The sequence below is a fragment of the Nostoc sp. 'Peltigera membranacea cyanobiont' 213 genome (assembly GCF_002245975.1).
Lineage (GTDB): Bacteria > Cyanobacteriota > Cyanobacteriia > Cyanobacteriales > Nostocaceae > Nostoc.
This window is the reverse complement of sequence record NZ_NOLI01000039.1, coordinates 1-51,959: the sequence shown is the minus strand read 5'-3', so window position 1 is coordinate 51,959 and position 51,959 is coordinate 1. Positions and strand designations below refer to the sequence as shown.

The window sequence follows — 51,959 nt, the reverse complement described above, 5'->3', positions numbered from 1 at the left end:
ACCGCCAGATATCTCGGTGCGTTACGGCTTTCGCCTAACACACCCTACTGTATATTTTATTTTTTGGAAGTCCCTTATCGCTCACTAAAAAACTTTAGTAGTTCTGAGTAAGTGGTATCTCCCCCAGTCTTTCTAGAAGCGATCGCTCCATAACTTCACTGACAAATTTATTACCTTGCAAGTTGAGGTGAATGCTATCGTGATACAAACCTTGCGGGTTGGTAGTTGAATTGAATATCGGTAAAAAGTCTATATAGTTAATTTGCTGAGTCTTGGTAAAATCGTTCAAGCGTTGGCGGGCTTTAATTTCGTAATCGCGGGGGCCTGGTTCACCAATTTCTCGCAGTAAGGGAGTCATGACTAGTAGAAATTGGCTGTTGCTTTGGCGAGTCAGGGCTTGAATTTTACCGATCGCTTCCAAATTAATCCCCACGCGATCGCCTGCTTCATTTTGCACCGCTTTCATTTCGGGAATTGGCTGCTGCTTGACGATATAACGCTGCCACACTTCCGCTAATGCTAGGGGAGGTTTACTATCGGGATAGTTGCGATCGCGTCCTACTGGTAAAGACGTGGGAGGAGTCGCAAACAAATCATCGGTATTAATTAATAACACTACTATTTGCGCGTTGAAGTTGCTAAACTTCTCTAAATAAGCTAACTCGTTCCTTGGCCCCCAAGAGTTAGCTGAAGCATTTAGCACTTCTACTTCCTGATAATTACTATGAGTGGATGATGCCAGAGAACGCATCATTATCGCGGATATTGTATTAGTCTGATCTGTCCACCAGCCACCATTAGCGATAGAATCCCCTAACAGTAAAATTCGCAGCCCAGAAGGTGCAGGTGTCTTATCGATCGGACTACCTCGCATAGAATACTCATTAATTTCAATGCGATTACCAAAACGACGGGTACGTTGGTTAGGAGCCAATAAATAACCAATCCGCTCATCGCCAATGTAAACTAGGGGATTACCAAAGCCAAAGAGCGATCGCAATCCGATCTCGACTACCACAAACAATCCCACAACCACCGCCAAAATTACAATCAGCGCCTCTTTCACTTACCCACACCCTTTAATACTGAGTTACTTTTCAACGATAGTAACTGACGCATTGGAAATTGGGAATTGCTTATCCTTCTTTATCTCCCTGCACCCTACTCCTTACTCCCCAGGTATCTGACTAAGCGGATTAATATCTATTGGAATGTGTTTAATAAACTTTAAAAACAGCAATTACATGGCTATTAACTGTTTATCTAATAGTTTCTCAAAGTTTTGATATACTTTATCTACTTTTGTGTAAGAGTATGGCAAGTGTTTTCTAGTGATATAATTTTATATTACAGGTATTACTATAGCTACAGTTTTTATCAATTAATTAATTCCGCAAAACTTTTTTGGGGGTAAGGTAGGATGATAAAAATAGCCACACGTAAATATTTAGGCAAACAAAATGTCTATGATATTGGGGTTGAGCGCGACCATAATTTTGGGATAAAAAATGGTTTTATCGCTTCAAATTGTTTCAATAAATCTCATTCAACAGCCTATGGTTATGTAACTTATCAGACAGCATATTTAAAAGCTAATTACCCATTAGAATATATGGCGGCACTGTTAACGGCTAACAGTGGCGATACCGATAAGGTACAGAGATATATTACTAACTGTACAAATATGGGTATTTCCATAGATCCACCAGATATTAATCGTTCTGGCGTTGATTTTACACCAACATTAGGAAAGATTCTGTTTGGATTTTCGGCAGTGCGTAACGTGGGACAGAATGCGATCGCCTGCATTTTGGAGGCGAGAAGTGAGACAGGAGAGTTTAAATCCCTCGCTGATTTTTGCGATCGCGTGGATTTACGTGCTGTTAACCGCCGGACTCTAGAATCGCTGATTTACTGTGGAGCCTTTGACAAAATTGAATCCAACCGCCAACAGTTAATTAACGACTCAGAATTAGTGTATGACTGGGCACAATCTCGCGCTAAAGACAGAGCTAGCGGTCAAGGGAATCTCTTTGACTTATTAGGTGATGGATTTTCTTCGACTCAGAATAAAAGAGCAAATAATGCCTTTGAAACTGCTCCCAAATCTAAACCTGTAACAGATTTACCCCCCCAGAAAAAGTTGCAGATGGAGAAAGAATTATTAGGTTTTTATGTATCAGATCATCCGTTGAAATCCTTACGGCAAATAACACCACTTTTGACACCGATTAACCTTTCACAACTGGGAGAGCAAAGAGAAGACACAAGACTTTGTGCAGTTGTCATGTTGAATAATGTCAAAAAAGTGGTGACAAAAAAAGGCGACCAGATGGCAATTTTGCAAATAGAAGACCTAACTACACAATCAGAAGCTGTAGTTTTTCCCAAAACTTATGAACGCATTAGTTCCCTACTCGTAGTTGATACTAGATTGATTATTTGGGGAAAAGTAGATCGACGCGACGAGCAAACTCAATTTATTCTTGAAGATGTAGAACCCGTGGAAACAGTACAAATGGTAATGGTGGAGTTAAATCCCCAGCAAGCAGGTGATATGGAAAAACTACATCTCTTGAAAACAATTTTGCAAGCTCATTCAGTAGACAAAGAAAAAGCAAAAATGCCAGTGATTGGAATTATCCAAACTGAAACTTCTCGGAAACTTGTTCGCTTGGGTTGGCAATTTTGCGTACAAGATTCTAGAATAACTGTTCAAGCTTTGCAAAACGCCAGTTTTCCTGCTCATATAAAATCACTGACTGGTAGCTAGCACCAGAAGTGAAAAATCTATCAATACTAAAAAGCAGCTTAAAAATTATTTATACTGAACTGTCAACAGTAAAAAGCCTTAAGTATTCAGCATTTCAATCGTTTTTTTAGTTACTTATGCGGATGATGATTTCCTTGAGGGAATGGTATCTTTTTATGCTAAGACCCTTAAGGCTGCGACTGGGGGAAGGAGTTAAAACTTGATGATCGTAAACGAGCTACATAAATTTGTTTCATACTGTAAAAAAATTCAACCCCAAACTCATGATGACATTCAAAAGTTTTTTGAAGGAGTGATCTTATTTCCTTATGATAAAGAACTTCTATTGCAAGCTTATTTATTTCTGAATATTAAAGACTTGTTTCCCTCGTGCGCTGAATTGCTGTTATTTGAAAAATCTCCAATTTCGGATTATACAGATTTAGGGAAGTGTGATTTTGTCTATCGGACTTTTAAAGGTAGTCTGTTTTTAATTGAAACTAAGTTTATTGATACAGAAGCAACAGGAGCAACAGAAAGAAAAAGAAGAAATAAACACAGAAATAAGGTATTTGAGCAAGTTATAACCTTAAAAGGTCGATTTAGTGAATACTGGAATATGAGGTTAGATCAATTAGAATGTGGGGTTTTCACGACAGATGCAGAAGTTGCTTGGCGAGGAAGCAGTGTGAACGTCACATCTAAATCAATATCTATAGAGCATCTTGAAAAATGGCGAAGAAGTTATCACACCAGTGAAAAAAGTTATGAAGTAAGCAAAATAGTAGTGCAAAAACCGAATTAGTTTTCGGAATCCAAGTGAGTTTATTGCAGTTTCTATTTTTAAGTTTTGCTGAAACTTCAATCTTTACCAATTTCAATGATATCGAGCATGAATATTTTGAATTTCTCTATGTGATAAAACAATTATCTAGTTGTTAGCTTCACTAGCGATCGCCAACACTAGTATTCAGGAAAACCATCTGTAAAAATAATTTCGTCTTTTTCTAGCCATAAGTATTCTTTGACCCGGAAAATATGTCAGATTACTGGAATAAGTACCAAACGTCTGACAGGAAAATCATACTAATGAGAACTTGGGCTACTATTGCTGTGCTAGCTTCTTCTTGGCTAATATTTGGGGTTACATGTTCTGAGCCGATCGCTGCTACTTCTGGCATAGCACAAAATGCCACACCATTTCCTACGCCAACAAGTCTGAAAAAGATTATTGTCAGTAACGCTGAGTTTGGGCTTAAGAGAGTTGACACCAAAGGTAACGTTACCATCTTCCGCACAACAAGAGTGCCGCTTCAGCAGGGAAACGCCTACGGATGGCGGATTAAACTCAAAGACCATCAAGGTGAAGTGAAATGGCGCGAAGTCTTACATTTACCAAAACCTCCAGAAACTTGGGGTACAGATAACGGTGAAGATTTCTCTATATCAGCAGATGGTACTACATCTATCACACGGCGCACACAATCGGCTCCAGACGGTGTGATTGGGAATTTTTGGACGATCGCTCCTGGCGATCCGCTTGGTAAGTATAGAATCGATGTCTATATTGATGACCGTTTAATCGGTACTTTCGAGTTTGAAGTTATTGCAGTCAAGTAAATGTAATATTAAGTGTACACACAAGTCTTCTAAAGTTGCCTCATAGGCTTTTGATCCCTCCAACCCCCCGATAAATTGGGGGGCAAAAGTCTCTTCAAGTCCCCCAATTTATCGGGGAGCCACTGCGGTCTTGGGGTCTCCCCAAGTGAAGCAAGTGGCGTGGATTTAGGGGGATCTCCAACGATTTTGGGTCTGTACAGAGATGTGTCCTTTTAAGGAGGGTTAGGGAGGATCGAGCCTTAACATTAAGCAAAACTTTTTTTACGTACCGCAGAGGCGCAGAGAAGCGAGTGCCTTGGGCGGGTTCCCTGACTTGTCGCAACTGGCGCGACACAGAGAGAAGAAAGAAGAGATCAAAAAATTTGGCGCAGCCTCACAAAGAAGTTATTAAACCAATAATTGATATTTCTCTTGAGCTAGATTGTAAAGAGGTCGCCAAATCAAACGATTGGTCAATACTACCAACAGCGACATGATCGCTGTGGAAGCTAATAATAGGGAGAAATTGCCTGTAGCTGTGGCATGAGAAATTGTTGCTCCCAATCCAGAAGTACTAATTACTCGCCCTTGAAATGTAACGTACTCACTGACGATACTGGCATTCCAAGCGCCGCCAACTGCGGTAATAATTCCTGTAATTAGGTAGGGAAAAATTGCGGGTAAAATTAAGGTTCGCCAGCGCTGCAAAGTTGAGAGTTTATATACCCAAGCGGCTTCGATCAGGTCTGAAGGAATCGATTGTGCCCCAGCAATGACATTAAACAGGATATACCACATTGTCCCTAACATCATGAGAGCGATCGCACCAATCTGTAAACCGCCAGCGATGCGGGTTAACCCCAGCAGTAGCACTGGAAATAAGGCTGTTGCTGGTACAGAGGCGGCGATTTGTACCAATGGTTGCAAGACTTGAGCCAACCGTCGATTGCGACCAATAACTACTCCCACAGGTACAGTCCACAACAGTGATAATATCAAAGCAATTATTACCCGCAACGCCGTTAACATAGCGCCCTTTATTACCTGTTGCCAATCATCCCAGCCTAAAGTCCGTAATAGTAGTACAGCTTCCCAAGTACCCCACAAGATAATTAAGCTGAAGCCACTAACAAATACCCAATTTAAAAAACTCGGGAAGTTGAGATTGCCTTTGGCATTTACAGGTACAGAACGCACAGGAAACGACCGAATTAAACTATCGTCTAAGACTGTTTGTAATGGCTGAAAAACGCGATCGCTAATTGCCCGTAAAGTAGGCGAACGTCTGAAAACATCTAACACCCACGATTGGGGTGCATTTTCAGTTTCAAGCATCTCCAACTTAAATCTTTCTGCCCAAGCAATCAGGGGTCGCCACACAAAAAAATCAGTTGCTACAATAATCGCAATCAGCACCGCCAAGCCCCAAAATATCGCTTTAAAGTCTCCTTTGTTGGCTGCTGTGCCTAAAAAAGAGCCTAATCCTGGTAAGCGAAAATCTTTATTCCCTAAAGTAAATGACTCAATAGCAATTAAAAAAAACCAACCTCCAGCCACCGACATTACACTATTCCATACCAAACCAATTACACCAGATGGTAACTCTAATGTCCAAAAACGTTGCCAGGGATTAAGCCGATAAACCTCTGCTGCTTCTATTAATTCTCGCGGAATACTTTGGAGAGATTGGTAAAAACTAAAAGTCATATTCCAGGTCATACCAGTGAAAATTAGTAAAATAGCTGCTAGTTCTACACCAATTCTTTGGCCCGGAAATAGGGAAATCAAAGCTAGTACCACACCTGGCAAAAAAGACAATACTGGAATAGATTGCAGAATATCCAACATCGGAATTAAAATTCGTTCTGCAATTCGGGAGCGATAAGCAGTGTAAGCGTACAATAAGGTAAAAATTAGGGAGAAAAAGTAAGCCAGCCCCATACGAATCAAGGTTTGGGCTGTATATCCTGGCAAAGCATTGATATTTGTGGAAATTGTGAGTTCAGGTTCAAAAGTACCGCTAAATTTAGAAGCGGTTCTAATAATTGCCACAATGAAAGATAAAATTAGCAGAATTAGCAATCCATCTTGCCAAGTCCAATTGTTACGTCCTAAAGTTTTATTAGCAGGAGTGAGAGGTCGGGTCATAAAAGTATGGAGTGAGGGAGAATGACAAATGACAAATGACTAATCGGCATTAACAACTTGCTCTAAAAAGATTTGTCCCGATGGCTCATCGTAGCCGTATATCTCGGCATAACGACCCCAATCAACAACGGTTTTTAATTGTCGCTCGGCTTCTTGTGGGCTAAAGTGAGTTTCTAGGATATCTAAGACTAATTCTTCGGGAATGCGTTGATTATTTTTCGCTTCCAAAAGACGGTAAATTTGCTGTACCAGGCGAATATGAGTTAAAAGTTGCGATCGCACAATTTGTTTGCGTTCATCAATACCACCATTGATAAATTCTTGCCCTATTGGTTTTAAGCTAATATCACCTTCTGCAAGTTCTACAAAATCCATCAATTTTGCAGCTTCCACAATTGGTAAAATATCATCTACTTCTAGTTGCAATTCTTGGGCTAGCCGATATAAGTCTTTTTCTTGACGATCTTCTAAAAGTTCCAAAAGACCGGCAATGGAACCAATTCGCACCGCTGGTAAAGACTGATATTTTGCTGGTGGTGTTGCAGGTTCTACAGAGGTAGTAGTTGGGAGTTGAATTTGTTCTAGTTCTGGGTTGGTGATGATTGTATAAACCCGATCTACCAAGGCTTGAAAACTTGGGTGTTTGCGATCGCGGTAATGGGGTAAAGTCACAGGTAAGTCAGCCCGAATTCTTCCCGGATTGCGTCCGAGAACAATAATCCGATCCGCCATAATTACCGCTTCTTCAATCCCGTGGGTGACAATCAGAATGGCTTGGGTGGGTATGCGACGTTCTAACCACAAATCTAATAACTCAAACCTCAAGTTTTCTGCTGTTAGTACATCCAATGCCGAAAACGGCTCATCCATACATAACAGTTCTGGTTCTACGGCCAAAGCCCTCGCAAATCCAACTCGCTGACGCATTCCCCCAGAAAGTTCTTTGGGATAGGCATTTTCAAACCCATCCAAACCAATGATATCAATCATCCGTAGCGCCTTTTGCCGTCGAGAATCTGGCGCTTCTCCTTTGGCTTTTAAACCTAGTTCCACATTTTCTAGTACAGTTAACCAAGGATAAAGAGCAAAACTTTGAAAGACAATTGCTACCCCAGGATTTAAACCAACTAGAGGACGATTATGATATATAACTTCGCCTTGACTGGCCGGGATTAATCCAGCAATAATCCGCATCAAAGTAGATTTACCTGAACCTGAAGGCCCCAGCAATGCAACGATCTCTCCTGGACGCAACTCAAGATTGATATTTTCCAGAATGATAATCTGCTGACCGTTGGGCTGTTGATAAGATTTGCTGACATTTTTTAGGGCGATCAGATGTTCAATTGCTGTTTTAAAGACCATAACTCTTTCTGTAAGGAAATAATTAAATATAATCTCATGTAGAGGTTATTTTACAGTTAAAGCTGACTAAAAATAGTTTCTTCTGCAAATTGAACATGACTGGAGCCTAAAGACTCCCTTGCCTCGTCATTAATTAGCTACAAGAGTTAATAAGAGAAATCTCCTAATTGCTGCAAAAAAGCGATTGCCTAGGCGAATATTAAAAGGAATAAATTACAGTAAATTGTTTTGTTAGATATGTGCATTTGAGTAAATTGTGAGTAATTACAGATATTAAATAAACAACCTCTACTATGGCGGTTACATATAGAAGCATCTGACGCAAAGAAGTATCATAGAGATAGAAGCTTGATTCTTGTTGGGTGGCGATCGTGAATACAGAGGAATTCTTACGATTAATCGAAAAGCAGCGCTCATGTCCTCAGACACTACCAAAAGGGCTGCAAGCAATGTGGTATGACAACAAAGGTGACTGGAGCAAAGCTCATGAAATAGTTCAAAATGCCAGCGATGCCGATAGTGCCTGGGTTCATGCTTACCTGCACCGCAAAGAAGGCGATTTGAAAAATGCCCATTTTTGGTATCAGCGTAGTGGTCAGCCAGAGTTTCTAGGAGAACTAAGCCAGGAATGGGAACAAATAACTTCTGTATTGCTAAGAAAGGTCAACGTGACCCATGAATGCTGAGGAATTAAAACGGCGTTTTGCCGCAGGAGAAAGATATTTTCCAGCCGTCAACTTGATTAAGAACAAGTTGATTGGAGCCTATTTGCCCGGAATCAGTTTATGGGGATCTGACTTGAGTGGAGCGAACCTAGCGAAAGCTAAACTCTGGGGAGCAGATTTGAGTAGAACTAACTTAGCTAAAGCGAATTTGACCAGAGCTAATTTGAGCGGTGTCAAACTGAATGAAGCAAATCTCCGGGGAGCCAAACTTAACTATGCCAAGTTGTATGGAGCAAATCTGACTGGCGCTTACTACGATGAAAGCACGAGGTTTCCTAGAGGTTTTGATCCCGTCAGTAGAAATATGCAGAAGGTGTGAGGTAGGCTAATAAATACCAAACAAAATGGCATAAAAATGCTTACTGTTGCTAAATCAAAGCAGATTGCGATGGCAATCTTTTCTTTCACCCTCCTTGTTTACAGCCAAGTTGCATCAGCCGCCTTAACTTTACCCCTACACAGCAAAAAGGGAATGGTGGTTTCAGCCCATCCCCTAGGGAGTGAAGCAGGAATTTTAATGTTACGCAAAGGTGGTAATGCAGTAGATGCAGCTGTCGCCACAACTTTTGTCATCTCTGTAGTTGAGCCTTTTTCGGCAGGAATCGGCGGCGGCGGATTTTTGCTGATGCACTCTGAGAAAACTGGCGATATCAAAGCGTTGGATTTCCGCGAACGCGCCCCCCTGAAAGCTACAAAAAATATGTATCTGGATGCAGCAGGGAAAGTGCGTCCCAATGCAAGTATCAATGGTTATTTGGCAGTAGGAACACCAGGAACGGTGGCAGGACTTTATGAAGTGCATCGTCGCTATGGTAAACTTTCTTGGCAAGAGGTAATGAAACCTGCGATCGCACTTGCTAAAGATGGCTTTATTCTTGGCGATGTGCTAACTCAGCGCCTCAACCAGCGCCAGCAACAGCTTCTCAATAATCCAGCCGCGCGGGAAATTTTTACTCGCAATGGCCAATTTTACCAACCAGGAGAGAAACTGGTGCAGCGTGATTTGGCACGCACCTTAACAGCAATTTCTGAAAATCCCCAAAGTTTTTACACCGGAAGTATTGCTCGAGCGATCGCTTCTGATATGGTAAAAAATGGCGGTTTAATTACTCTAGAAGACCTGAAAGCCTACAAACCAATCTGGCGGACTCCTGTTTGTGGGAATTTTCGGAAAGCTAAAATCTGCTCAATGCCACCACCATCATCGGGAGGCGTTCACCTATTGCAGATTTTAAATATTATTGGTGACACTGATTTAAAATCTTTAGGATGGCATCATCCCGACGCTATCCACTTAATGGTAGAAGCAATGAAGATTGCTTACGCCGATCGCTCGGAATATTTAGGCGATCCTGATTTTGTCAAAGTTCCTGTACAAGAATTGATTAGTCCAGCTTACGCCAAAAAACGCCGTCAAGAAATTAATATGCAACTGGCTAAACCCTCGACCGAGGTCAAGCCAGTAGATAGAAAGACACTACAACGTTTTAGTCAGGCTAATAATCAAATTTTAGGAGAAAATATCATTCCATTATCCGCTCGGTCTCTAAAACTGCACGCGACGCGGTATGAATCTCCTGAAACCACTCATCTGACTGTTGTGGATGGAGAACACAACGCCGTAAGTCTGACTTTCACGGTTAACCTGATTTTTGGTGCTGGTGTGGTGACACCGGGAACTGGAATTGTCCTGAACAATGAAATGGATGATTTTGCTGCTGCGCCAGGAGTGCCTAATGCTTTTGGTTTAGTTGGTAACGATGCCAACAGCATTGCACCCCGTAAAACTCCTTTATCCAGCATGACTCCCACTATTGTCACAGAAAATGGTCATTTTCGGATGGCAGCAGGTGCGCCCGGTGGTAGCACCATCATCACCCAGGTTTTGCAAACGATCCTGAATGTGCTGGAATACAACATGGATGTTGGTGCAGCTATTTCTGTTCCACGCATACATCATCAATGGCTTCCCGATGAGTTGCGGGTTGAATCCTGGAGCTTGGACGCTCTGACTATGCAAGACTTACGCCGTCGGGGGCATAAAATTAAGGAAACTACTCCTTGGGGTAATGGTAACGCGATCGCTGTTACATCTGATGGAACTCTAGAAGGCGCGGCAGATCCTCGCGGTGAAGGTTCCCCCAGAGGTTTGTGAGCGAGTGAGGGACTGGGAAGACGCAGGAACGCAGAGAATAACCAATGACCAATGACCAATGACCAATGACAAATGACCAATAACTATTGATTTTGAATTGTTGACTCTGCGTAGCTGCTACTGCCAAACTCATTTGCCCGTGCGCTAGATACTAGTGTCCAACCTGCTTTGAGAAGTTTTTGATAAGTTGCCCAACCTTTAGAACCACCTGGTATTTGATAATCTGGGACTGTGAAATGTCCAAAAGCTGTGTAGGGCCGCCAAGGCTGATTGGGTTCTGTCTGCAAATACAAAATTTTCTCCCCATCACCACCAGACTTAGATAACCAGCACATTTGTCGATGCATTGCAAACTCCTTTGCTTTTAGCTAAAAACTAACGCACATTACCAGACTTTTGTCAAGTAATTTCTCAGCCTTGTGGGCTATTTTTGGGCAGAAAGATAAACAGCTTTGTCTCACCTTATTTAATAGGGTGAGATTTTTCTAATGTTATCCGCGTTTTTTGCGATCGTGTGTAACAATAACTACTGTTTTGACCAAGCTTTGTAATCAGGATTTAGAAATTCTATCCGGGTTACTTGGTGGATTAAAATTGGAGCTTAATCGTAAGTGATATCATGTCTGGCAAATTACTTGTGATATGTCATTGCGAGTGCAACGAAGTGGAAGGAAGCAATCGCAAGGCTTTTGGGATTCCTTCACTTCGTACCCTTCTCCTTCGGAGACGCTACGCGAACGGGAACGCCAAGGGCGAAGTTAAAATACTCGTTGACGGAGTTCAAAGGTGGATTCATCCAGTTAAAATACTCGTTAACGGGGACTAGAATTAGAATTGACGTGACGTTTCTTAATAGCTAAAGTGTCAGATTCTCTGCCATTGCGCGATCGCTATCTTGCCTTAATCGATGAAATTGTTGAAACCACCCTCAAGGGCAAAATTAGCTCTGTTGAGATGGTGTATCAAATGCTGCTTAAAGGAATTACTTCCGGTACTGGGGAAGTCTTTGAGTTAGTTTTGAGCGATCGCCTGAATGCTCTCCAAAGCCAAGTAGATAGTGAAAACGACGAACTTAAGAAAGGCAAGGCTACTCGTAGTTTGAGAGCCATTAAGACCATTCAAAGCCAATGGCAACGTTGGCAAGAGCAAAACAAAACAACAGAAGCGATCGCTGCCGCAGTTACAGAAATTACCACAGCCCAGGCTGACGAGCGTCTAGCGACATTTTTACGGATTACTGACCCCAATCAGAAGTATCCGCTAAATTCGCAACAGCTACAGCAATTATCAAAGGCTTTACAGCAATTTGCCCAGGCAGATGCTGATTTAGAACAGTTTTCCGAAGGGATTACCCGTGGTTTAGCTTCTTGGCAGCGATTGCAAGATAATTTGCTCAGTTGGATGTACGAGCAAAAAGAAGCTTTAGGATTTGGCGGCGTACCCGGAGAACGCGGCCCTTGGGCAAGTTGGGCTAAACAACTCAATAGCGAGTTACCCAAAGCACTGCTTCGCACCTTAGCGATGGAAGAATCCGCAATTGAATTTGCCCAACGACAACGGGGAATCACCTTGAGAGATTGGGTAGAAATGGCATTGATTTTACAGTTCTTGCAACGGGGGCTAATTAACTGGTTTGACCAACAAGCTTACGATGTTAAGGCGGGGCCAAAGTTGTCCATTTCCACTTTTTTGACCTTTGCAGTGATTTGGAGTCAATTAGCAAGTGGTTTTGGCAGCATTGGGACAGTATACGCCGATGCTTGTTCTCAAATCATGCTCCAAATTTTGCGAACCTTTGCCCAGCGTCCGTATTTTCCCTTTTATGGCGGGATATTTGCCTCTTTTACTGGTACTTATTTGCGAGATGCCCTCGATTATTTGGATGAACCATTACGACGAGGTGAGGGAACCCAAGAAAAGGCGCGGATTTTGACGCTTTTAGGTTATTCGCAGCGTGCTTTAGGACAATACCAGCGCTCAATTGATTTTCATCAGCAGGCATTAGAGATAGCCAGGAATGCAGGCGATCGCACCTGTGAAATAGCCAATCTCAACCACCTCAGCCGTACTTATGTGCAACAGCAAAATTATGCTGAAGCAATTAACTACAGCCAACGAGCATTAATCTTGAGTCGGCAAGCAGGCGATCGCACCGGAGAAGCAAACGCGCTAGTAAACTTAGGTTACAGCGAAGTCATGCAAGCTCAAGAATTGGAAAACTTAGAACCCGAAACTTATGAATCTGCAATTAACTATTTAGAACAAGGTTTAAAATTATCGGAAAAATTAGGCGATATTCAAAGTAAAGCCTTATGTGTCAGCAGCTTAGGAATTGCCTATCTAGTAATTGGAGAACACCAAACAGCAATTAAATATCTTGAAGATGGCTTTAAGACAGCGCAAGTTTCCGGCGATTTGTATCTCCAAGGGCGGAACTTAGCTTATTTAGCAGAAGCTTATTATTATCTCCAAAATTCTGAAAAAACCGTTTACACAGGTTGTTTGGGAATGTATCTTTTAGAGCAAATAGCTTCTAATGAGTGGCGGCAAGCGGCAGGTTTACTAATAATTTTGCAAGGACAAATTGGGGCAGAAGCATTCCACAATTTCTTACAGCAACATCGCCCTAAAATCATTGCAGTTATTGGTGTAGATGGGTACGATCACATTCCCAAACTATTAGAAGTATACAAGCAAGATATATAGCGTTTCTCGGTCTGGTGAGATACAAGAACCCCACCCCCAACCCCCTCCCCGCAAGCGAGGAGGGGGCTATGATGCGATACAGTTCATGTTAAAGCATTTATTTCTTCTCTCTGTGTTCTCTGCGCCTCTGTGGTTAGTAAAAAAACTAACTTTAACTGAACTGTATTGGGCTATAATCTGCATCTTTTGATCGGGAAAAGCTATAACCCCTAACCTATTACTAAGTAATCACAGTTGGTTGTTCCCGCCCTGTAAGTTCGCGGATCTGGGCTATCTCCTCAACAATAGCGATCAAAGAAGCAAGTGCTTCCTGGGGATCGAGGTTATGTTTAGCGGGATCTGCCTCATAGCTTTCTATATAAACTCTTAGCGTTGCACCTTGAGTCCCCGTCCCAGAAAGTCGCACCACAATGCGCGAACCATCGGTAAAGCCAATACGAATACCCTGTTTTTCGCTAATGCTGCCATCTACAGGATCGGTATAACTAAAGTCATCACTGTATTCAACTTGATAGTTACCGAATTGCTTCCCTTTAAGAGTTGGCAATAAAGAATCCAATCTTGCAATTAAGGTGTTTGCTGGCTCAATTTCTATCCCTTCATAGTCATGGCGGGAATAATAATTGCGTCCATAAGTCTGCCAGTGTTCCCGGACAATTTCCTCAACAGATTGTTGCCGCTCTGCCAGAATATTCAACCAGAACAGAACCGCCCATACCCCATCTTTTTCGCGGATATGATTAGAACTAGTACCAAAGCTTTCTTCACCGCAGAGAGTAGCTTTACCCGCATCTAAAAGGTTGCCGAAAAACTTCCAACCAGTAGGCGTTTCATAAGATTCAATTCCCATCTGAGCAGCGACTCGATCCACAGCTTGACTAGTAGGCATCGATCGCGCTACACCAGCTAAACCAGAACTATAACCAGGGACTAGCTTGGCATTTGCAGCTAAGATTGCGAGGCTATCGCTAGGAGTGACAAAGAACTTACGCCCTAAGATCATATTGCGATCGCCATCTCCATCAAAAGCTGCCCCAAAGTCTGGTGCATTGTCACCGTACAAAATATCCACCAACTCATGGGCATAAACCAAGTTTGGATCGGGGTGTCCACCTCCAAAGTCTTCTAGGGGTGTACCATTACGCACAGTTCCCTTTGGTGCGCCCAAACGTTGCTCAAAAATGGCATGGGCATAAGGGCCAGCTACCGCATGTAAAGCATCAATGCCGATCCGAAAATTTCCAGAAGTCAACAGTTGCTGAATGCGATCGAAATCAAACAGGGACTCCATTAACTCTTGATAATCTTGTACGGAGTCAATCACCTCAACTACTGTCTCTCCCAAATGTGACTCACCCAAGGTTTCTAAATCTACATCTGGTGCTTCCAGAATTTGGTAGCTATCAATTACTTTACTGCGATCGTAGATAGCCTCTGTCACCTTTTCCGGTGCTGGGCCACCGTTGCCAATGTTATATTTCACACCAAAGTCACCATTTGGCCCGCCCGGATTATGACTAGCAGACAAGATGATGCCGCCAATAGCCTGGTACTTGCGAATAATAGCGGAAGTTGCAGGAGTAGACAAAATCCCCCCCTGACCAACTTTAATCAGCCCAATGCCATTAGCCGCAGCCATTTTCAAAATGATTTGAATGGCTTGGCGATTGTAATAACGGCCATCACCACCCAGAACTAGGGTTTGCCCCTGTAATTCCCCCACAGAATCGAAGATAGATTGGATAAAATTTTCCAGGTAGTGGGGCTGCTGAAAAGGCTTAACTGCTTTCCGTAGCCCAGAAGTACCGGGCTTTTGGTCGCTAAAGGGAGTAGTAGAGACTTTACGGATGTTCATAGATCGTGTTTAACAAGGCATTTTCTCTTACAGCTTTGCATAAGTTCGTTACAAAAAAAATTGCCCCGTATTAAACCTTTGTGTATCCTCTCTTTCTACCTTTGGAGTGATTCATTTTTACGCAAAGCTGTACTAAGTACACAGACACCTGAATTCTGCTTTATACTCCAATACAGTTCAGTGAAGTATTTATTATTTTTCTTTTCTTTTCTTTCTTTTCTTCCTTTGTGTTCTTTGCGCCTTTGCGGTAATGCCTCCGGCACGCTCCGCGAACGTTAAAAAAATTGACTTTGATAAAGAGTTAAGCCTTAACTAAACCGTATTGCTTTATACTCATAAAGTTTGCTCCTTCTCTATTTGGTAAGCCTGCAATAAAGATTCACCATTGAAATGAATTAAGTGAGTTGAATCTTCAGCAACCCAAACATCTGTTTCCCAAGCAATCTCTGCCAGATATGCCACCATTGCCTTACGACTGAGAAATGTTGTCACCATCACCAAAGGTATTTGGGCATTTCTGAATAAAACTTCAAGTTCCTTCTTCCGTTTAGGATTAATTGGGCCATGTGACGTTACAGCTTCAATCAGCACCAACCAGTTATTTGTTGTGAAGTGAATAATCACATCTGGCATTTTGCCGTGAGAATCAATATTAACGCCCAAATCTGCCAATGCTGCGTCATCGAAGTAGGCGAACTTTTTAGCTGTATCACCAACATAGATGAGCTTTCCACCGGGAGTGAAACTAGGGACAAAATCATTAATAATTTTTTTAATCAGATTATTATGATTACCTGGCGATAAAGTTTTAATTTCTCCGTCTATTACTATGGGAATATGGGACATTTTACGTTCTTGAGCATATTGCTTTTTCAGAGTTTCAACTGAAGCAAGATAGGTACGGATGCTCTTTTCCCATTCGTCAGTACCGTAAGTTCTTAATAGTTCTAGCGCACTGTTTTCAATTTGATATACAGTTTTGGGACTGTTGGTAGGGCGGCTAGGATTATCTGGATTAGAAACTACTAAAGCTGCGTCTTTAAATTGATGCACTGTTTTCTTACGAATTCCTTCCCGTGTGCCGGTCAGATAAACTTTGTCATAATGTTGACCTATAAAGTCAATCATCCGCTTAATTCCCATCAAAGGGGAAGTGGCTAATTGCCAAGAGTCTGTCGGTTTCAAGTCAAGCAACGCCAGAAGAGTTAAAGCTGACTGTTTGTTAAGCTGTTCCCGTGGAAAGCCTAATTGTTTCAAGACTTGCAGCGCTTCATCAATTCGAGACTTCGTTGCAATTGGATTATTCTCTGATAAATTCGACATACCCAGTAGCTGATTTTCTATAAGTTCATCAATTTCTCGCAAAGAAGGAAACTGCTCTTTAATAGCTGTCCCTAATGACAATAGCTGTTCCAAATTAGGATACTTTAATTTTCGCAAATCTGTTGCATTGACCTGAGTATGCCCATTGAACAAACGGAAAAAAGCATCAACTAGGGTTGAATTTAGATAAACAGCAAGCCCACGAGCCAAAGTCAGGCTAAGTCCACGTCCACTTTTATGAAAGTAATTCAAATGATTTTCAAAGCCTACAGAAGCATAATTAAATTGGTCGGCATCATAAACCACTGCAACAATACGCCTTTTCTCTTCTTTCGATGAGAATCTTTTACATAATACATAATGCTCATTTGGTATTAGAAGATTCTTTGTTTTTTCTAGAGAAACTATTGCTTGAGGCTTTTTGGTTATTTTTGGGTGTTCTATATATCCATTCGAAAAATTCACCGGATAAATTAAAGGAACAGTATTGCTTTCTGCATTTGTCCTTAAGTACTCTTTTGCTCGGAAATCTACTACCCGTCCGGTTGAAACTGTTAGCCCTAAATCTTTTAACGTACAGGTAAAAAGTGCAATTCGCTGAACGATTTGCTGGCTTATTTGATCTGGAATAATATGAATAAACTGCTCTAGATCATCGGGTTGAACTAAGTCCAGATATGGTATATAGTGTGACATGATCAGGTCATCATTAGAACCATAACTGGTATTAATGATGACGTTGCTAGACTTTTTCCTTTGTTTTGTAGCTTGGATAATGATAGTTTCCTGCAAAATATCATCGTCACTAAATGCTTCTTGCCGCGACTCAAAAAGATGTACTTGTTGTAAAGCCATCATCTCTAAAAACATCTTGCGGAAGTCACGAAAATATGGGCCATTGCAAAAACTGCGCGGCGTAATCGCTACAAACTCCCCATTTGGTTTTAGAAGCTGCGCTGTAGCAGCCATAAAACCAGTATAAAGATTGCTAGTTTCCAAACCAATGGAACGCAGCAATTCGCGCATCTTGGAATTAGCATTGATTTTCAAATAAGGCGGGTTGAGAATAGCATGGGTAAATTCTGTAGCGTTTACACTATTCAATAAACCAACCTGAAGCAATTTAACTGCATCTTCGATAAAATCATTCTCACGAATTTCGTAATTGAAGGAAATATCCACACGTTGACATTCCTTGTTACATAGGTCTAGAGTTTGATGCAGATACCCGATTAGAAAAGGATCAATTTCATAAGCTACAACGCGCAAACTTGATGTGTGTTGTGGCTGCTGGCATACTTTTGCTACAAAAGCGGCTAGTAATGAACCAATTCCTGCACCAGCATCAAGCAAGGATATTTCAGGTAAATCCAGCCGATTAAACATCCCAGCCATTAATTGTGCTACTGAGGCGGGAGTCAGAAATTGACCCATTGATGCTTTTTTGTCTTGCCTTAGCTTTAAACTTGCTACAGTCCGATGAAGATCCACTTGTGCAAGCAAGTTTCCACTTGATATTTCAGCAAGACTGGTAAACTTTAAACTACTGTTATGACTTGCTACTAACCCTCTACTGATTGATGGGACGATCGCGGTCATTTTCTTTAATTGCTATCAAGATATATATAGCAATCCTAAATCATTTGTAAAATCTTCTCTTTCTACACTTTGCGCCCTTCTCTGCGAGACGCTACGCGATTGCGGTTCGTTAAACAAAACAATTTTCACAGATTAATAGGATTGCTATAACAAATTTACAGCATCGTGATGTCTAAAGCAGATCGCATTATGCAGAACCTTAGATCATTTTGCTATGAAGTTATTAAACGAACCGCCAAGTACGCCAAGGAGAGAGGGAGCGAGTAATTAGTGCAAGTTTAGTTACTCAAGACTCAAAGAAGTCCTGCTGATTCATATAATCGTTTGAGCATTGCGGAAATCTTCGTACCATAATCTAAATCTGCTGACCATCGCCCTGATAACTGATCGATTAATGGTGCAATTCCCCTGGTTACAAAGCGAAATCTTGGATCTACTACTTCCTGTACCAAAGGTTCTAAACTAGCGTAAGCTTTCAAATGTTGAATATGTGCCCTCACCCCAATTCTGGCACTTGGAAAAGATGCAGCCTCTGAACCACCACCGATCGCACCTAAGCCAGCAAAGTTATTTTGCTCAGGTTTAATATCACCACCAAACCGTAAAAATCCAGTTTCTACAGACATTTGGCAAAAGGCAATATCATAGTTCACTCCTTCTATCCCTGATTCTTCTCGATAAAGTTTTGGGATGTCAGGAAACTTCGCCAAAGCATTTTCATTATTGTTTCTGAGAAATAATTGTAACTGGACTTCTGAAGTATTACCGTTTGACATCACGCGCGAAAATTGACCAGGACAAACCATCAAATTCGATCGCAAACTGACAGTACGAGTTCCAGCATCCCAATTGACTGCAACATTAAAATCTCGCAGTTCGATGGCTTTGACATAAACTACTTTATGATAAGTAATCCGATTGACATTAGCTGCTTTTGAAAGGTCAATTCGTAGAAGGTCTACTAAATCAATAGGAATGTAAGCATTCCCATTAACTAAAACTCCTTTCTCTGAGTAATTCTGCCCATTAATATTAATATTTATTGGCGGATAATTTGCTTCGACTGGAGTTCCAGGAGTGGGATCAATTACACGACTCCAAGTTACCAATCCATCAGCAATTCCTAAAGCAAAATCACGGCGACGAGTTTGCAGCAAAGCCCGATCTTCTGGATTGCTGAGAAATGCCACTTGCATCACCAAAGCTGGAAGCGTTGTCTGGCGACAAAATGCTAAACTACCTAATCCGCTATCTGTATCTGGCTTGACTCCCCGATTCGGTAATTGGGGTACGCGGCGCAACAAACCCATTAGTAACTGTTCAGCATTACTTTTGCGATCGCTATTATTAGCAATATAAAACACGCTAGCCCCACGCACAGAAGGGCTATTAGCCGCATTAGATTCAATTTCCAAGGCAACATCACCCCGCCGCCCGCGAGAATTGATCCAGGTAATGGTTTGAGCAGCACTCAAGTCATCGGGAACCGCCAAAATTTCCAAATTTCGCGCCCTCAGTTCCGTAACAATCAAATCTCGCAGCAGAATCATCTCTTTAGCTTCAGTTGTACCACCTGCGATCGCACCTTGATCGACCCCTCCAGCTTCTTTGCCTCCATGAGCCGCAGAAATAAAAATACGTCCCATCCTCAGTATTTCCTCTGATAAAATTAAGTGTAAGCAATTATATTAGTCATTCTTGGTCTAGCAACAAGAATATAATAGCTATCAGAAGTCATTTGTCCTGCGTCCTTTGTCCTTTTTTCAAAGTTAATGCCCAATGACCAATGACTAATGACCAATGACTAATGACAAAATATGCAAATCCCCCGCTTGCACCCAGACACAATTGAGGAAGTTAAACTACGGGCTGATATTGTAGATGTCGTCTCAGAATACGTAGTTTTACGCAAACGTGGGAAGGATTTTGTCGGTTTGTGTCCTTTCCATGATGAAAAATCTCCCAGTTTCACCGTCAGCCAAACTAAGCAAATGTACTATTGCTTCGGCTGTCAAGCTGCGGGAAATGCCATTAAGTTTGTGATGGAGTTGGGAAAGCGTTCTTTTCCTGATGTGGTACTGGATTTAGCACGACGTTACCAAGTACCCGTACAAACTCTAGAACCCGAACAACGCCAGGAATTACAGCGTCAGCTATCTTTGCGCGAGCAGTTATATGAAGTTCTCGCTTCGTCAGCACAATTTTATCAACACGCCCTGAGACAATCCCAAGGGCAAAAAGCACTTCAATATTTGCAATCTAACCGCCAACTCAAAGAAGAAACCATACAGCAATTTGGCTTAGGCTTTGCCCCCGCAGGTTGGGAAACTCTCTATCGTTATCTTGTACAAGATAAACATTACCCAGCACAGATACTAGAAAAAGCGGGATTAATTAAGCCACGCAAGGAAGGAGGCGGTTATTATGATGTATTCCGCGATCGCCTAATGATTCCCATCCGCGATGTCCAAGGGCGTGTCATTGCCTTTGGTGGAAGAACTCTGACGGATGAACAACCTAAATATCTAAACTCACCAGAAACGGAACTTTTTAGTAAAGGTAAAACATTATTTGCCCTAGATCGAGCTAAAGGTGGAATCTCCCAACTCGATCGAGCCGTGGTGGTAGAGGGATATTTTGATGCGATCGCTCTCCATGCTGCTGGTATTAATAACGCTGTCGCTTCCCTCGGTACAGCTTTAAGCTTAGAACAAGTCCGGCTAATATTACGCTACACCGAATCGAAACAATTAGTACTCAACTTTGATGCTGATAAAGCCGGAACCAATGCCGCAGAACGTGCGATCGGGGAAATTGCCGAACTAGCATACAAGGGCGAAGTTCAACTAAAAATTCTGAATTTAGCAGATGGTAAAGATGCTGATGAATATTTGCATAGTCACACTCCAGAAGATTATGGAGAACTGCTAAAAAATGCCCCACTTTGGTTAGACTGGCAAATTCAGCAAATTATTCAAGATCGAGACTTGAAACAGGCTACTGATTTTCAGCAAGTAACTCAGCAATTAGTTAAATTACTTAAAAATATAGCTAACAGCGATACACGAAATTATTACGTTTCCTACTGTGCCGAAATACTCAGCTTGGGAGATACCAGACTTATACCCCTGAGAGTTGAAAATCTCCTAACTCAAATTGCTCCGGTGGCGGCTGCATACACTAAACCTGTATCAGCAAAAAAAGCATGGGGAAATAGCCAAGTTTCCCACTCTCCACTTCCTACAGAACGCAGCCTTTTAGAACACGCAGAGGCGCTATTACTGCGAATTTACTTACATTGTCCTGAACAGCGTCAAGCGATTATTGCCGAACTAGAGGAACGAGATTTGCAATTTAGCCTTTCCCACCACCGATTTTTATGGCAACAGATTTTAGAAATCTCATCAGGTGATGAAGAAACGAGAAATTTTGCGTCTCAACCAGATTTAATTTACCGCTTGCAAGACCATTTTTTAGAATTTAGTAGCGAAATGGGGTTAATTTCGCATTTATTCCATGTAAATGAAAAGAATCAGAAAGAAATACTTCGGACACCGCAAGTAGTTCAAGCTGCGATCGCTTGCATGGATTTAGTGATGCTTGAAAAACGCTATCGTCATTTTTTGGAACTATGGCAACAAACCGATCCTGAAGCTGAACCGGAACGTTATCAATCTTATTATCAGGCTTTCTACACCGAAAAAATTAAGCTTCAGAAAATAGACAGGCAACGGCTGTTTTCCATCACAGACTTGTTGTAGATGACAAAAAAATCAGGTTGGCGTTGGATGTGCGATCGCTTTCATCACTACGATCGGATAAAGTTTCGGGGCTAACTGGAATCTTAGAGGATATTTGAAAAATCCTTAGTGATGTATCAAATACTTTTAGATCCCCCTAAATCCCCCTTAAAAAGGGGGACTTTGATCCCGTTTACCCCTTTTCTATTGACCAGATTCTAGATGAGGATTTTTACGGTTTGTAGAGGATTGCTCTTACTGTTACATTGCTTAACATTTAAATGGATAGACAGGTGAACCGAAAGGTTTTACAATCTGACTGATTACGGTGAATTTACTTATTGTCTAATCAACATAAGCATAGTAAAGATTTTCTAGTGATTACGTTTGATTGCGGAAGCACTAAATTAATATAAGAAAGTCTTGAGTAAGGGGCAGCAAGCAAATGGATGTAAAGCTGATTCTAGCTGGATTAACAGTTATATTCACGCTTTCGTGCCTATTTTTTGGCACGAAAAATGGATTCTATGATTCCGATGACTATCACGGAAATGGCTCTGCACATTGAGTTCAATCTGTAGATGCGGCTTCGCGTAGGGTGAGTTAGCTAAGATAGCTCAGAACTTGCAAAGGGAAAATACATAAGAGGCAAACTCCTTTAGCTCCTAGTTTGATGGCTTTTAGTTAGCCCACCTTTCCGAAGCAGTGCGGGTTCGCAAAGGTGTCCTCCCCAATCAAAATCTGTATTCTCAGGGTGTAGGGGCGCACTATAAAACTTACCCCTAAGTCACAAAGCCAAAATTTGTGTAATTTTTGGCTTTTGGGATATGTCTATGACGAGATTTGAGGGGAGGAGAGCATGAGGGATAATCTGTCGGCATCCTCTGGCGTAGATGCTGCGGAGGCGGGTAGTGAATTAGAATGTTTGCCGTATAGTGTCCAGCATGACAATGAGGGCGTGTGTTTACTGGTGAAGATGGGCCCACACCGCATTCTATTGGATTGTGGTATGGAGGATATTTCATCGCTGGGTAAGGGGCTTACGAAGTCGGAACGTAAATCTAGTTCGTCCCTGCCAGCAGATTTAGTTTTGATTAGTCATGCTCACCCAGATCATGCTAGGGGCTTGCTAGCACTGCATAAAGCTTTTCCTAAGTTACCTATTTATGGTAGCGAAGTAACCAGCAAATTACTGCCACTGAATTGGTTAGATCGAGACGCTGAGGAAATTTCCAAATTTTGTCATGCTTTGCCGTTGCGATCGCCTGTGGAACTCCAAGATGGTTTGGTAGCAGAATTATTTCCCGCCGGGCATCTACCAGGGGCAGTGGCAATTCTCCTTACCTACACTACCAAGCAGCGTACCTACAAGCTACTATATACGGGAGATTTTTTCTTATCAAACTCCCGCTTGGTAGAAGGTTTGCGTTTAGAGGAACTGCGGGGCTTAGATTTGGATGTGCTAATCATTGAAGGTAGTTATGGCACATCCCGTCATCCTCACCGCCGCAACCAAGAAAATCAACTAGCAGAACGAATTAATCGCGCGATCGCTGACCATTGTTCTGTCATCCTGCCCACTCCTGCTTTAGGATTGGGTCAAGAGATGCTAATGCTATTACGCTCTCATCACCACTTCACCGGACGAGATTTAGATATCTGGGTAGATGGGGCTGTTGCTACTGGTTGTGATGCCTATCTAGAACTTCTACCACACCTCCCCCCATCTGTACAGAATTTTGCCCGCCATCAACCCCTATTTTGGGATGAACGGGTACGTCCCCGCGTGCGTCGTTTACAAACAGAACATCGTCCCACTGTGGGCAAGTCACCTTGTATTGTTCTCACGGACGCTACAGATGATTTGAGCAAACACTGCCAACTAGACACAGGCCCTTGGCTGATCCTGCTTCCCGAAAAAATTGATATAAAAGTTAATAAAGAATATTTAGCGCCTACCACTGTCGAAACCTATCTCTTAGCTCAACATAGCGATGGCCCTGGTACTACGCAGCTAATTCACAACTTGCGACCCCAGCATGTCATTTTTGTCCACGGTTCTCCTGCTTACTTAGCAGACTTGACTAGCTTAGAGGAGTTGCAAAACCGCTACCATATACATTCTCCGGCGGCTAACACTTTAGTAGAATTGCCTATCGGCGATACATTTTTACAACCGGCAGCACCAGAAACTAACTACGAAGGCGAACTGACAGAGTTAGGAACAGTAATCACAATCACCCTACCGAATATGATTACTGCCGATCCGCGTTGGCGGCAATTTGCCGATACTGGTTTAATCGAAGCTCGTTGGCAAGGTGAAGAACTAGTCTTAAGGGGATTGTCTCAACGAGAGCTTCTCAGTCAAAATAGCGATCGCTACACATGGACAGATGTAGACTGTTGCGGCACCTGCCGACATCAAAGAGGACAGAGGTGCTGGAATCCAGCTTCCCCGTTGTATAACTTTAAGGTAACTCTCGAAGGTTACTGTCCTGCTTTTGAAGGTTTGAATGATAGTCAATAGTCATTAATCCGATGCCCTTTGTCATTTTTAATTAATGACTAATGACTAATGACTAATGACCAATGACTAATCGCTAAATTATTCTGGATTCGAGTCAGTGTAACGGTTGTGGATGCGCTCTGCTTCAGGGCAATCTTCAGTCATCAGAGGTTCCACATTTCCGCGCGGTACTGAAGCCAGTTTTTGCGTTACAGCACCAATGCTCTCGAGGCGAACCATTTCTTCCCAAGAACAAACTTCGTCCTCTTCTTCTGTTTCATAGCGTAGGGTTACTAAATCTCCCTCTATGTCTATGATGCGGGCGCGTTCAATCCAGCGTTGCTGGTCCCGCAAGAAAACACATACCTCGCGCCCATCGCAACACAGTTGATAAATCTTGCGGTGTAGCATGTATTGTTTCTGCCTTTTTAAACAACGTAGTTAAACCTGTCAAAATCTGGGTTCTACCCCATTACATTACACCTTTAAGAGGTTAATTTCACCTTAGAGAATAAGTATCCTTCACAACCCAATCCCAAAATTTGCTTGTAGTTGTCAAAATACCTGGAAATGTTGGGTCATAAATGAACGCTTATTCTAGCAATGAACTCAATCTCCTTCCGGCTCGTTCTATGGAATGTCTGCTTTATGGAAGTCAAACAATTCGGAACCTGTCCTAAGCAGGCTCATATTTTCTGGTGAGTCATTCTTACCATTATGTAATAAATAATACTCCAAAACAATCGTTGATTGCGGTTGTTTAATTTGCCTACTTTTAGTCATTGGCATTTCTGAGAAGTCTGGGGACTTGACTTTACTATTACCCACTTGTATCTGATCTTAACTCATTCTTTTGCTGACCTTGATAGTTTTCAACAACAACACCCAAAGAGGTTTGAATTTTTAAGGTTTTTTGCCCAGACAGGAGAGTGAGGAATGAGCAGAAATACTTACACGAAGCTTTCCTCAGTTCTTCTGGTTCTTTTGGAGTATCAGCAAGATTTGTTATGTGGTAAAGGAAATTCCATCAGCACGTTCGACGAGGATGCTTCTCGTTTAATTTTACCTGCGCGAACTGCATCATATAGGGCTGCCAGGGCGGGCAAATCTTCTGACTGATAGCATTTAGTAGCGAGTACTTGGTGAAGTAAACCCTCAGATTCAACACTAAGATATCCAGTTTGGAAAGCAGATTCAATGATTGTGCGAATCATTTTGGTTGGGGCAAAGTAAACAATTTGTTACCTCAAGTGTGGAACATTTTCTTGTGCAACTAATTGATATGAAACATTGATGCAATGTGATTATAATTACACGTATCTAGTGATTTATATCACAAGAATGGTAAAAACATGAACTTTTAATGGAAATATTTGATACCGATGGTGAGATTTTAATCCAAATTTGTTCAGTATTAATGTTGTTAATCAAGCAAAAAACTGGCGGAAATCTTCATCCTTTTGACTTAGTTGTACCCAGTCTAGGTTTAAAGACTGGAATTTTTGTGCCAAACGATCGCAAGCGGGACGTTCGGTAGCATAATGTCCAGCATCAATTAAGATAATATTGCGATCGCGACTTTCTTGAAACTGATGAAACTTGCAGTCAGAAGTCAGATAAGCCTCAGCACCAGTTTTGGCAACGGCTGAAATGTAACCAGCCCCCGAACCACCCAAAACAGCAACTCGTGAAATTGTTTGCTGTAAATCAGCACTGGGGGAAAAAATCAAATTAGGGGGAGCAAGTCGGGTTTGAATGGTTGCGAGTAGTTCTTGTAGTGTCAAAAATGGCTCTAGCAAACCAACACGACCATATCCTAAGCCTCCTTGTGTTGGTACTATGGGAGTAACTTCTTTGAGTTCTAAAATTTGAGCTAAAACGTCAGCAGTCCCATCCTGCACTTGGTCGAAATTGGTGTGAGCGCTGTAAATACCAATATTTCCGGTAAAAGCTAACCGTACCATTTCTGCGATCGCTTCACCAGTGCGTAAAGATTTGAGAGGATTAAAAATCAAGGGATGATGGGCAAATATCAGATTAGCATTCAGAGCGATCGCTTCTTGCATTACTGCCAAAGTCGGTGTCAAACATACTAAAACCCGTGCTTTTTCCTGCAAAACTCCTGGTTCAATTTGCCAGCCACAATTATCCCAGCTTTCACACCAAGCGGGATTTGCCCATGCTTCGAACCAAGTAATTAAATCAGCAATTTTCATAATTATTTTCTTGCTAATCAGTGTCTCTGTGGTTGAATATTTAATCTTAATGCTAATTGCTGGCGCATTTCTTGAAAAGGTTTGTTCCATACAGGGCTAGCATTCCAATTCCATACCGCTACGGGGATAAGTTGCTCCTCTGCTAGAGAAGTTAGCAGACGATATTCATCTTCTGGTTCGCGAGAAAATGTGAAGGGATTGCGGTAGCCTGTATCACATAGTTTATAAGATACGACTTGACCGTGATTAATCCGTTGTACAAGTTCCTTACCTTTGACAAGCAAATAATCTAAAAAGACTAAACTAAAAGGCTCTACAGATGCGCGATTTTGCGGCTCCTTTTGTACCCACCTAGCCCAATCAAACCCATACATAAAATCGTGAACGTAACGGAAGCGGATTTCTGTATTAATTCCGAACATTTTCGTCAAAGAAACCATCTTTTCACCAAACAGCTTTAAAAAAGGAATAGCACCTTCATCTGCAATCAAAGCCTGCCTGAGCATACTGCTTACCATAAAATCAAAATCCCAGAATATGTTCTCTGGGAAGTTTTGTAACTGAGCGCGGACTATAGATTCGAGAGTTTCCCGAAGGGTTGTAAGGATTTGAATATCGCTGCTTTCTTCAACAATTAAATTTTCTAATTCTGCAAAACTGGTACTTAATGTCTTTTGAGGGTTAAGTGATAATAAATGAATAGACTGTTGGGCAAGTATTTCATCAATATATTGGAAAGTATGAGTTGGTGTCAGTTCTTGCTTCATAGTAATTGAAATAACCCAAACAGCTTACACTAACTATTAGTGTATATCGAAACAAAAAAATTATTAAATAAGCAAAAACAAACTTAACTTTCAACTTTACAAATTTATACTAATTCTTTGATAAATTATATCTAATTAATTCCGCATCAATAATTCTCATTGCAAAACTATCACGGCGAAATTTGTTTAATGCACATCGCCGCGAGTTTATGAGATTATATCCAAAGGGTAGCTATAGGACTCATATTTGATTTTTGAAATACACGTAGGGTGTGTTATGCCGTAGGCTTAACGCACCACCCTTTATGTTTTGGTGCGTTACGGAAGCCGTAACACACCCTACACATACTTAGATTTTTTCAGAAATCAAATACTAGTCCTATAGAATAACCAGAGTATTTAAACTCTACCTTAAATAAAACTTGAGAATCGGCTATCCAGAAATGTGGATAACCAATTCCCTTAAATGACTGTGCTGGCGATGTTCCCAAATATAAATTCCCTGCCAAGTTCCTAGTACTAGATAACCTCGATTAATGGGGATATGTTCAGATGTGTGGGTGAGTGCGGTACGAATGTGTGCTGGCATATCATCGGTACCTTCTGCATCATGGATGTATTTATCTGATTCGGGGACGAGTTTTGCCATAAAATTAGCTAAATCCACAAGAACATCAGGATCGGCATTTTCTTGGATCACTAAACTAGCTGAAGTGTGGCGTAAAAATAAAGTACAAAGACCGGTTTCAATCCCAGATTCGGTGACTGCGGCTTCAACTTTAGGGGTGATGTTATAAAAAGATTTGGCAGTGGTGGAAATTTTTAGTAACTTTTGGTAGTGAGTCATTTAAAACAGTAATTATTGATGACAGTAAAAGCTAATTCGTAGTTGAATTTGCTTGATTTGGTGTCGGATCTTCTTGGTTAGCATTCATATATTAATTTATATTGTTTTGAATAACTTTATTTCGTCTGTAAATAATTGAGAACCGCTTTAGCGATCGCTTCATTACCATCCTTAGCAATTGGCTGAGATTGCTTTGGTGCTTGGGGTAACTCATGCAGAAAATCCCAAGTACTTTGAAAAAACTCAGATGGGGTGATAATTTGATGCTGGTTATAATTTGTTATGCCTTCTACGATAAAAGCTGCTTCGGCAAAATCCTTACGGGGGATAGTAACAATAGGTACTCCTAATAGTGTGGCTTCAGCAAAAGTACCGAAACCTGGTTTAGAGACAACTCGCCCACAAATTGGCATAAAATCTACAGGGCGGTATTTGCGATCGCTAATTTTCACTATATTAGGTAAATCAGGCGCAGATCGATCGAAGACGATAAATTGCCAATCTGGGAATCGTCGCAGGTTATCGTAGGGTATTTGCTGCAAACCCAAGCCGCCAAATGTCAATAAAATAGTTTTTTCGACAGGTGCGGTTATTCCCCAAAGAGAACGTAAATCATCAGTAGAGTGACGGGGGGAACCACCTGTTAGGCCGACATCTGTGATATTGTGAAAAGCTTGCATCGGTTCGTGGAAGGGTAGACGAAATAAGCGATCGCACTTTGAGTACCAATCACTAATCCAATCTGCAACTGCTGTAAATTCACCCCCCCAATCTCGATAGATAAAGTCCCAGCCAAAGTTACTCATCATCCAGCAAGGGATATTTGCACCTTTGGCAAATCCAGGAGCAAGGAAGGGAATATCTGCCAAAATGAGATTAACGCGATTTTGGCGGATAAAATTAACTTCTGAGGCAATCAGCGAATTTTGATGTTTTTTAATATCTAGCAACTTTTCTAAAGTCGCTACTTTATCCATTGTCAAACTATCGGTTTGCACCACACCCAAATCAAATGCACGGGGACGATAGATAAAATCGCCTTCTATGTAACACTCTAACAACCAGCGCGGGGCAGTGGTTACAAGAATTAGTAAAACTTCGGGACATAATTTCTGGATTGTCGCAGCTACAGAAGCCATGCGGGTAGCATGTCCAAAGCCGTGGTTAGTTATGGCTAAGTATAAGATTGGGCGTTCCATTTTTATGTTTGTCATTTGTCATTTATCATTTGTCATTAGGAATTATGACTTTAACTCCTAATGAATAATGACTAAGTAGAACGGCGTAAATAATTAAAGGTTTGTAGTGAGGACTTTAGTCCTCAAATTAGGGCTGAAGCCCTTACTACAAACTAATCTCAAGATTTTTTACATTACTTAATCTAGTTTGATTTATTCTCGCCTACTTAATTAACTATTTTTGCAAAAGCTCTGAATTGCCTCAACCAATTGGTCGATTTCCGATTCTAAAGTCAGGTAATGGATGGTGGCGCGTATACAGCTAGGATCGGCAATTGTCCGAGTTAATATCCTTTGTGAGTCTAAAAATTGCACTAACTTGAGATTAGCTTGAGGCTGATTATTTGTAAGTTGGAACGAGACTATACCGCTTTCGGGTGGGGAAGTTCGCAAACATTTAACATCGGGTAACGCCACTAAACGCCGCCAAAGATACTCACTGTTTTGACAAATTTGCTCGTAACGTTCCTGTGATGTTCCCCATTGTTGATGGATTGCGATCGCTTCCTTTAACCCAACATACAATGGATAAGCTAATGTAGACACTTCATAGCGTCGCCCATCTGGAAGCCAGTCTACAGGCTGAGATTGACTATCTACAACAATGCCATTCAAGCCAATAAAGGTAGGTTTCAGGCTTTCTCGCGCTTCTGGGCGAACATACAAACCACCAGCACCCGCAGGGCCACATAACCATTTGTGACCGGTGAAAGCATAAAAATCTACACCCAATTCTGTCAAGTTTAAAGGCAGCAAACCAACAGATTGAGCAGCATCTATCAATAAAAAAGAATGATTGTTTCTGCATACTTCGGCAATTTTATCAAGAGGTAAAACTTGACCAGTATTCCAGAAAACATGACTTAATATTACAAGACGGGTATTAGGGCGTAAGTGTTGGGCAATAATTTTTACAGAATCACCCTCATTTAAAGTCGCCTTCAGGGGACAAGTGGTAACTTCTACCGCAAATCTCCGGGCGATTTCCTGTGTGGTGGCAATTACGCCTGGATGTTCGCAGTCTGAAAGCAGTATATGGTCGCCAGAATGCCAATCTATACCCCACATGGCGATATTACAGCCAACCGTGACATTCTGGGTCAGAGTAATTGTTTCGCTTGGTGCATGTAACTCAGAAGCGATCGCAACTCTAGCGGCTTCAGTCTGTGGTGCTATCCAGCGATAAGCCTCATTCCCAAAGGGGCCTATTTGCTGAACATAAGCCTGGGTTTCGGCCATCGCATCCATTGCCCTTTGGGGCATGGGGCCTTGTCCGCCATAATTGAAATAAGTCTTATTGGCTAAAGCGGGAAATTGCTCTCGATGGCTATGCAGCCTGGCTTGGGCGACAGAAAGACTAGTCATAATTTAAAAGGGATATCTGCTGTTTACAGGCTATTTATATAGCAGGTATTTGTACTTTGTCCTAGTAACAACGCTAAAAATAAGGATGAGATTAGATGTACGCTTGCAATGATGGATAGATAAAACGCGATTTTGTTATTCTCCCTCATCTCTCACCCTACGGTATACATACAAGTCGAAAAATCCTCTACCCAGATTTTTGTCAGAGTGAAACTGTCACGCTGACTGACATCCCACCCAGAACTGAATTCCCAGGCGGGATAGAAACGCAGTGCGAGAATTAATAAAGATATGGCTGGTATAGAATAAACAGCAAATCAGATGTAAAAGCGATCGCTACTTGCAAACTTTAGTTGTCTGAGTTACTCCCACATAATACTAATTATTGTTAACTTAAAAGAATGCTAATCAATGCTGAACTCCTACTCCAATACCAACGCTGTAAACGCCGCACTTTTCTAGATATCCACGGTGACAGAAGTCAGCGCGATGCCCCTAATGAGTTGCTGCGGAAACTGCAACAGGATAAAATCGCTCATCAGATGAGTGCTTTGGCACAGATGACTTACCACCAACCAGATTATTCTTATGGAAACTGGGAAAAGGCAGAGAAGGCAACTTTAGAATTGATGGAACGTGGGGTTGAGTACATTTATAAAGGAGTACTCTTAGCAACTTATTCTGAAGCGTATACCCTGCTGAGTCGCCCAAATTTACTGGTAAAGCAGCCTGGACAGTCGAGTTTTGGAGATTGGATGTATGTCCCTGCGAGTATTGAACTGGGTAAGCGCCCTAAGCAAGAATATCAGGTTGTCGCTGCATTTCATACCCAAGTTTTGGCAACGGTGCAGGGAGTTGTACCAGATACTGCTTTGCTGATATTGCGAACTAAAAACAGCAATTATTTCGTGGATTTGTTCAAATGGATGCCACGAATGCAGCAAATTCTAGAGGCGTTTATTGAAGTTTTAGAGTTACCGAATCCGCCAGAGGTGTTTATTTCTCGGCAAAAGTGTAATTTTTGCCATTGGTATAGTCAATGTTATGCGATCGCTCAATCTGAAAAACATCTCTCACTATTACCAGGTGTAACACCTCTTCGCTACACTCAACTCCAAGACGTAGCCATCACCACACTAGAATCTCTCGCTAACACCAGTCCCAGCACCTTAGAAAACCTACTTGGTTTCGACCGAAAAGTAGCACCAAAGCTAGTATTGCAAGCTCAATCTGCATTGGAAAAACGGCCTATAGTTTTACCCTACCCGCTACCAATAGAAGATATTACATTCACAGCACCCATAGAACTTTACTTTGATATTGAGGCACAGCCAGACTTAGATTTAGATTATCTTTTGGGGGTTTTGGTAGTAGATAGACTTGCCAACACAGAAAAGTTTTATTCGTTTTTAGCAGATAAACCAGAAGACGAAGAATTAATTTGGCAGCAATTTTTGGATTTGGTTTGGCAATATCCCGAAGCACCAATTTATCATTTTTGTGCCTACGAGTTTGATACGGTTAAACGGCTAGCAAAGCTTTACAACACTCCTTATGCCTCAGTGCGTCCGGTACTAAATCGCTTTGTGGATGTGTATGAACAATTAACCGAAAGTGTAGCATTGCCTATAGAAAGTTATGCCCTGAAAGCGATCGCACGTTGGTTAGGATTTGAGTGGCGAGAAAAAGAAGCCAGTGGTGCTAAATGTATTTACTGGTACGATCGGTGGCTAGAAACAGGCGATCGCACCTTACTAGAAATTATCCAAAGCTACAACGAAGATGACTGTCGCGCTACCCACAGAGTCAAAGACTGGCTTGTAAACTTTTTTCAGACTGAATATGGTTTGCAACTAGCTTAAGTAATTTCGGATTTTCTTAAGGTTTTCAATTACTTAGAATCCGGTTTAAATAGCACTAAGTAGAAATCGCGGTTATATCCGCTTCAAATCTAGTAAAATGGCGGCGGCTGATTGATAGCGATCGCTAAAATGATAGCAAACCATTTTATCTAAAATTGTCGCTAATTCTTCACTCACTTGTACTGATTGCCGCCACATCACATTACCTGTTTCTGGATTTGGATGGAGTTCTTGCGGTGGTATCCCAGTTATGGCTTGAATACCAATCATTCCTAAAGCGTAAATGTCACTGCATAAGCGCGGATGACCGGCAAATTGTTCTGGAGGTGCATAACCCCGCGTCCCGATGGCTACTGTGGCTAATTCTGTTCGATCGCTACTTGGCGGTTGCATCAATTTCACGGCACCAAAGTCAATCAATACCAGCCGATTATCTTGAACGCATCTAATAATATTAGTCGGTTTGATATCACGATGAATCACTCGATGCTGGTGAACAAATTCTAGAACTTCTAAAACTTGTTTGAGCATCTCCATCACAAATGATTCGTTTTGGACATTCTGCACAGGTGGTAATTCTTCACTTAGAGTATGTCCTTCGATATATTGTTGAATTAAATAGAATTCTTGGTCATCTTCAAAATAAGCCAGTAGTTCGGGAATTTGATGATGTTTACCCAAAGATTCTAATATTTCAGCTTCACTATGAAACAACCTGCGAGCAACTTGCAAAAATCGTGTATCTTGACGGGCCGGCATTAACTTTTTAACTACACAAATTGGATTCCCCGGTCGTTGAGTATCCTGTGCTAAATAAGTGCGACCAAATCCACCAGCACCCAGAACTTGAGAGATTTTGTAGCGTCCACTCAAAAGCAAATCACCTGATTTTATTTCTGGCGAATCAATTGGGGGAGGAAAATCAAGAGACGAATCGGGAATTGCTGTTTTGTCTTCTAAGAGTACATTTAATTGGGCGATCGCTTCTTGTTGTTTTTCAACTTGCAGAATAATCACCTGAGTTTGTCGCTGATTTTGGTAGCTAGTATAAGCAATCACGCAGATACTACTAATCACCAAAGCAAGAGCAGAGGGAACTAACGGTACCCATCCGGCTTGCAAAAACAATGCAACGCAGATTACTACTAACCCAAGTAGGGTTATCCCTCCCACCACTAGTAACAGCAACGGATTTTGCCACCGCCATGCGATGATTCCACCTAAGAGCGACCAGCCCCATATCCAAATAAGTTCCGCCCAGTCAGGCCAATACCAAATTAAAGGTCGCCCATCCAACACTGTACTAATGAGTTGACTTGCTATCTGTGCATGAATAAACAGAGCAGACATTCTGGCTGGTTGATCTAGCAAAGTACTGTAGGGTGTATAAAATCCACTTGGAGGTAAATTAGCCGCAGTAGTGCCGATAATTACAAGACGATCTTTGAATAAACTGGAGTTGACTTGGCCGCTGAGGACTTGTGTGAGGGTTACTTGATCGGCGAGGCTATTGGGGTGACGATAATTTAATAATATTTGATATCCATCTGCATCCAGATGTTGGTAGCTACCAGAATTAGCTTGTAAGCGTGGGAAGAGAGTTTTACCTAACTCAAATTCTCCTTTATTAGTAAACTGGTATTCAATACCTTGTTTTTCCAGATAATTAATTGCTATTAATGCCCCAAATGCAAATGATGTTGTACATTTCTTGTCTGTAGAGTTAGCAAACAACAAAGTGCGGCGGAGAATTTGGTCGTTTTCATTATCAGCAACCACATCGCTAAACCCAACATTATCTATAGGAAAATTGGGCGGTGGTGGGATTTCATCTCTACCCAAGCTGCTGAATAAACAGGTGCTAACGATGTTATCTTGATTTTGGAAATTAGCTGCCAAATTATTATCTTCTGGTTGGAAAAGATATAAACCAACAATTCGCGGTTGATAAGACTCTATTTTCTTTAATAGCTGATTGATTGTCCGATCTGATAGAATCCATTTCTCGCGTTTTAGATCGTCGTCAGTGATTTTTACCAGCAAAATTCGCCGATCGGGTGCTTGTGCTGGACGCGATCGCAACATTTGATCGTAAACTCTTAATTCCCAAGGCTGCAACCATTTGAGTTCCCGAATTCCCCAGATAAAGGCGGTTACTCCTACACTGGTAAATAAAATAACTTGCGACCAGCTTTTGGCCTTGGACGTTTCACGGGAATCCTGAACTTTGACAAAGGGGACACGGAGTTTTTCTAATAATCCACTAATCACAGCGTTGCGGCGGTAGCCTGAATTGGGTAGATGTTGCAGGCGCAGAAGTTAATTTTCTAACTCTAGGTTCAAAGTTAATTAACCTGAGCTTCTCTATTAATGTAGCAATTTACTTGTTGGTTATAAACCTTGCCGTATTCCTGCTCTTAAAGCAAGCTAACGCACAGCATCAACGATAAGCGAGGCTTAATCATCTGTTTGAGAGGTTTGGGCATCTTCAACAGCAGTGGCAATTGGCAAAGAAATAGCATTAGTCGATGGCGTTAGTGAATCTAACTGTGGTTGTTCGAGTGATGCTTCGATACTTGGATCGTCAAAATAGGAGCCAACAATTTTATCATAGTTAGAAGCAACAGCTAAAAAAGCGCCACCCAAAATATAGATAGGTAATGGCAGATTAAATTCTTGCAACCAGTCAAACAGTTCCGCCAAGGCAAACAGCACCAAAAAGCAAGCAAGCCAAACCCTCATATTCTCATCCCCTAGATTTAAACAACTCTATTACTAGCTTAAATAGCTTGCATGATAGTTGATGTAGTACATAATCACTCACTTATAACCTTTCCTTTATAACCATAGATAGGTGCAGTCAGAGTTATACCATCTGCTATAGTGCAATATCTCGTAGGAAAATAAAAATATATTTTGCTTATGCCTGCAATCAAACAGCCAAACATTGCACAGTTGGTTCGTGAGACTCGGCAGTGCCTCAAACTTTCACAGGTAAGACTGTCAACGATGTTAGGGGTTTCATTCCACACTATAAACCGATGGGAAAACGGACGAACACGACCTTCGCCACTTGCGATGAAACAAATTGAAAAGCTATTACAGCAAATGGGAGAACCCGGTGAAGCGCTTTTAGCGAGATACTTTTAAACATAGCTAATGCAATCTAACAATAGCATCAGCAGATGAAGCCGTACTACAGCAGGGCATGAATCCAGCTACCATCTCAATTAAAAAAAACTTGGAACAAAATTCCATTCTTAGCACTTAGCCTTCATACAGCAGATTTCAAGTTTGGTGTTGTACACAAGCTAAGTAGAAAACTGGATATAAGGGCTTTCCTATAAAATTTGGAATATTTTTTATTTGGAAGTCCCTAAAGCCTGTTTTTCTTGTGGATTTACTACTGAACTCTGCTGTATCTTATTAATTTCTACTTTTCACTAATGAGTGTTGGTGGAGTAATAGCTGCGTATTCTTTAGGTGTCAGCAGGGCTTCCTGAACATCAATTTTCTTGGGCAGGATTTTTTCGTTATAAAATAAATCGGCAACACTTTGTTGAGCTTTCATCAAATCTGGGGTAATTCCTTTTAATCGATAATTAGCGCGTCCAGAAATTATTTCTTGAATTGGTAAATCAATTTTAAGTACAGGTGCTATGAGTTTGGCTACTTCTTTGCGATTCGCTTCTGCCCATTGACCGTTTTTATCAATCTCTTCTAAGATAATCCGAAGTAATTCAGGATTATCCCTAGCAAACTCCCGTGTTCCTACATAATATCCGCCTGGAGTACCGATATTTGTTGCATCTCTTAGCACCCGCGCACCGTGGAGTTTTTCTACCAAAGCTAAATGAGGATCGCCAGTTACCCAAACTGGAATAGTGCCCTGAATAAATGCACCACGGGCTTCGACATTGGGCATACTTAAAACTTTAATATCACTATATTTCAAGCCAACTTCTTCTAAAGCTTTGATAATAAAATAGTGAGAAGCAGAACCTTTTTGGAAAACTACTTTTTGTCCTTTGATCTGCGCTAAACTCTTAATTGGAGAATCTTTAGGAACTGCGATCGCACTCCCTTTACCCGAAGTAGCAGTAATTCGTCTACCAGCAAGATAGACAATTCTTGCACCAGCAGCTTGGGCAAAAATGGGAGGTGTTTCACCAACTGAGCCAACATCAATTTTGCCGACATTCATCGCTTCCATAAGTTGCGGCCCTTGGGCAAATTGTGACCATTCTACTTTGACACCCAAGGGTTCCAAGCGTTTTTCTAAAACTCCTCTGACTCTAACTAAATCACCAGAGCTTTGATACCCTATTCGCAGTACCTTGGTTTTAAAAGTTATAGTCTTAGCTCCTGCTGGTTCTGCTTTAGGAGCAATTCCTGTATTTGTGTTAGATACATTTGACGTACAACTGATTAAAGTAGTAGATAAAGCTACAAAACCAGGTATTACAAATAAAGCTAATTTACTAATCACCCTTGTCTGAGTTGTACCGAAATTGTTAAACATTTTTTGTATAGTTAAAGTTAATAGTTTTTGCCAACGTGGCGTTTTTAATGAGAGTTATGAAAAATCATTTTCAGTTTACAGTGTATAAAAATTGTTTCTGAAATAAAGTATTTGTTAACACTATTTTTTAAATAAAAAAGTTTTTTACGATTTTGATTTACAAGCATAAAATATGATATTTAGACAAGTTTGATTGGTCAACAATCCAGAATAAATCTTGACTATTGACCAATCAAATATATAGTTTAAATGCCCATTGGCTTAATCTTCTGAGCTATAAATCTTAGAGGATGTCTGAAAACTTTTTGGTGTTGTATTCGAGACTTGTAGATCCTCCTAAATCCCCCTTAAAAAGGAGGACTTTCATTCCGGTTCCCCCCTTTTTAAGGGGGGCTAGGGGGGATCGAGCGAAATATTTAATACTTCTCAGACATCCTCTTAAAAGGGGCGACTACCTGCAAGGCTAACTCGCTTTAAAACCCGTCGCTCATTTGGATTGAATGCTTGACGGTAGTGCAAGGTAGCTTGATTATCCCAGTAGACAATATCACCAACAGACCATTTGTGTTGGTAGTAGAACTTGGGTTGATTTAAATGTTGCCTTAATTGTTCAATCAGTTTAGATCCTTCTTCTGGCTCTAACCCAACAATTTCAACTTCCGTAGCGACATCTAAGTAAAGATGCTTTTTACCACTCTCTGGATGTGTTCTAACTAAAGGATGGGGAAAAACAGGACTTATTAAAGGAATATTTTTGTCCAAACGATATAAAGGGCGGGGTGCATTTCTATCTTGTAAGAATGGGTTGTAGGTAATTAGCTGTAAATCTGCAATCCGTTTTTTGGTGGTTTCATCTAACGCCTCATAGGCCAAATTAGTATTTAACCAATAAGTATTTCCACCATGAGTTGGTATTTCCAAGGCATAAAGCAGCGAACCACTTGATGGAGTGGGAGTCCATTTGTGGTCAGAATGGAAAGTGAGTTCTCCAGTACCTGTATAGCCGCCATCGACATTAGAAATAGCAATCACCACCGGGGTTTCTCCCGATTTAGAAGCCAAAACTGGAGTTTCATCTGATGGTACAAATAGTGCGCCAAAGTAGAGAGCGAAGTTGAAAAGCTGTTCATCAGAGAGCTTTTGGTCTTTGAAGATCAAAATGTGGCGATGTCTGGCGACAAGCCGCTTCGCGTCTACGCGCAAAGCTTCCTTAAGTTGTAATATAACTTCAGGTGCGATCGCTTTACTGGCATCAAAATCGGTAACTATCGCTCCCAATGGAGCATCAATAGGACTAATCTTAACCTTTGTCAAAGTCGAGGTAGCCATAATATTCTCCTGTATTTTAATTTCTTCTTAGGGATAACTACTTATTGGCTAACACGTCTGAGGGAGTAATTTTGGCGTACTCTTCAGGCGTTAAAAAGCCATCTCTAACATTCACCTTTTTGGGGATAAGTCCGAGGCTGTACCACTTATCTGCAACTTCCTGTTGTTTATTAATGACTTTCTCGGTAATTGATACTAGCCCATAATCATATTTATCATGCATTTTTTCTAAAGTTGGCGGATCTAGCTGAGTTACAGGAGCAAGCAGTTGTGCTACTTCTTTGGGATGATCCTTAGTCCAGATTTCTGACTTTTCTAGCTCCTCCAAAAACACTTTGATTACATCAGGATGAGCCTGATAAAATTGGCGTGAGGTGGAATAAAAGTTGCCAGTATCCCGTAATTTTCCACCATCTGCTAAAACACGAGCTATTTTATTTTGTTCATTTCTAGTACCGAATGGCTCCCAGATATACCAAGCATCCACCTTATTTTGACTGAATGCCGCATTTGCATCTGCTGGTGCTAAAAAAACTGATTGGACATCATTTAATTTCAGTCCCGCATCTTCTAATGCTTTAACTAATAAGTAGTGACCGATGGAGGCTTTCTGAAAAGCTACTTTTTTGCCCTTCAAGTCGCTAACAGTTTTAATCGGAGAGTTGACAGGAACTAAAAGTGAAATAGCTTTACCACTAGGGCGTGTAGTAGCTAGATAAACAAGGGGCGCTCCTGCTGCTTGGGAAAATATAGGAGGCGATTCGGCTGTAGATGCAATATCCAATCCATTTGCATTCAAGGCTTCTAACTGTTGTGGCCCAGCCGCAAACTCAGCCCACTGCACTTTAAAACCCAGAGGCTCTAATCGCTTTTCTAAGGAACCCTGCTTTTCTAAAACTGCTAAAGCGGAAAGTTGTTTTGAACGTACAATCCGCACTATTTGCTTCTCTGTAGTGCTAGATGAAGCGACAGATACAGGGGAAGCTGCTGACTGTTGAGTGTTATTTTTGGCTTCACTACAACTTGATAGGGTGGTTGATAGCATTAAGCAGTAGCCGAGAGCAAATAACAAAGAACGACGTGTTGTTCTTGGACTCTTTCTGAATTCAAACTTTCCTTTTAAAGCTGGCATGGGTTGTTTTATTGATTCCCCTCTAGGTGGTTATAAAAATGGTGATTAATTGGAATATAAACTTTATTTGAAAACTTCAATCAGTAGATGTTTTGCTAATTTCAAACATTTTACTTATGAAATTAGAGAAGAGAGTGGGTATTACCCACCCCGCAACGACTTAAGAAACTGAAACTTTAATATTGAGGAGGCAAAAATTTAGGAAATGGAGTGAGAAAGGCCCACTCCAATATCGTGCTAGTGGAAGATTAAAATTTGTAAGTGGAACTCTGTCTGGGTAGCGTTCAATTTTGTTAGTGCTTCCAAGCGACTAGAATTGTAGCTTTGAGTTCTTCTGTGAAATGTCCAGACGGTTCAGCTGCTAGTAACGCTTCCCTAATATCCTTTTCAAATGCTGGGGCGTTATTGCCATAGAAAATTTTGAGGGAGAAGGCTGTTGTGTATAAGTAGCCAAGATAACTATCGACAGTCCAAGATTTTTCAAATGGCACTTCATAGTTTTCTTGACGAGCAAAAGCCGAATTGCCAATTACAACTTCATGAGGAGGATCGAGTGGCTTACGAGTGCCTTGTCCTCGTTGTCCAGTTCGGCGTTCTTCACCTAACCATTTCTTTACTACTCCTACAGCAGCTTGTTTCCAAGGTAGATTGCTTTCCCAAGGGTTATCACCAGTCTGAAGCAGTGCGATCGCACCATCATCAGTCAACAATTCATAAAGGCGTTCCAGCACTAATTCGCGTTCCATCCAGTGGAAGGCTCTACCAATTGTGGTTAACTTAAATTTTCCTAAACTAGAGTCGATTAACTCGGCTCCTTGTTCTAACCAAGTAATATTATTTGCTCCAACTGCTGCTGCTTGCCGTTTAGCTTCTGCAATCATGCCGGGATCGGGATCGATCGCCACAACTTCTTCAAATTTGGTTCGTAGACCAATTGAAATTAATCCTGGACCAGTGCCTAAATCAAGGAGTCGTCCTTGACCATTGAGATGAAATATTTCGGCTAGTTTGTCGAATACAATCGGTGGGTATTTGGTTCTATATTGAGCGTAGCCCTCTGCGGCTCCCTCAAATAAACTTGGGTCGTAGGTAGGAAGTGTTTTTAGTTGAGTCATATCAATTTTGGATTTTAGATTTTGTAGAGACGCGATTCATCGCGTCTTTGGGGATAAAGGTAGAGAGAGAAATAACCAATGCACTAAGAATATTGCGTGATGACGGGTAGTTGATCGTTGAGTACCCAATCGCCGATCGCTTTCAATTTGTAGTCCACAGGATCGTGCAGGGTAAAGGTTCGCAAATCTCGCCAATAACGATCAAACCCGTATTTGGTTGCTGTGGCACGGCTTCCCGTAACTTCAAAGATGCGGTTGGTAATATCTATACCTACACGAGTAGCTAATGTTTTGGCTGCGGAAACTGCGATCGCAACTTCTCCCCTCTCTTGATGAGTAAGTGCTGCATCCTTTTCCCAGGCTGCTTGCACCTTTTCGGCTGCTCGATCAGCTAGTGCGATCGCAGCTTGAATTTCAATCCAAAAGTCACCGTAATGATGCAGAATATATGGGTCTTTAGTCGCACTATCTACACCTGATGTAATCCACGGTTTAGTAGTAGTTTTAGTATATTCACGAGCAGCAATAAAGGCTCCTTTACTAATCCCCAAATAAACGTTGGTTTTTGTTAGCTGGGCAATAATACCAAGAAAAGTTGAGAAAGCACTATCTGGGGGATTGGGTGGCCCCAAAATCTCATCTTTTTCTACTAAAACATTGTTAAATGTATAACTACTGCTATCAGTGCGGCGTTGCCCAATGTTGTCCCAATCTTGATTGGAAACTAACCCTTCCCTCTCTTTGGGAATTATGAATATAAAGGGCAATTCTACACCATCTTCCAAAGCGGAGAATACCCGATAATCTGCAACAGAAATACCTGTGCCAAAGCTTTTAATACCATTAACACGAAAATTCTCACCTTCTGGATTAATTTTCAGCCTTGTATCCTTTGTATTAATGGCATTTGCCCAAAATAAGTTATTCTTAGCAGTTTCTCTATAATATTTTTCCTTTTGGGCTGGCGTGCCGGAAACGTGACCCAAAGCTGTCAAATTGAGATGATTACCATACAATTGACCAATTGAACCATCAGCTTTTGATAGCTTTCTGACAATTTTTAAGGCATCAATCCAAGTTGCACCAATTCCACCATATTGCTTAGGTACAATCAGTGGTAATAAGCCACTTTCACGCAGTTTATTAATTTCCTCTTCTGGAACTCCAGCTTTGGCATCGCGTTCGACTGCGGATTGAGCAAGTTCTTTGGATAGAGAAGTTGCTAGGTCAATGTAGTCTTTTGGTTTTGTAATATTTAGTACCATAATTAAATCATTTTTGTGTAGGTTAATTTTTGCAAGTCGATGCAATAAAGGTACAAACCGATGCATCAAAGGTGCAAGTCAATGCAATAAAGGTGCAAGTCGATGCAATAAAGGTACAAACCGATGCATCAAAGGTGCAAGTCGATGCATCAAAGGTGCAAGTCGATGCATCAAAGGTGCAAGTCGATGCAATAAAGGTGCAAACTAATGCAATAAAGATACAAACCGATGCATCAAAGGTGAAAGTTGATGCAATAAAGGTGCAGATTGTTGGTATTAGACACAGAATTTAGGAGAAATGTAGAGTGAGTCTTGCCCACCCTACAAATGAACAGAGGAAATGGAACATGGAACGTTGTAAAGACTGGGCATTGGGCACTGGGCATGGGGCATAATCATTCTTTCTCTATTCCCCATTCCCTATTCCCTATTTCCCAGATAAATATTCGTTTGCGGCTTTCTCAACACCTGTACCTTTGAAGAAGTCTTGATTGAGACTGGTGTACAACTCCAAGGGGTGGATTGAGAGGAAGTAACGGAGGTCTTCTTCGGTAATGATTTCGCGTTCTGCCATTGAGTAGGCGTTGGCAGTAACGGCGGTGATATCAGGTACGTCCCAGTGACCGGAATCTGAACCTAAGAAGGCTTTAACTCTGTCGCCAAAGGGATTAGCTGCCCGATTAAATGCTTGGGATACACGGGTATCGTCTGATTCTGTACCGAAGTAGAAATGATTCAAGAAGCGATCGCGCACATCTTCTGGTTTCTCAATTCCTGCTAGTTCAAATTCGTCGAGTTCGCCTGGATTTTCTGGAGCTAATAGTTGATGGTGGAATCCTAAACCGTCACCAATTTTATCTAAGCGTCCATCTACGAGTTCGCCACCGTAGCGAGTATATAACTCTACTAATGCTTCCTTGTCGATAATAGCAGGATTGTTATTTGACAACAAATGTTGTTTGTTGCGGGTTTCCCAATGCCAAATAATATCAGCGTATAGACTAGCACCCCAAGCTGAACCACCTTCTAAAAAGGCAAACTTTAATTGTGGGAAGCGGCGGGTAACTCCACCAAAGAACAGCGATTTGCATAATGCTTCGGCTGCAAAGGCAAAGTGATTAATGTGATTGTGCTGGGCGTTGGTGACAGAACGCTGTGTTGTCCAACCTTGGCTAGAAGCATGAGTTGTGGGTACAACTTTCAGTTCTACGCACTTAGCCCAGAATGGATCGTAATCATACTCGCTATCTAAGCCAAAGTTATCAATCCAAACCACTTCGTTAGCGACTTCTTTGCCGTATTTCTCAAAGGCAGGAATTGGCCGACGAACGTAACCGGGGATTTGAATTGCTTTGAGTCCGAGAACATTCACTGCATATTCCAACTCTTCAATCCCTTCTTCGGGAGTGTGTAGCGGGATAGCGGCAATGGGTGTTAAGCGATCGCTATAAGGACGGAAAATATCAGCATGGTAGGTGTTAACAGCCCGACAAACAGCCCGTCGCATTTCTTCGTTGCCGATATTTGGGGCCATTGTTGCCAAGTTGGGGTAGACAACGGCAAAATCTGTACCTGCTTCTTGCAAGCGTTCGTGCAGCAACTTGGGCAAGCTAATGGTAGCCAAATTCAAAGTATTTTTTGTCGGACGACCCCACCAGTTAGGGCGATTGGTGCGATAAGCAAAACGTTCTTCCCAACTTTGCTTGTACCACTTAAAGCGGGAAGCTCCTGGTAAATTTTCTTTGAAACGTTCGACAATTTCAGTTCCACCAACTTGCTCTAAATAATCTAAGACTGCTGGTTCAAATTCTTGGGTATGTACATCAGTATCAATGATTGGATAACCAAGTTTTTCCCGAATTTGAGCAGACCTGGTTTTTTGTGGGCGGTCTAGAGCGATCGTCATGATAGTTTACCCTAAATTATTCAAAAGATTGGTATTTGGGTATGTAGTAAGCGCTTCAGCGCTTTCTTCAGCACTAAAGTGCTTACTACGAACAATGATTTTTAAACCTTGCTAGCCAGAAATTCATCTGCGGTTTTTTCAACAGCCGTACCTTTGAAAAAGTCACGATTGAGGCTGGTGTACAACTCTAGGGGATGAATTGACAGGAAATATTGCAAATCTTCTTCGGTGATAATCTTGCGTTCTACCATTGAATAGGTATTAGCTGCGATCGCAGTAATATCAGGTACGTCCCAATGACCAGAATCGGAACCCAAGAAAGCTTTAACACGATCGCCATAAGGATTAGCTTTCCGGTTAAAAGCTTGAGCTACACGGGTATCATCTGATTCTGTACCGAAGTAGAAATGATTCAAGAAGCGATCGCGGATATCCTCTGGCTTCGTTACTCCTGCAACGGCGAATTCATCCAAATCACCTGGTTCTAGGGGAGATAATAACTCAGCGTGGAAACCTAAACCGCTACCTAGTTGATCCAAACGACCATGTACTAATTCACCACCATAGCGGGTATATAGTTCTAGCAATTCTTCGCGATCGATGTTGGCAGGATTGTTATTTTCCACCAAATGGTCTTTATTGCGCGTATCCCAATGCCAAATCAAATCGGTGTACAAACTAGCACCCCAAGCTGCACCTCCTTCTAAAAAGGCAAACTTGAGTGTAGGGAAGCGGTGAGTTACACCACCAAAGAATAAAGATTTACATAATGCTTCCGCAGCCGATGCAAAGTGACCAATATGGTTGTATTGGTAATTGCTAATGGAACGCCGATTTATCCAACCCATACCGGAGGAGTGGGTGGTGGGTACAACTTTCAGTTCTACGCACTTCGCCCAGAAGGGATCGTAATCATACTTACTATCCAAGCCAAAGGTATCAATCCAGATGGCTTCGTTGGCTACTTCTTCGCCATATTTCTCAAAGGCGGGAATGGGGCGGCGGATATGTCCAGGGATTTGAATTGCTTTGAGTCCCAGCACTTTCACCGCATATTCTAATTCTGCGATCGCCTCTTCGGGCGTATGCATGGGAATAGCAGCAATGGGTGTTAAGCGATCGCTATAAGGGCGAAAAATATCAGCGTGATAAGTATTCGCCGCACGACAAACAGCCCGCCGCATTTCTTCATTGCCGATGTGTGGTGCCATCGTTGCCAAGTTAGGATACACAACGGCAAAGTCTGTACCAGCTTCTTGCAAGCGTTCGTGCAGCAACTTTGGCAAACTAACGGTAGCTAAATTTAGGGGATCGTTAGTGGGACGAGTCCAGAAAGGAGGGCGGGCGGTGCGGTTAGCGCGGCGTTCTTCCCAAGATTGCTTAAACCATTTAGAGCGAGATGCACCGGGTAAGTGTTCTTGAAAACGCTGTGCGATCGCAGTTCCAGCAACTTGCTCTAAATAGTCCAAGAATGCTGGGGGAAATTCTTGGGTATGTACATCGGTGTCGATAATCGGATAACCAAGTTTTTCCCGAATTTGAGCAGACTTAGTTTTCTGTGGACGGTCTAGTGCAATAGTCATGGCGATTTTACATGAATTTTCAAATGGATTAGTCAAGAGGGAAGCAGAAAGTTTACAGGACTTACGGCAAATAATGGAAAAACGAACCGCAAAGGCGCAAAGGACACGAAGGAATAAGAGTTTCAGAGAGTTATTGTGTGAGTCCTAAGTTTATAAGCTTGGGAGTTGAGCCTTTGAGCTTGGGAGTTGAGCCTTTGAGCTTGGGAGTTGAGCCTTTGAGCTTGGGAGTTGAGCCTTTGAGCTTGGAAGTTGAGCCTTTGAGCTTGGGAGTTGAGCCTTTGAGCTTGGAAGTTGAGCCTTTGAGCTTGGAAGTTGAGCCTTTGAGCTTGGGAGTTGAGCCTTTGAGCTTGGGAGTTGAGCCTTTGAGCTTGGAAGTTGCACCTTTGAGCTTGGAAGTTGCACCTTTGAGCCTGGAAGTTGCACCTTTGAGCCTGGAAGTTGCACCTTTAAAAGACTTAATTACAAAAATTTGTTTTTCTTGCTCAGAAAAGTTACTAATTCCTACCTCCTCTACTCCCTTTACTTCTTCTATTTCCGCATTTGCAATGGCTGATATAAATTAACGCTGTTGTTTGTTCACAACCCAATCTGTTAATTTAAAGTCTGACTTTGCTAAACCCTGCGAGACTAAAAATTTCTTTGTTCCCTCTAAAAGTTTCACTCCCTCGGCTGGTAATGGTTCTTCTGATACCTGTTTCAGGGGGAAGGATACTTTGATGATATCGAGGGGATATTTAGTAATTTGGGCGTGGTACTGATAATATTCTTCAGAATTAGCTTTTAAATCCTTGGCTGCTTCTGTCAGGATTCCATTAAACTTCTGCGGGAAATCAGGCTGTTTCGCCAGAAAGCTTTCGGTTGCGACAACTAATGATGTCCCTGACAAACCTTTATGATTCGCCGAAGAATCAATTACTGGAAACCCTTGCGATTTCAGAAAAGGGCCTAGATCGCTTGAGGTTGCATAAGCTGCGACATCACCACGTTCTAAAGCTGCTTTTGCCTCAGTAGTCATCAAGTGAACAACTTTTACATCCTTGGCAATTTTAGCTTCAGCTAATAGTCCCAGTAGGTATCGATGCATATAAGAGCCTTTTTGGGTAGCTATTTTTTGACCCTTAAGTTCAGCGAGCGATCGCGGGCCATTCTTTTTCGCTACCAACCAGGCGGTTGTATTGAATTGGCTAATCCTTAACAACCGGGTTTCCTGACCCCTTGCTTTCAAAACTATGGCTGGTGTATCCCCTAAAGAACCAACATCTAATTGTCCAGCGACAAGCGCCTCATTTAGATCCGGCCCGTTAGGAAATCTTGCAAAAGTAATGTTTTTAAATCCCGCTTTTTGCAACTCCCGTTCTAATATTCCCTTTTTCTTTGCCCAACCGAGTGCCCCTGTGGGTTCTGAACTACCTACATAACCTATTCGTAGGGTAGAAATGTTGTTAGATACAACAGCATTATTGACATTAATAGCCTCAAGAGATTGAGCAGATTTAGTTGCGCCTTGGCTACATGCTGTAGTTAATAGCAGTAAGACACAAGCCACTGAAGTTGATAATCTTGATGTCAATTTATTTTTACTGATAGAATCTGTTTCTACTTTGAACGACAGCATGACTATTTTCTCCGCCGTACTATTTCATCTTGTTGCTAATGCCAGTATTTAGTGCTTTATGCCAACAGCATGACTATTTTCTCCGCCGTACTATTTCATCTGCTTGAGAATTTGGAATGTTTCATCGGCTTTTGCTGTTGAAGTACGTTTATGTCCCCAACCGATGTTTTCCCGATAACTACCCAGTAGACCAACTTCTGCCAATTCCGCCTCATTGACTGAAGTCGTCACATCACTTTCTGGTGCTACATAAAGCGCATCAACTGGACAATACAATTCGCACATATAACAGGTTTGGCAGTCACTCTGTCGGGCAATGGTTGGCGGCGCATCAGGTACTTTATCAAACACATTGGTTGGACAAATATTCACACAGATATTACATTTTATGCACCGCGATTCGCTGACCAACTCAATCACACTGCTGCTCCTATTTTAGCTAAAGGCTTTTCTGTACTTAGCGGCTGACTCTTCACCCAAACTCGATCTAATCCGCCACTAATCAGGTGATGTTGCTGGTTAGCATCAAGTTCTGGATAATCTTGATGTTTGTGCATCCCACGAGTTTCTTTCCGTTCAATGGCACTGCTGTACATCCATCGTGCTGTAGCTACCATTGCCGCAGCTTCTCGCGCCCGAACTAGCTCTTTATCTGATTTTACTTGGCTACTACGAAGTTCTTGCCAAAGATGATTTAGCTTACCCAAAGACTCGGTTAAGCCTTGTTCTGTACGGAAATAGTTCTTTTCATAAGGAAATACTTCAGCTTGGACTGCCTGAATAATTTCATCAGTCGCTAAGGTGCGATCGCTCCCACTTTCTAATCCTACCTCACCAACACCCAAAACTAGTCGTTGAGTTTTGTATTCTCCCAAACTACGGCTATATTCAGCAGCCGATTTCCCTGACCAATAGCCAGAAGATATTGCCCAAGCTGCATTATGACTACCACCGCCAGTAAATCCGCCACAAATTAGTTCCCGTGTAGCAGCATCTCCAGCCGCATAGAGTCCCCGTACAGAACTGGCACAACTTTCATCGACAATCCGAATTCCTCCCGTACCGCGCACAGTTCCCTCTAAACGCAGAGTCACAGGAAAACGTTGAGTAAATGGATCGATACCTGCACGATCAAAAGGTAAAAAGAAGTTGGGCTGCGCTAAACGCATAGATGGCCGCATCGATTCAGCCGCTTTGTCTATGATGGCGTAAACTGGCTGTTGCAGTAATGTCTGGGCAATTACTGACCGTCTATGAGAACTTGCCCCTGGAATTACAGTCCCGTCTTCGTAGGTGAAAGTTGCCCAATTATAAAACAGGGTTTTGGTAACTGAAGAAAAGGCGGGAGAGATGCCATAAGCATTAGAAAATTCCATACCCGACATCTCAGCACCAGCTTCTGCCGCCATCAGATAACCATCCCCTGTCAGGACGTTGCATCCTAACGCTTTGCTGAGAAACGCACAGCCACCAGTTGCGATAATTGTGGACTGCGATCGCACTATCCATTTACTACCAGTCTGACGGTTCACACCCGTTGCACCAGCAACAGCACCATCGTTATCTACCAATAGTTCTAAGGCGGGGCTGTTGTCTAAAATCTTGACTCCAGCGCGTTGAATTTGCCGCCGCATCAGCCGCATATATTCTGGCCCTTGCAGCGATCGCCGATAGGGTTTGCCTTCATCGTCGGTAGGAAAGGGATAACCCCACTCTGCTAACTGATTGACATTTGCATAGGTCTGATCCAGTACTCGATCCATCCAACTGCGATCGGATAAAAACCCACCCAACGATTCCCGACTCGCCTTTGCAGTTTCTCGTGCTTCTGGATCGGGTGGCACATACCACACACCATTACCAGATGCCGCAGCACATCCAGTTGTACCACAGTATCCTTTGTCTACCAGGACAACCCTAGCTCCACTTGATGCAGCACTCCAAGCCGCCCAAGTTCCGGCTGGCCCGCCTCCAATCACAAGCACATCTGCTTCTAAGTCGAGTTCAAAATCAGTTGTTAACGTCTTCAGCATTTACAATTTCCCCTCCATCGATAAAGTCTTAAGCATCAAGTCTTCATCCCATCGATGCTGCAAAATATTCATAAATCTGTTTGCCTATCTACTTGAGGACTATCAGTAGCCTCAACTTATGACTTGTTAAGCCAGATTAGCGGCAACTACTTTATCTTGATAGGCAAGCCGTAGTTTTTGATATAACAAAGCTTTTCACAGTTTTCGATAAAAAGCAAGTATTTTACAAACAAATTTAAATGTAAATTTATGTAAAAGAAGTTTGTTGAAGGAGGCAGGAGGCAGGAGGGACAATTAAGAAGGGGATTCAGCACCGTACTTAATTGGGGCCACTGAAATTCGTTTCAGTGGGGGTCTTAAACCCTTACTCCCTGCGGTCGTAGCAGAGGGCAGAAAACAGTATTCCAACCTGTTGCTCCTGCCCTCTGCCTTTCTTGATAAATAAAAAACTTGCTTTTTGCAAATCTTTGTGAATGTATCAGAACTTATACCATTTCTTTATGAGGCTGCGCCAAATTTTCTTGGCTTCTTCTTTCTTTGTGTCCTTTGCTTCCTTTGCGGTTCGTTCCTCATATAGTTAGTTTGGCGCATCTTCATCCGGAATTGGTATTACGCAAAACTACACGCGCTCAGGAGCAATTTCTGAATTGCTCCTACAGAAAATTAAGGCTTTCACTACTTTTTTTTGCATAAGCCCTAGCCAGGATACTTTTTCTTTAATAAAGAATCTAATACAAAATTAGCAAAGTACAGAGGCAGAAATATCTTAAGAATCCCCGTCCTTTTTAGGGGGGAGAGCGTCAACTCGTTTGTCAGAATTATTCGTTGAATTGGAGGATTTGGAATAGAAGCCAGCTACCTCTGCCAAAGTATAAAGGGGCCTAGCTTTAACTTCTTCGTAGATGCGCCCTATATATTCGCCTAAGATGCCAACACTGACTAACTGCACAGATCCGAGAAAGAAAATTGCCATTAAAATAATTGTGAACCCAGTTAAAGGCGAATGGGGGAGAAAAAGCCGCCAATACAAGACTAATAAAGCCATGAAGATGGCCACCGCCGCCGCCACTAAGCCTAAGTAAGTTGATAACCGCAGTGGCACTATTGAAAAGGATACTAGACCATTAATAGCAAGCGCCAAAGATTTGCGGAAAGTGTATTTAACTTCCCCAGCAAAGCGGGGGTTGCGCTCGAACTGAATTGCGGTTTGCTGAAAGCCAACCCAAGAACGCAGACCACGAATATAGCGGGTGCGTTCTGGCATAGAATTGAGAATATCTACGATTTGCCGATCCATTAAACAAAAATCACCAGTATCAGTAGGAATCTCTACATCTGCAAGCTTCTTGAGGATGCGATAAAAGAAGTAGGCTGTAAAACGCTTAAACCATCCTTCCTTGAGGCGTTGAGTGCGTTGAGCGTAGACAACCTGATAGCCCTGTCGCCATTTTTCAATCATGTCTGGGATTAGTTCTGGCGGATCTTGTAAGTCAGCATCAAGGATGATAATAACTTGACCCCGAACAAAATTAAGACCAGCAGTAACTGCAATTTGATGACCAAAGTTACGAGCAAAGCTCAGGTAGCAAATGCGTGGGTCTTTTTGATGGAGTTCTCGTAGTAGTTGTAAGGAGCGATCGCGGCTACCATCATTGATTAAAATCAATTCGACCAGGCCATCCAACCGATTCATAACTGCATTCAGTCTGCGGTATAGTTCAGGAATAATTTCTTCTTCGTTATAAATTGGAACAATCAATGAATACTTTGGTACCATCTAGGAATCTCATTTAATTTTTGAATAGCCAGGCTGAAAGACTGCTTGTCGCGATCGAGGTTTGGTTCTTAGTATACCTAGCAAGGCTCAAGTCCCATTCCGATAATTTATTTATTATTAGGATTTATGTAATCTGAAGAGTCTGATTTTTTAAGGCTTTCTACAGCTTTTTTGGGAAAAGTCCGACGATGGCGATACCAAGTAGACCCTGCTACCAGTATTCCAGTTAAGCCCAAGGCGAGTATTAGCGGCAAAAAATCACCAGTCTTGACTGCCTTTAGACCAGAACTACCTAGTAGTACAAAAGGTAAAACACTAGGAATAGTGCCAAGTGTTGTACCTAGAACATAATCTTTAAAACCGATCGAAGTCAGTCCAGCCACAAAGTTGACCAAGCCATAAGGCATGATTGGTACTAGTCGGATGGCAAACATATAAAAAAGCCCTCCACGGCGTACCTCAGCATCCATAGCTTGCCAGCGTCCTGCGAGTCGTTTTGCAACTGTTTGCCGTCCAATAGTTCTAGTAAAAACGAAAGCAATGATTGCTGCAATCACTGCTGCAACACTAGTCCAGAAAGTACCCAGCCAAGGGCCAAAAATTGCACCTCCAGTCAAATTTAGTACTGTTGAGGGCAGAACTAACATTGTTGCCACAACGTACAATGCAATATAAATAATCGGTGCCCAGATTCCAGAAGATTTTAGCAAAGCCTGAATTTGTGCTGGTTCAATGCCGCCAATCAGATATACTGCTATACCAGTCGCAATTATGCAACTCAGTGTGAGTAGCATAATACCAGTTTTCAAGTTCCACACTAGAACTCTACTCCTACTTTTTTTGTAACCGACCTAGATGATACCCTCGTATATCGGACTGTGGGCGATGACAGCGCTTTACCAGAACTAAATAAA

At 41.9% G+C, this 51,959-nt stretch carries 41 protein-coding genes; 13 read left to right on the top strand and 28 right to left on the bottom strand.

What is annotated here, in order from left to right:
* Positions 1-94: 94 nt before the first annotated feature.
* Entirely contained in the window at positions 95-1,066 is a 972-nt protein-coding gene (locus tag CDG77_RS13395; protein ID WP_094329857.1) for an SGNH/GDSL hydrolase family protein, read from the bottom strand.
* A gap of 354 nt (positions 1,067-1,420) precedes the next feature.
* Here CDG77_RS13395 and CDG77_RS13390 point away from each other — a divergent pair, with 354 nt between their 5' ends.
* From CDG77_RS13390 to CDG77_RS13380, 3 genes are all read left to right on the top strand, one after another.
* Positions 1,421-2,773 carry a helix-hairpin-helix domain-containing protein gene (locus tag CDG77_RS13390; protein ID WP_094329856.1) on the top strand — a complete coding sequence of 451 codons (1,353 nt, stop codon included), beginning with the start codon at positions 1,421-1,423 and terminating at the stop codon, positions 2,771-2,773.
* 202 nt (positions 2,774-2,975) lie between these two features.
* Positions 2,976-3,557: a hypothetical protein gene (locus CDG77_RS13385; protein ID WP_094329855.1), complete on the top strand. Its 582-nt coding sequence runs from the start codon at positions 2,976-2,978 to the stop codon at positions 3,555-3,557.
* 284 nt (positions 3,558-3,841) lie between these two features.
* Positions 3,842-4,372, top strand: a complete 531-nt coding sequence (locus CDG77_RS13380; protein WP_094329854.1) for a hypothetical protein — start codon at positions 3,842-3,844, stop codon at positions 4,370-4,372.
* Between the two features lie 387 nt (positions 4,373-4,759).
* Here the strand turns inward: CDG77_RS13380 and CDG77_RS13375 are convergent, their stop codons facing one another.
* Positions 4,760-6,499 carry an ABC transporter permease gene (locus CDG77_RS13375; RefSeq protein ID WP_094329853.1) on the bottom strand — a complete coding sequence of 580 codons (1,740 nt, stop codon included), beginning with the start codon at positions 6,497-6,499 and terminating at the stop codon, positions 4,760-4,762.
* A 39-nt stretch (positions 6,500-6,538) separates the two neighbouring features.
* Positions 6,539-7,864 carry an ABC transporter ATP-binding protein gene (locus CDG77_RS13370; RefSeq protein WP_094329852.1) on the bottom strand — a complete coding sequence of 442 codons (1,326 nt, stop codon included), beginning with the start codon at positions 7,862-7,864 and terminating at the stop codon, positions 6,539-6,541.
* Positions 7,865-8,235: 371 nt separating this feature from the next.
* Here CDG77_RS13370 and CDG77_RS13365 point away from each other — a divergent pair, with 371 nt between their 5' ends.
* From CDG77_RS13365 to ggt, 3 genes are read left to right on the top strand one after another with little or no spacing between them, the layout of a single operon-like run.
* Complete coding sequence (locus CDG77_RS13365; protein ID WP_181154490.1) at positions 8,236-8,550, top strand: hypothetical protein; 315 nt, start codon at positions 8,236-8,238, stop codon at positions 8,548-8,550.
* On the top strand, positions 8,540-8,908 hold the full coding sequence (locus CDG77_RS13360; protein WP_094329851.1) for a pentapeptide repeat-containing protein: 369 nt from the start codon (positions 8,540-8,542) through the stop codon (positions 8,906-8,908). The genes CDG77_RS13365 and CDG77_RS13360 overlap by 11 nt, the downstream gene beginning before the upstream one ends.
* 36 nt (positions 8,909-8,944) lie before the next feature.
* A complete protein-coding gene (ggt, locus tag CDG77_RS13355; protein WP_094329850.1) occupies positions 8,945-10,744 on the top strand; it encodes a gamma-glutamyltransferase in 1,800 nt (599 codons plus the stop codon).
* Positions 10,745-10,827: 83 nt separating this feature from the next.
* Here ggt and CDG77_RS13350 read toward each other — a convergent pair whose 3' ends face one another.
* Entirely contained in the window at positions 10,828-11,091 is a 264-nt protein-coding gene (locus CDG77_RS13350) for a hypothetical protein (RefSeq protein WP_094329849.1), read from the bottom strand.
* Positions 11,092-11,605: 514 nt separating this feature from the next.
* On the opposite strand from CDG77_RS13350, the gene CDG77_RS13345 reads away from it, so the two are divergent.
* Positions 11,606-13,450: a tetratricopeptide repeat protein gene (locus CDG77_RS13345; protein WP_094329848.1), complete on the top strand. Its 1,845-nt coding sequence runs from the start codon at positions 11,606-11,608 to the stop codon at positions 13,448-13,450.
* Positions 13,451-13,670: 220 nt separating this feature from the next.
* Here the strand turns inward: CDG77_RS13345 and CDG77_RS13340 are convergent, their stop codons facing one another.
* The 3 genes from CDG77_RS13340 to tftA form a co-directional block, all read right to left on the bottom strand.
* Entirely contained in the window at positions 13,671-15,305 is a 1,635-nt protein-coding gene (locus tag CDG77_RS13340) for an alpha-D-glucose phosphate-specific phosphoglucomutase (protein ID WP_094329847.1), read from the bottom strand.
* Between the two features lie 333 nt (positions 15,306-15,638).
* On the bottom strand, positions 15,639-18,227 hold the full coding sequence (locus CDG77_RS13335; protein WP_094329846.1) for a BsuBI/PstI family type II restriction endonuclease: 2,589 nt from the start codon (positions 18,225-18,227) through the stop codon (positions 15,639-15,641).
* Between the two features lie 293 nt (positions 18,228-18,520).
* Positions 18,521-19,873: a hormogonium tapered terminus morphoprotein TftA gene (gene tftA / locus CDG77_RS13330; protein WP_094329845.1), complete on the bottom strand. Its 1,353-nt coding sequence runs from the start codon at positions 19,871-19,873 to the stop codon at positions 18,521-18,523.
* 171 nt (positions 19,874-20,044) lie between these two features.
* Between tftA and dnaG the strand changes: the two genes are divergently transcribed.
* Entirely contained in the window at positions 20,045-21,988 is a 1,944-nt protein-coding gene (gene dnaG, locus CDG77_RS13325) for a DNA primase (RefSeq protein WP_094329844.1), read from the top strand.
* Between the two features lie 838 nt (positions 21,989-22,826).
* On the top strand, positions 22,827-24,494 hold the full coding sequence (locus CDG77_RS13315; protein WP_094329842.1) for an MBL fold metallo-hydrolase: 1,668 nt from the start codon (positions 22,827-22,829) through the stop codon (positions 24,492-24,494).
* 78 nt (positions 24,495-24,572) lie between these two features.
* On the opposite strand, the gene CDG77_RS13310 is transcribed toward CDG77_RS13315, so the two are convergent.
* From CDG77_RS13310 to CDG77_RS13275, 7 genes are all read right to left on the bottom strand, one after another.
* Positions 24,573-24,884, bottom strand: a complete 312-nt coding sequence (locus tag CDG77_RS13310) for a DUF6679 family protein (RefSeq protein WP_012408115.1) — start codon at positions 24,882-24,884, stop codon at positions 24,573-24,575.
* A gap of 581 nt (positions 24,885-25,465) precedes the next feature.
* Positions 25,466-25,687: a hypothetical protein gene (locus CDG77_RS13300; RefSeq protein ID WP_094329840.1), complete on the bottom strand. Its 222-nt coding sequence runs from the start codon at positions 25,685-25,687 to the stop codon at positions 25,466-25,468.
* A 213-nt stretch (positions 25,688-25,900) separates the two neighbouring features.
* Positions 25,901-26,689, bottom strand: a complete 789-nt coding sequence (locus CDG77_RS13295) for a Nif3-like dinuclear metal center hexameric protein (protein WP_094329839.1) — start codon at positions 26,687-26,689, stop codon at positions 25,901-25,903.
* A 17-nt stretch (positions 26,690-26,706) separates the two neighbouring features.
* On the bottom strand, positions 26,707-27,456 hold the full coding sequence (locus tag CDG77_RS13290) for a hypothetical protein (RefSeq protein ID WP_094329838.1): 750 nt from the start codon (positions 27,454-27,456) through the stop codon (positions 26,707-26,709).
* A gap of 433 nt (positions 27,457-27,889) precedes the next feature.
* Entirely contained in the window at positions 27,890-28,303 is a 414-nt protein-coding gene (locus CDG77_RS13285) for a secondary thiamine-phosphate synthase enzyme YjbQ (protein ID WP_094329837.1), read from the bottom strand.
* Between the two features lie 116 nt (positions 28,304-28,419).
* Positions 28,420-29,502, bottom strand: coding sequence for a glycosyl transferase (locus tag CDG77_RS13280; protein WP_094329836.1), 1,083 nt, complete (start codon positions 29,500-29,502; stop codon positions 28,420-28,422).
* Between the two features lie 210 nt (positions 29,503-29,712).
* Positions 29,713-30,906: an aminotransferase class V-fold PLP-dependent enzyme gene (locus tag CDG77_RS13275; RefSeq protein WP_094329835.1), complete on the bottom strand. Its 1,194-nt coding sequence runs from the start codon at positions 30,904-30,906 to the stop codon at positions 29,713-29,715.
* A 401-nt stretch (positions 30,907-31,307) separates the two neighbouring features.
* Here CDG77_RS13275 and CDG77_RS13270 point away from each other — a divergent pair, with 401 nt between their 5' ends.
* A complete protein-coding gene (locus CDG77_RS13270; protein ID WP_094329834.1) occupies positions 31,308-32,768 on the top strand; it encodes a TM0106 family RecB-like putative nuclease in 1,461 nt (486 codons plus the stop codon).
* A 72-nt stretch (positions 32,769-32,840) separates the two neighbouring features.
* On the opposite strand, the gene CDG77_RS13265 is transcribed toward CDG77_RS13270, so the two are convergent.
* Positions 32,841-35,039 (bottom strand): CHASE2 domain-containing protein, encoded by a 2,199-nt coding sequence (locus CDG77_RS13265; protein ID WP_094329833.1) that lies wholly within the window; start codon positions 35,037-35,039, stop codon positions 32,841-32,843.
* 186 nt (positions 35,040-35,225) lie between these two features.
* Positions 35,226-35,510, bottom strand: a complete 285-nt coding sequence (locus CDG77_RS13260; protein ID WP_094329832.1) for a hypothetical protein — start codon at positions 35,508-35,510, stop codon at positions 35,226-35,228.
* A gap of 180 nt (positions 35,511-35,690) precedes the next feature.
* On the opposite strand from CDG77_RS13260, the gene CDG77_RS13255 reads away from it, so the two are divergent.
* Positions 35,691-35,918: a helix-turn-helix domain-containing protein gene (locus CDG77_RS13255; protein WP_094329831.1), complete on the top strand. Its 228-nt coding sequence runs from the start codon at positions 35,691-35,693 to the stop codon at positions 35,916-35,918.
* A gap of 283 nt (positions 35,919-36,201) precedes the next feature.
* Here CDG77_RS13255 and CDG77_RS13250 read toward each other — a convergent pair whose 3' ends face one another.
* The 5 genes from CDG77_RS13250 to CDG77_RS13230 form a co-directional block, all read right to left on the bottom strand.
* The gene (locus tag CDG77_RS13250) at positions 36,202-37,290 is read right to left on the bottom strand and encodes an aliphatic sulfonate ABC transporter substrate-binding protein (RefSeq protein WP_094329830.1); all 1,089 of its coding nucleotides are present in this window, start codon (positions 37,288-37,290) and stop codon (positions 36,202-36,204) included.
* Positions 37,291-37,728: 438 nt separating this feature from the next.
* The gene (locus tag CDG77_RS13245) at positions 37,729-38,619 is read right to left on the bottom strand and encodes a TauD/TfdA dioxygenase family protein (RefSeq protein WP_094329829.1); all 891 of its coding nucleotides are present in this window, start codon (positions 38,617-38,619) and stop codon (positions 37,729-37,731) included.
* 37 nt (positions 38,620-38,656) lie between these two features.
* A complete protein-coding gene (locus CDG77_RS13240; protein WP_094329828.1) occupies positions 38,657-39,751 on the bottom strand; it encodes an aliphatic sulfonate ABC transporter substrate-binding protein in 1,095 nt (364 codons plus the stop codon).
* Between the two features lie 293 nt (positions 39,752-40,044).
* On the bottom strand, positions 40,045-40,866 hold the full coding sequence (locus tag CDG77_RS13235) for a class I SAM-dependent methyltransferase (RefSeq protein WP_094329827.1): 822 nt from the start codon (positions 40,864-40,866) through the stop codon (positions 40,045-40,047).
* A gap of 83 nt (positions 40,867-40,949) precedes the next feature.
* Positions 40,950-42,131 carry an acyl-CoA dehydrogenase family protein gene (locus CDG77_RS13230; RefSeq protein ID WP_190233970.1) on the bottom strand — a complete coding sequence of 394 codons (1,182 nt, stop codon included), beginning with the start codon at positions 42,129-42,131 and terminating at the stop codon, positions 40,950-40,952.
* Positions 42,132-42,160: 29 nt separating this feature from the next.
* On the opposite strand from CDG77_RS13230, the gene CDG77_RS13225 reads away from it, so the two are divergent.
* Entirely contained in the window at positions 42,161-42,424 is a 264-nt protein-coding gene (locus CDG77_RS13225; RefSeq protein ID WP_143857019.1) for a hypothetical protein, read from the top strand.
* Between the two features lie 134 nt (positions 42,425-42,558).
* Here CDG77_RS13225 and CDG77_RS13220 read toward each other — a convergent pair whose 3' ends face one another.
* Positions 42,559-44,037 (bottom strand): amidohydrolase family protein, encoded by a 1,479-nt coding sequence (locus tag CDG77_RS13220; protein WP_094329824.1) that lies wholly within the window; start codon positions 44,035-44,037, stop codon positions 42,559-42,561.
* A gap of 101 nt (positions 44,038-44,138) precedes the next feature.
* Positions 44,139-45,620, bottom strand: coding sequence for an amidohydrolase family protein (locus tag CDG77_RS13215; RefSeq protein ID WP_094329823.1), 1,482 nt, complete (start codon positions 45,618-45,620; stop codon positions 44,139-44,141).
* A gap of 137 nt (positions 45,621-45,757) precedes the next feature.
* On the opposite strand from CDG77_RS13215, the gene CDG77_RS36465 reads away from it, so the two are divergent.
* The gene (locus CDG77_RS36465; protein ID WP_190233969.1) at positions 45,758-46,183 is read left to right on the top strand and encodes a hypothetical protein; all 426 of its coding nucleotides are present in this window, start codon (positions 45,758-45,760) and stop codon (positions 46,181-46,183) included.
* On the opposite strand, the gene CDG77_RS13205 is transcribed toward CDG77_RS36465, so the two are convergent.
* The 5 genes from CDG77_RS13205 to CDG77_RS13185 all read right to left on the bottom strand — a co-directional run bounded on the left by CDG77_RS13205 (position 46,180) and on the right by CDG77_RS13185 (position 51,863).
* Positions 46,180-47,235, bottom strand: a complete 1,056-nt coding sequence (locus CDG77_RS13205) for an ABC transporter substrate-binding protein (RefSeq protein WP_094329822.1) — start codon at positions 47,233-47,235, stop codon at positions 46,180-46,182. The two genes, CDG77_RS36465 and CDG77_RS13205, sit on opposite strands and share 4 nt — an antisense overlap.
* Positions 47,236-47,325: 90 nt before the next feature.
* Positions 47,326-47,655 (bottom strand): 4Fe-4S dicluster domain-containing protein, encoded by a 330-nt coding sequence (locus tag CDG77_RS13200; RefSeq protein WP_094329821.1) that lies wholly within the window; start codon positions 47,653-47,655, stop codon positions 47,326-47,328.
* Positions 47,652-49,268 carry an FAD-dependent oxidoreductase gene (locus CDG77_RS13195; protein WP_094329820.1) on the bottom strand — a complete coding sequence of 539 codons (1,617 nt, stop codon included), beginning with the start codon at positions 49,266-49,268 and terminating at the stop codon, positions 47,652-47,654. Before CDG77_RS13195 ends, CDG77_RS13200 begins: the two co-directional genes overlap by 4 nt.
* A 766-nt stretch (positions 49,269-50,034) precedes the next feature.
* A complete protein-coding gene (locus CDG77_RS13190) occupies positions 50,035-51,045 on the bottom strand; it encodes a glycosyltransferase family 2 protein (RefSeq protein ID WP_094329819.1) in 1,011 nt (336 codons plus the stop codon).
* A gap of 107 nt (positions 51,046-51,152) precedes the next feature.
* Positions 51,153-51,863, bottom strand: a complete 711-nt coding sequence (locus CDG77_RS13185; protein WP_223269801.1) for a TVP38/TMEM64 family protein — start codon at positions 51,861-51,863, stop codon at positions 51,153-51,155.
* Positions 51,864-51,959 lie beyond the last annotated feature (96 nt).

Bases quoted from the DNA above. Each gene is read 5' to 3' on its own strand.
- CDG77_RS13390 (WP_094329856.1), top strand. From the start codon at position 1,421: ATGATAAAAATAGCCACACGTAAATATTTAGGCAAACAAAATGTCTAT.
- CDG77_RS13385 (WP_094329855.1), top strand. From the start codon at position 2,976: ATGATCGTAAACGAGCTACATAAATTTGTTTCATACTGTAAAAAAATT.
- CDG77_RS13380 (WP_094329854.1), top strand. From the start codon at position 3,842: ATGAGAACTTGGGCTACTATTGCTGTGCTAGCTTCTTCTTGGCTAATA.
- CDG77_RS13375 (WP_094329853.1), bottom strand. From the start codon at position 6,499: ATGACCCGACCTCTCACTCCTGCTAATAAAACTTTAGGACGTAACAAT.
- CDG77_RS13370 (WP_094329852.1), bottom strand. From the start codon at position 7,864: ATGGTCTTTAAAACAGCAATTGAACATCTGATCGCCCTAAAAAATGTC.
- CDG77_RS13360 (WP_094329851.1), top strand. From the start codon at position 8,540: ATGAATGCTGAGGAATTAAAACGGCGTTTTGCCGCAGGAGAAAGATAT.
- ggt (WP_094329850.1), top strand. From the start codon at position 8,945: ATGCTTACTGTTGCTAAATCAAAGCAGATTGCGATGGCAATCTTTTCT.
- CDG77_RS13350 (WP_094329849.1), bottom strand. From the start codon at position 11,091: ATGCATCGACAAATGTGCTGGTTATCTAAGTCTGGTGGTGATGGGGAG.
- CDG77_RS13340 (WP_094329847.1), bottom strand. From the start codon at position 15,305: ATGAACATCCGTAAAGTCTCTACTACTCCCTTTAGCGACCAAAAGCCC.
- CDG77_RS13335 (WP_094329846.1), bottom strand. From the start codon at position 18,227: ATGACCGCGATCGTCCCATCAATCAGTAGAGGGTTAGTAGCAAGTCAT.
- tftA (WP_094329845.1), bottom strand. From the start codon at position 19,873: ATGGGACGTATTTTTATTTCTGCGGCTCATGGAGGCAAAGAAGCTGGA.
- dnaG (WP_094329844.1), top strand. From the start codon at position 20,045: ATGCAAATCCCCCGCTTGCACCCAGACACAATTGAGGAAGTTAAACTA.
- CDG77_RS13315 (WP_094329842.1), top strand. From the start codon at position 22,827: ATGAGGGATAATCTGTCGGCATCCTCTGGCGTAGATGCTGCGGAGGCG.
- CDG77_RS13310 (WP_012408115.1), bottom strand. From the start codon at position 24,884: ATGCTACACCGCAAGATTTATCAACTGTGTTGCGATGGGCGCGAGGTA.
- CDG77_RS13300 (WP_094329840.1), bottom strand. From the start codon at position 25,687: ATGATTCGCACAATCATTGAATCTGCTTTCCAAACTGGATATCTTAGT.
- CDG77_RS13295 (WP_094329839.1), bottom strand. From the start codon at position 26,689: ATGAAAATTGCTGATTTAATTACTTGGTTCGAAGCATGGGCAAATCCC.
- CDG77_RS13290 (WP_094329838.1), bottom strand. From the start codon at position 27,456: ATGAAGCAAGAACTGACACCAACTCATACTTTCCAATATATTGATGAA.
- CDG77_RS13285 (WP_094329837.1), bottom strand. From the start codon at position 28,303: ATGACTCACTACCAAAAGTTACTAAAAATTTCCACCACTGCCAAATCT.
- CDG77_RS13280 (WP_094329836.1), bottom strand. From the start codon at position 29,502: ATGGAACGCCCAATCTTATACTTAGCCATAACTAACCACGGCTTTGGA.
- CDG77_RS13275 (WP_094329835.1), bottom strand. From the start codon at position 30,906: ATGACTAGTCTTTCTGTCGCCCAAGCCAGGCTGCATAGCCATCGAGAG.
- CDG77_RS13270 (WP_094329834.1), top strand. From the start codon at position 31,308: ATGCTAATCAATGCTGAACTCCTACTCCAATACCAACGCTGTAAACGC.
- CDG77_RS13260 (WP_094329832.1), bottom strand. From the start codon at position 35,510: ATGAGGGTTTGGCTTGCTTGCTTTTTGGTGCTGTTTGCCTTGGCGGAA.
- CDG77_RS13255 (WP_094329831.1), top strand. From the start codon at position 35,691: ATGCCTGCAATCAAACAGCCAAACATTGCACAGTTGGTTCGTGAGACT.
- CDG77_RS13250 (WP_094329830.1), bottom strand. From the start codon at position 37,290: ATGTTTAACAATTTCGGTACAACTCAGACAAGGGTGATTAGTAAATTA.
- CDG77_RS13245 (WP_094329829.1), bottom strand. From the start codon at position 38,619: ATGGCTACCTCGACTTTGACAAAGGTTAAGATTAGTCCTATTGATGCT.
- CDG77_RS13240 (WP_094329828.1), bottom strand. From the start codon at position 39,751: ATGCCAGCTTTAAAAGGAAAGTTTGAATTCAGAAAGAGTCCAAGAACA.
- CDG77_RS13235 (WP_094329827.1), bottom strand. From the start codon at position 40,866: ATGACTCAACTAAAAACACTTCCTACCTACGACCCAAGTTTATTTGAG.
- CDG77_RS13230 (WP_190233970.1), bottom strand. From the start codon at position 42,131: ATGGTACTAAATATTACAAAACCAAAAGACTACATTGACCTAGCAACT.
- CDG77_RS13220 (WP_094329824.1), bottom strand. From the start codon at position 44,037: ATGACGATCGCTCTAGACCGCCCACAAAAAACCAGGTCTGCTCAAATT.
- CDG77_RS13215 (WP_094329823.1), bottom strand. From the start codon at position 45,620: ATGACTATTGCACTAGACCGTCCACAGAAAACTAAGTCTGCTCAAATT.
- CDG77_RS13205 (WP_094329822.1), bottom strand. From the start codon at position 47,235: ATGCTGTCGTTCAAAGTAGAAACAGATTCTATCAGTAAAAATAAATTG.
- CDG77_RS13195 (WP_094329820.1), bottom strand. From the start codon at position 49,268: ATGCTGAAGACGTTAACAACTGATTTTGAACTCGACTTAGAAGCAGAT.
- CDG77_RS13190 (WP_094329819.1), bottom strand. From the start codon at position 51,045: ATGGTACCAAAGTATTCATTGATTGTTCCAATTTATAACGAAGAAGAA.